50 protein-coding genes, 1 tRNA gene and 3 pseudogenes (2 of these 54 only partly in view) are annotated in these 57,534 nt (G+C 60.6%); 23 read left to right on the top strand and 31 right to left on the bottom strand.

The window, feature by feature from the left end; all coding sequences use genetic code 11:
* The 4 genes from HX805_RS26550 to HX805_RS26535 all read left to right on the top strand — a co-directional run.
* Window positions 1-326: the 3' portion of an ABC transporter substrate-binding protein gene (locus HX805_RS26550; protein ID WP_003218061.1), read on the top strand. 427 nt of this gene lie to the left of the window's left edge; the window shows 326 of its 753 coding nt (coding positions 428-753); its start codon lies off the left edge, out of view; the stop codon is at window positions 324-326.
* A 73-nt stretch (window positions 327-399) separates the two neighbouring features.
* Window positions 400-1,095 carry an ABC transporter permease gene (locus HX805_RS26545; protein WP_003218063.1) on the top strand — a complete coding sequence of 232 codons (696 nt, stop codon included), beginning with the start codon at window positions 400-402 and terminating at the stop codon, window positions 1,093-1,095.
* 38 nt (window positions 1,096-1,133) lie between these two features.
* Window positions 1,134-1,823, top strand: coding sequence for an ABC transporter permease (locus HX805_RS26540; RefSeq protein ID WP_032899447.1), 690 nt, complete (start codon window positions 1,134-1,136; stop codon window positions 1,821-1,823).
* Complete coding sequence (locus HX805_RS26535) at window positions 1,804-3,018, top strand: methyltransferase (RefSeq protein ID WP_177081411.1); 1,215 nt, start codon at window positions 1,804-1,806, stop codon at window positions 3,016-3,018. Before HX805_RS26540 ends, HX805_RS26535 begins: the two co-directional genes overlap by 20 nt.
* Window positions 3,019-3,260: 242 nt before the next feature.
* Here HX805_RS26535 and bcsQ (HX805_RS26530) read toward each other — a convergent pair whose 3' ends face one another.
* From bcsQ (HX805_RS26530) to bcsQ (HX805_RS26485), 10 genes are all read right to left on the bottom strand, one after another.
* The gene (gene bcsQ / locus HX805_RS26530; RefSeq protein ID WP_177021036.1) at window positions 3,261-4,202 is read right to left on the bottom strand and encodes a cellulose biosynthesis protein BcsQ; all 942 of its coding nucleotides are present in this window, start codon (window positions 4,200-4,202) and stop codon (window positions 3,261-3,263) included.
* Between the two features lie 173 nt (window positions 4,203-4,375).
* A complete protein-coding gene (locus tag HX805_RS26525; RefSeq protein WP_008435708.1) occupies window positions 4,376-5,503 on the bottom strand; it encodes a cell division protein FtsQ in 1,128 nt (375 codons plus the stop codon).
* 12 nt (window positions 5,504-5,515) lie between these two features.
* Window positions 5,516-6,931, bottom strand: a complete 1,416-nt coding sequence (locus tag HX805_RS26520; RefSeq protein WP_177117448.1) for an MBOAT family protein — start codon at window positions 6,929-6,931, stop codon at window positions 5,516-5,518.
* A 17-nt stretch (window positions 6,932-6,948) separates the two neighbouring features.
* Window positions 6,949-7,614: an alginate O-acetyltransferase AlgF gene (locus tag HX805_RS26515; protein WP_177117447.1), complete on the bottom strand. Its 666-nt coding sequence runs from the start codon at window positions 7,612-7,614 to the stop codon at window positions 6,949-6,951.
* The gene (locus HX805_RS26510) at window positions 7,614-8,285 is read right to left on the bottom strand and encodes an SGNH/GDSL hydrolase family protein (protein ID WP_003218072.1); all 672 of its coding nucleotides are present in this window, start codon (window positions 8,283-8,285) and stop codon (window positions 7,614-7,616) included. Before HX805_RS26510 ends, HX805_RS26515 begins: the two co-directional genes overlap by 1 nt.
* 17 nt (window positions 8,286-8,302) lie before the next feature.
* Entirely contained in the window at window positions 8,303-12,160 is a 3,858-nt protein-coding gene (locus tag HX805_RS26505) for a cellulose biosynthesis protein BcsC (RefSeq protein WP_177117446.1), read from the bottom strand.
* A complete protein-coding gene (bcsZ, locus tag HX805_RS26500; RefSeq protein ID WP_177009278.1) occupies window positions 12,142-13,338 on the bottom strand; it encodes a cellulose synthase complex periplasmic endoglucanase BcsZ in 1,197 nt (398 codons plus the stop codon). The genes HX805_RS26505 and bcsZ overlap by 19 nt, the downstream gene beginning before the upstream one ends.
* The gene (bcsB, locus tag HX805_RS26495) at window positions 13,335-15,593 is read right to left on the bottom strand and encodes a cellulose biosynthesis cyclic di-GMP-binding regulatory protein BcsB (protein WP_134325575.1); all 2,259 of its coding nucleotides are present in this window, start codon (window positions 15,591-15,593) and stop codon (window positions 13,335-13,337) included. The genes bcsZ and bcsB overlap by 4 nt, the downstream gene beginning before the upstream one ends.
* Window positions 15,590-17,809: a UDP-forming cellulose synthase catalytic subunit gene (gene bcsA / locus HX805_RS26490; RefSeq protein ID WP_177117445.1), complete on the bottom strand. Its 2,220-nt coding sequence runs from the start codon at window positions 17,807-17,809 to the stop codon at window positions 15,590-15,592. Before bcsA ends, bcsB begins: the two co-directional genes overlap by 4 nt.
* Entirely contained in the window at window positions 17,806-18,789 is a 984-nt protein-coding gene (gene bcsQ, locus HX805_RS26485) for a cellulose biosynthesis protein BcsQ (RefSeq protein ID WP_177036553.1), read from the bottom strand. Before bcsQ (HX805_RS26485) ends, bcsA begins: the two co-directional genes overlap by 4 nt.
* A gap of 691 nt (window positions 18,790-19,480) precedes the next feature.
* Here bcsQ (HX805_RS26485) and HX805_RS26480 point away from each other — a divergent pair.
* The 3 genes from HX805_RS26480 to HX805_RS26470 all read left to right on the top strand — a co-directional run bounded on the left by HX805_RS26480 (window position 19,481) and on the right by HX805_RS26470 (window position 20,860).
* A complete protein-coding gene (locus HX805_RS26480) occupies window positions 19,481-19,711 on the top strand; it encodes a DUF2790 domain-containing protein (RefSeq protein WP_003218078.1) in 231 nt (76 codons plus the stop codon).
* A 484-nt stretch (window positions 19,712-20,195) separates the two neighbouring features.
* Window positions 20,196-20,271, top strand: a tRNA-Thr gene (locus HX805_RS26475).
* Window positions 20,272-20,644: 373 nt separating this feature from the next.
* The gene (locus HX805_RS26470; protein ID WP_177117444.1) at window positions 20,645-20,860 is read left to right on the top strand and encodes a hypothetical protein; all 216 of its coding nucleotides are present in this window, start codon (window positions 20,645-20,647) and stop codon (window positions 20,858-20,860) included.
* Here the strand turns inward: HX805_RS26470 and HX805_RS26465 are convergent.
* From HX805_RS26465 to HX805_RS26450, 4 genes and pseudogenes are all read right to left on the bottom strand, one after another.
* A pseudogene (locus tag HX805_RS26465) lies at window positions 20,833-21,092 on the bottom strand (ogr/Delta-like zinc finger family protein). The gene HX805_RS26470 and the pseudogene HX805_RS26465 overlap by 28 nt on opposite strands.
* Window positions 21,093-21,241: 149 nt before the next feature.
* On the bottom strand, window positions 21,242-22,216 hold the full coding sequence (locus HX805_RS26460; protein WP_177117442.1) for a hypothetical protein: 975 nt from the start codon (window positions 22,214-22,216) through the stop codon (window positions 21,242-21,244).
* 328 nt (window positions 22,217-22,544) lie between these two features.
* Entirely contained in the window at window positions 22,545-23,423 is an 879-nt protein-coding gene (locus tag HX805_RS26455; RefSeq protein WP_177117441.1) for a DNA-processing protein DprA, read from the bottom strand.
* A 329-nt stretch (window positions 23,424-23,752) separates the two neighbouring features.
* Entirely contained in the window at window positions 23,753-24,265 is a 513-nt protein-coding gene (locus tag HX805_RS26450; protein ID WP_177117440.1) for a hypothetical protein, read from the bottom strand.
* Between the two features lie 601 nt (window positions 24,266-24,866).
* Here HX805_RS26450 and HX805_RS26445 point away from each other — a divergent pair.
* The gene (locus HX805_RS26445; protein WP_177117439.1) at window positions 24,867-25,157 is read left to right on the top strand and encodes a DUF3077 domain-containing protein; all 291 of its coding nucleotides are present in this window, start codon (window positions 24,867-24,869) and stop codon (window positions 25,155-25,157) included.
* A 27-nt stretch (window positions 25,158-25,184) separates the two neighbouring features.
* Here HX805_RS26445 and HX805_RS26440 read toward each other — a convergent pair whose 3' ends face one another.
* A complete protein-coding gene (locus tag HX805_RS26440; protein WP_256348290.1) occupies window positions 25,185-26,033 on the bottom strand; it encodes a phage portal protein in 849 nt (282 codons plus the stop codon).
* A pseudogene (locus tag HX805_RS32475) lies at window positions 25,960-26,760 on the bottom strand (terminase); the annotation flags it as partial. The gene HX805_RS26440 and the pseudogene HX805_RS32475, both read right to left, overlap by 74 nt.
* A gap of 2 nt (window positions 26,761-26,762) precedes the next feature.
* Between HX805_RS32475 and HX805_RS26430 the strand changes: the two are divergent.
* Window positions 26,763-26,960: pseudogene (locus HX805_RS26430) on the top strand (DUF6124 family protein); the annotation flags it as partial.
* Window positions 26,961-27,032: 72 nt separating this feature from the next.
* Here the strand turns inward: HX805_RS26430 and HX805_RS26425 are convergent.
* Genes HX805_RS26425 through HX805_RS26415 form a run of 3 tightly spaced genes read right to left on the bottom strand, consistent with a single transcriptional unit; the run spans window position 27,033 to window position 28,637 of the window.
* Window positions 27,033-27,743, bottom strand: a complete 711-nt coding sequence (locus HX805_RS26425) for an SDR family NAD(P)-dependent oxidoreductase (RefSeq protein WP_003218108.1) — start codon at window positions 27,741-27,743, stop codon at window positions 27,033-27,035.
* 31 nt (window positions 27,744-27,774) lie between these two features.
* On the bottom strand, window positions 27,775-28,425 hold the full coding sequence (locus HX805_RS26420) for a DsbA family oxidoreductase (protein ID WP_177117437.1): 651 nt from the start codon (window positions 28,423-28,425) through the stop codon (window positions 27,775-27,777).
* Complete coding sequence (locus HX805_RS26415; RefSeq protein WP_003218111.1) at window positions 28,422-28,637, bottom strand: 4-oxalocrotonate tautomerase family protein; 216 nt, start codon at window positions 28,635-28,637, stop codon at window positions 28,422-28,424. The genes HX805_RS26420 and HX805_RS26415 overlap by 4 nt, the downstream gene beginning before the upstream one ends.
* Before the next feature lie 258 nt (window positions 28,638-28,895).
* On the opposite strand from HX805_RS26415, the gene HX805_RS26410 reads away from it, so the two are divergent.
* On the top strand, window positions 28,896-29,669 hold the full coding sequence (locus HX805_RS26410; RefSeq protein WP_177028481.1) for an alpha/beta fold hydrolase: 774 nt from the start codon (window positions 28,896-28,898) through the stop codon (window positions 29,667-29,669).
* A 72-nt stretch (window positions 29,670-29,741) separates the two neighbouring features.
* Here the strand turns inward: HX805_RS26410 and HX805_RS26405 are convergent, their stop codons facing one another.
* Together HX805_RS26405 and HX805_RS26400 are read right to left on the bottom strand one after the other, a co-directional pair.
* Window positions 29,742-31,028 carry an OprD family porin gene (locus HX805_RS26405; RefSeq protein ID WP_003218115.1) on the bottom strand — a complete coding sequence of 429 codons (1,287 nt, stop codon included), beginning with the start codon at window positions 31,026-31,028 and terminating at the stop codon, window positions 29,742-29,744.
* A gap of 272 nt (window positions 31,029-31,300) precedes the next feature.
* Window positions 31,301-32,008, bottom strand: a complete 708-nt coding sequence (locus HX805_RS26400) for a DsbA family protein (protein WP_008435732.1) — start codon at window positions 32,006-32,008, stop codon at window positions 31,301-31,303.
* A gap of 227 nt (window positions 32,009-32,235) precedes the next feature.
* On the opposite strand from HX805_RS26400, the gene HX805_RS26395 reads away from it, so the two are divergent.
* Window positions 32,236-34,308: a TonB-dependent siderophore receptor gene (locus tag HX805_RS26395; RefSeq protein ID WP_177117436.1), complete on the top strand. Its 2,073-nt coding sequence runs from the start codon at window positions 32,236-32,238 to the stop codon at window positions 34,306-34,308.
* Between the two features lie 169 nt (window positions 34,309-34,477).
* Here HX805_RS26395 and HX805_RS26390 read toward each other — a convergent pair whose 3' ends face one another.
* From HX805_RS26390 to HX805_RS26375, 4 genes are all read right to left on the bottom strand, one after another.
* Entirely contained in the window at window positions 34,478-34,690 is a 213-nt protein-coding gene (locus HX805_RS26390; protein ID WP_003213240.1) for a hypothetical protein, read from the bottom strand.
* Between the two features lie 243 nt (window positions 34,691-34,933).
* Entirely contained in the window at window positions 34,934-36,040 is a 1,107-nt protein-coding gene (gene aguA, locus HX805_RS26385) for an agmatine deiminase (protein ID WP_102604451.1), read from the bottom strand.
* Window positions 36,041-36,046: 6 nt separating this feature from the next.
* A complete protein-coding gene (gene aguB / locus HX805_RS26380) occupies window positions 36,047-36,925 on the bottom strand; it encodes an N-carbamoylputrescine amidase (RefSeq protein ID WP_177036533.1) in 879 nt (292 codons plus the stop codon).
* Window positions 36,926-37,050: 125 nt separating this feature from the next.
* The gene (locus tag HX805_RS26375) at window positions 37,051-39,960 is read right to left on the bottom strand and encodes an aminotransferase (RefSeq protein WP_177117435.1); all 2,910 of its coding nucleotides are present in this window, start codon (window positions 39,958-39,960) and stop codon (window positions 37,051-37,053) included.
* A 177-nt stretch (window positions 39,961-40,137) separates the two neighbouring features.
* Here HX805_RS26375 and rfbB point away from each other — a divergent pair, with 177 nt between their 5' ends.
* From rfbB to HX805_RS26340, 7 genes are read left to right on the top strand one after another with little or no spacing between them, the layout of a single operon-like run.
* A complete protein-coding gene (gene rfbB / locus HX805_RS26370) occupies window positions 40,138-41,220 on the top strand; it encodes a dTDP-glucose 4,6-dehydratase (protein ID WP_177117434.1) in 1,083 nt (360 codons plus the stop codon).
* Window positions 41,217-42,092: a glucose-1-phosphate thymidylyltransferase RfbA gene (rfbA, locus tag HX805_RS26365; RefSeq protein ID WP_087692716.1), complete on the top strand. Its 876-nt coding sequence runs from the start codon at window positions 41,217-41,219 to the stop codon at window positions 42,090-42,092. The genes rfbB and rfbA overlap by 4 nt, the downstream gene beginning before the upstream one ends.
* Window positions 42,089-42,634, top strand: coding sequence for a dTDP-4-dehydrorhamnose 3,5-epimerase (rfbC, locus tag HX805_RS26360; RefSeq protein ID WP_177021900.1), 546 nt, complete (start codon window positions 42,089-42,091; stop codon window positions 42,632-42,634). Before rfbA ends, rfbC begins: the two co-directional genes overlap by 4 nt.
* Window positions 42,631-43,500, top strand: a complete 870-nt coding sequence (gene rfbD / locus HX805_RS26355; protein WP_177117433.1) for a dTDP-4-dehydrorhamnose reductase — start codon at window positions 42,631-42,633, stop codon at window positions 43,498-43,500. Before rfbC ends, rfbD begins: the two co-directional genes overlap by 4 nt.
* Before the next feature lie 36 nt (window positions 43,501-43,536).
* On the top strand, window positions 43,537-45,345 hold the full coding sequence (locus HX805_RS26350) for an ATP-binding protein (RefSeq protein WP_023659335.1): 1,809 nt from the start codon (window positions 43,537-43,539) through the stop codon (window positions 45,343-45,345).
* Window positions 45,342-46,727, top strand: a complete 1,386-nt coding sequence (locus HX805_RS26345; protein ID WP_102604447.1) for a sigma-54 dependent transcriptional regulator — start codon at window positions 45,342-45,344, stop codon at window positions 46,725-46,727. Before HX805_RS26350 ends, HX805_RS26345 begins: the two co-directional genes overlap by 4 nt.
* 27 nt (window positions 46,728-46,754) lie before the next feature.
* Window positions 46,755-47,210, top strand: a complete 456-nt coding sequence (locus tag HX805_RS26340) for a YiiD C-terminal domain-containing protein (RefSeq protein WP_003213222.1) — start codon at window positions 46,755-46,757, stop codon at window positions 47,208-47,210.
* Window positions 47,211-47,323: 113 nt separating this feature from the next.
* Here the strand turns inward: HX805_RS26340 and cysQ are convergent, their stop codons facing one another.
* The gene (cysQ, locus tag HX805_RS26335) at window positions 47,324-48,160 is read right to left on the bottom strand and encodes a 3'(2'),5'-bisphosphate nucleotidase CysQ (protein ID WP_008435771.1); all 837 of its coding nucleotides are present in this window, start codon (window positions 48,158-48,160) and stop codon (window positions 47,324-47,326) included.
* Entirely contained in the window at window positions 48,157-48,723 is a 567-nt protein-coding gene (nudE, locus tag HX805_RS26330; protein ID WP_003213218.1) for an ADP compounds hydrolase NudE, read from the bottom strand. The genes cysQ and nudE overlap by 4 nt, the downstream gene beginning before the upstream one ends.
* An 87-nt stretch (window positions 48,724-48,810) precedes the next feature.
* Here nudE and yrfG point away from each other — a divergent pair, with 87 nt between their 5' ends.
* Window positions 48,811-49,473 (top strand): GMP/IMP nucleotidase, encoded by a 663-nt coding sequence (gene yrfG, locus HX805_RS26325; RefSeq protein WP_003213217.1) that lies wholly within the window; start codon window positions 48,811-48,813, stop codon window positions 49,471-49,473.
* A gap of 120 nt (window positions 49,474-49,593) precedes the next feature.
* On the opposite strand, the gene lysM is transcribed toward yrfG, so the two are convergent.
* Window positions 49,594-50,034, bottom strand: coding sequence for a peptidoglycan-binding protein LysM (gene lysM / locus HX805_RS26320; RefSeq protein WP_003213215.1), 441 nt, complete (start codon window positions 50,032-50,034; stop codon window positions 49,594-49,596).
* Between the two features lie 130 nt (window positions 50,035-50,164).
* On the opposite strand from lysM, the gene HX805_RS26315 reads away from it, so the two are divergent.
* The 4 genes from HX805_RS26315 to HX805_RS26300 all read left to right on the top strand — a co-directional run bounded on the left by HX805_RS26315 (window position 50,165) and on the right by HX805_RS26300 (window position 55,046).
* The gene (locus HX805_RS26315) at window positions 50,165-51,052 is read left to right on the top strand and encodes a LysR family transcriptional regulator (RefSeq protein WP_003213213.1); all 888 of its coding nucleotides are present in this window, start codon (window positions 50,165-50,167) and stop codon (window positions 51,050-51,052) included.
* A gap of 95 nt (window positions 51,053-51,147) precedes the next feature.
* Window positions 51,148-51,987, top strand: a complete 840-nt coding sequence (gene fdhD, locus HX805_RS26310) for a formate dehydrogenase accessory sulfurtransferase FdhD (RefSeq protein ID WP_008435774.1) — start codon at window positions 51,148-51,150, stop codon at window positions 51,985-51,987.
* On the top strand, window positions 51,984-54,332 hold the full coding sequence (locus tag HX805_RS26305) for an FdhF/YdeP family oxidoreductase (RefSeq protein WP_003213210.1): 2,349 nt from the start codon (window positions 51,984-51,986) through the stop codon (window positions 54,330-54,332). Before fdhD ends, HX805_RS26305 begins: the two co-directional genes overlap by 4 nt.
* Window positions 54,333-54,563: 231 nt before the next feature.
* On the top strand, window positions 54,564-55,046 hold the full coding sequence (locus HX805_RS26300) for a glycine zipper domain-containing protein (RefSeq protein WP_008435777.1): 483 nt from the start codon (window positions 54,564-54,566) through the stop codon (window positions 55,044-55,046).
* A 180-nt stretch (window positions 55,047-55,226) separates the two neighbouring features.
* On the opposite strand, the gene HX805_RS26295 is transcribed toward HX805_RS26300, so the two are convergent.
* The 3 genes from HX805_RS26295 to HX805_RS26285 form a co-directional block, all read right to left on the bottom strand.
* Entirely contained in the window at window positions 55,227-55,658 is a 432-nt protein-coding gene (locus HX805_RS26295; RefSeq protein WP_003213207.1) for a thioesterase family protein, read from the bottom strand.
* Between the two features lie 60 nt (window positions 55,659-55,718).
* Window positions 55,719-56,576, bottom strand: a complete 858-nt coding sequence (locus HX805_RS26290) for a M15 family metallopeptidase (protein WP_177117432.1) — start codon at window positions 56,574-56,576, stop codon at window positions 55,719-55,721.
* A gap of 114 nt (window positions 56,577-56,690) precedes the next feature.
* A protein-coding gene (locus HX805_RS26285; protein WP_177117431.1) for an ATP-dependent DNA helicase RecQ crosses the window boundary here: on the bottom strand, window positions 56,691-57,534 show its end. The gene runs 1,094 nt beyond the window's last position; 844 of the gene's 1,938 nt are visible here — the last part of the coding sequence; its start codon lies beyond the right edge, outside the window — the gene reads right to left on this strand; it ends in the stop codon at window positions 56,691-56,693.

Below are 57,534 nucleotides of genomic sequence, written 5' to 3'. Positions count from 1 at the left end.
TGGCCGGTACCTACCTGGAAGACAAGCTGCCGGACACCACCGCCAAGCTCTACGACACCCAGGAAAACGCCTACCTCGACCTGACTTCCGGCCGCCTGGACGGGATGCTCGCCGACAAGTACGTGCAGTACGAGTGGCTGAAAAGCAAAGACGGCTCCGCCTACGAATTCAAGGGCGACCCGGTGGTCGAGAGCGACAAGATCGGTATCGCCGTACGCAAAGGCGACCCGCTGCGCGAGCGCTTGAACAAAGCCCTGGCTGAAATCAAGGCCGACGGCACCTACAAGAAGATCAACGACAAGTACTTCCCTTTCAGTATCGAGTGATCCTGAATGGCCTGCCCGGCGTGCTCGCTTGAGTGCGCCGGTCCTGAGCTTTGCCTTGCGAAACGACTAAACCATGAATTTCGACCTCTACGGATTCGGCCCGGCGCTCGCCGCCGGCGCGCTGATGACCGTCAAGCTGGCGCTCACCGCCCTGTGCCTCGGGCTGGTGCTCGGGCTGGCCGGCGCCCTGGCCAAGACTTCCCCGTACAAGCCGCTGCAATGGCTTGGCGGCAGCTACTCCACCCTGGTTCGCGGCATCCCGGAACTGCTGTGGGTCCTGCTGATCTACTTCGGTACGGTCAACCTGATGCGCTCCCTCGGGGAGTTTTTCGGCAACCCCGACCTTTCCCTCAGCGCTTTCGCCGCCGGGGTGATCGCCCTGGGCCTGTGCTTTGGCGCCTACGCCACGGAAGTCTTCCGCGGCGCGATCCTGGCCATTCCCAAGGGCCACCGTGAAGCCGGTGTCGCACTGGGCTTGTCGAAGGTCCGGATCTTCACCCGCTTGATCATGCCGCAGATGTGGCGCATCGCGCTGCCGGGCCTGGGCAACCTGTTCATGATTCTGATGAAGGACACCGCGCTGGTCTCGGTGATCGGCCTGGAAGAAATCATGCGCCACGCGCAGATCGGCGTGACCGTCACCAAGCAGCCCTTCACCTTCTTTATGGTCGCGGCCTTCATGTACCTGGGCCTCACTGTCCTGGCGATGACCGGCATGCACTTCCTGGAAAAACGTGCCGCGCGCGGCTTTGCGAGGAGCACGCAATGAGTGGCGACTACAGCTGGCTGTCGCATTTCGACCTGGGCCTGAACTGGGCCGTGATCATTAAATGGCTGCCGAAACTGGCCCAGGGCGCAACCCTGACCCTGGAGCTGGTGGCCATCGCCGTGATCGCCGGCCTGCTGCTGGCAATCCCGCTGGGCATCGCCCGCTCGTCACGCCTGTGGTACGTGCGCACCCTGCCCTACTGCTACATTTTCTTCTTCCGCGGCACGCCGCTGCTGGTGCAGCTGTTCCTGGTGTACTACGGCCTGGCACAGTTCGACGCCGTGCGTGAAAGCTTCATGTGGCCGTACCTGCGGGACCCGTTCTGGTGCGCCACCGCCACCATGACGCTGCACACCGCCGCCTATATCGCCGAGATCCTGCGCGGCGCGATCCAGGCCATCCCGCCGGGTGAAATCGAAGCCGCGCGGGCGCTGGGCATGTCCAGGCCCAAGGCGCTGTTCTACATCATCCTGCCGCGTGCCGCGCGCATCGGCCTGCCGGCCTACAGCAACGAAGTGATCCTGATGCTCAAGGCCAGCGCCCTGGCCAGTACCGTGACCCTGCTGGAACTGACCGGCATGGCCCGCACGATCATTGCCCGCACCTACCTGCCGGTAGAGATCTTCTTCGCTGCCGGGTTGTTCTACCTGCTGATGTCCTACGTCCTGGTGCGCTTCTTCAAGCTGCTGGAGCGCTGGTTGCGGGTCGATGCCTGCCAGGGCCGCTGACGCCTTGTTGACGGGTGAGCAACTGCTCGCCCGCTTCCAGGCGCTGGATGCGTTCCTCACCGAACATCAAGGGCTGTGGCGACCACGGCCCTTTACTCACCTGCAATTGCCGTGGGAAACCCAGCATCCCGAACTGGCCCATTGGTTGCGCCAGCGCTCGCTGGCCGAAGCGGAAAGCAGCCATAACCAGCCTCACCACTTGCCGGCGCCTGCGCCTTACCCTGAGCTGGCCATGCAGTCGCTGAATCTCAGCGCTGTGGATAACTTACCATCCCGCCCGCTACCCGCCGCCCGCCATCGCCTGAACGTCGATGTACCCGGCCGCAAATGGCAGCAGATCGAAGCCTTCGGTGCCGCGCTGCAATTTCGCCAACCCCCCGAACACTGGCTAGACTGGTGTGCCGGCAAGGGCCACCTCGGCCGCCGCCTGTTGCAACCCGGGCAGCAACTGACCTGCCTGGAATACGACCCGGCCCTCATCGCCTCAGGGCAAGCCCTCAGCGAACACCATCAATTGCCCGTCACCCATCGCCTGCAAGACGTGATGGCCGACGTACAGATCAGCCGCGACCAAACCCCGGTGGCACTGCACGCCTGCGGCGACCTGCATGTGCGCCTGCTCCGGCTGGCCAGCGCCGCCGGCTGCCAGCAGTTGGCCGTGGCGCCCTGCTGCTACAACCGCATCCGCGCCGAGCAGTACCAGCCGCTGTCGATTGCCGCCCAGGCGTCGTCACTGCATTTATCGGTGGAAGACCTCGGCCTGCCGCTGAGCGAAACCGTTACCGCAGGGGCGCGGGTGCGTCAGCAGCGCGATACGTCGATGGCCAGGCGCCTGGGTTTTGATGTTCTGCAGCGGCAACTGCGCAAGAGCGATGCTTACCTGCCCACTCCGTCCCTGCCCGCGAGTTGGCTGGCCAAGCCGTTCGCCGACTACTGCCGCGAACTGGCGGCCCTCAAGGGATTATCCACAGGGGAACAGGATTGGTCGGCACTGGAGGCCCAAGGCTGGCAGCGCTTGGCGCAGGTGCGAAACCTGGAATTAGTGCGTGGTCTGTTTCGGCGCCCGCTGGAAATGTGGCTGGTGCTGGACCGGGCATTGTTTCTCGAAGAAAACGGTTACAGGGTTCAAGTCGGCAGCTTTTGCGAAACACCGCTCACCCCGCGCAACCTGATGCTGCTCGCCGAGCGCAATTAAAGGGCATTTTGTCGCAGCGCGCCCTGTGGATAACTCTGTTGATGGAATTCTGGCAGAGGCCCTGCCGGCAAGCTTCGCGGGGCAAAATGCTGACTGGTCATTTTTTGTTCACAAAATAAAACGCACGCAAAACAGGCAGTTGCAGCGTGATGAGAACCGCTCCGCAAAATTGCGGTTTGATGACAGGTCGAACCAACCGATTGTGCATAAGCATCTGAGGTTAGCGGCATAACCCGGGCTTTTCAGCGGGCAACCAGCAGGCGACAAAGCGCATTGATATCGTCACAGGCCATGCTTGCGGCTTGGTTATCCAGCGGATCGCTGCCAAAAGCCAGGGCCTCGCTGATCGCCGGATCCCGATGCACCACCTCCAACAGGCTGTCACCCAGGCGCTTCCTGAACACCTCGACCATGTCCAGGCTAAAGCCCGAGGTCTCGTCGAGTTGGTTGATCACGAAGTGGCAACGCAGCGCCGGCCGATCATCAAGGTGTGGCGCCAGCAACTGCTCCATCTGCTCCAGGGTGCCAAGGGAAGCCGCATCCGCCTGGGCGATGACCAGCACCACATCGGCCACGTTCAGTGCCTGATGCAGGTAGACGTTATTACCCGCCGGGGTGTCGATGATCACCGTGTCCTGCTCACCCAAGCCCAGGGCCGACAAATGTTGCGCCAGCCAATGCGGCTCCTGTTTCAGCCAGCGCTGGAGGTCTTCCTGCTGACGGATATCGGTTTCGCCAAACGTGATCACCTGGCAACCGGCAAAGCCTGAATGAAGGATCTGGCTCCAGCGCTCGTTGTGCAGGCTGGTGCGCCCGATGCCGGGCAAGGTATGGCTCAGGCCGAAGTGGTGATAGAGCGCGTTTTGCGGGTCCAGGTCCAGCGCCACCACTGGCTGCCCCAGGCGCTGCAAACCGCTGCTCAGCGCGGTGGCCAGGGTGCTGCGGCCGACGCCGCCATTGACCGAAACCAGCGCTACCACCTTCGCACGGATGTTCGCGGCTTCGCGGGACTGCTCATTGGCACAAGGGGAATGTCGCGAGAACGACGCGCCACTGCCCATATTGAGGCTGGCACTGTCGTCGACCGGCATGTCTTCGAAGAACTGCAGCATCGAATCCATCCCTTGAACATCACTGGCAGTCGTCTTATCGAACAACGAAAAAAGATCATCGGTACGGCTCATCGCCAACACTCCCTCACGACGCATCTTAAAGACGTGAAAGGTCAGCTGTACTGATGCTTACCGCAGGTCTTTTTGTGGGCGCCTTTGTGTACGCATTCTGTGACAAAGGAATGAAAGTGTCATTATTTTGGTGTTTCTGAAGAAATCTTTAAGACGAGCGGTAAATGGTCAATTTACTGACTAATCTTTATCGGGTCGTAAGGTGTTTGCAAATCCCGCTCCGGGATCTCCCAGATCAGCAGCTTGGGCGGCGTCTGCTTGAACGCCGGGCTGTCGAAATAAGCCTTGGCGGCGCCTGAAAATTCGCCGCCGTCCTTGCTGAAGTTACCCACCGGAGCGTTCAGGGCTTTTTGCAGGAAACCCACGAAATTCGAATTGCGCGAAAACGAGGTACCGATCAGCGCCACGTTCGGCAGGCCGGCGTCACCAAACAAATCGTCAGGGTTACTCGACGCCGCCGGGCCATTCTCATGCGCGGTGCTGGCCGCAACCTGCTCGCCCACCGGCTGTAACTTCGGCGGCAACCAATCGAGACCGGCCAGGCGCACCAGGTCACCCGGTCGCGGTGCGAGCGGTGCCTGGGTAATGTCGAAGGCTTGCTCCGGCGTGGCCTGGATACCGCGCTGCTGGATGCGCAGGGCCACGGCGCGGGCGCCGGCATTCGAGCCGATTTCGCTCCAGTGCGTGTCGGTACGCAGGTAGGCATCCGGGCCGAGGGGTTTCAGGGTGTCGGTCAAATCCAGCACTTCAACGCCCGCCGCTTGCAACAGCGTGCTCCATTGCTGAATCCGGCCATCCAGCACGGCCGGACGATACAAGCCGCAACGCTGGGCAGCGGCGATGCGGGTTTTATCCGGCACCACCATCACTTGCAGATCAATACCGCGCTGGCCTAGCTGCTTTTTCAGGTCGATCACCGCGTCGGCCTTGGTGCGCGCATTGTCTTCGGCGTGGCGGTTGAGCTTCAGCTCATCGCTGATAAACAGCCAGCCCGGGCACCCCTGGCGCACCCGCGGCCCGGTGTCGCCGAACGCCAGCCAACTGGCGCCGCGCTCCAGGTTTGCCGCTTCGATGGCCATCGGTGCCTTGGACAATTCCTTGGCAAACCGATGGGTCACTTCACCGTGCAGCAGCATGTCGCTGTCGACCTTGGGCGGCAGGAAACTCACCGGCCCCTTGACCATCAGCCAGACGCAAGACAACAGCCCCGCCGCCAGGAAAGGCACCAACACCCAGCCCGCCAGGGGGCTGGTGCGGACGGCCAATTCACTCGGTGGGGTCGGCGCGGTAGGGGCGGGCATCGTCAGGCTTCCTTAGAACTGAAAGTACAGAAACGGCACGGCATCGCGGCTGGCAATCAGCGCGAACGACAACACAAACCCGGCAACCGGCCACAGGGATGCGGCCACCACAAACCAGGGCTGCGTACTAAAACGCTGCTCGCAGCGGGTCTGCCAGATCGGCGCGATGATGCACACCAAACCGAGCAACGCGGCCATGCCATGAGCCGGGCGCATGGCCACGGCCAACGCATCACCCAAGGCCATGCCATGCATGCCGAATTGGCCGGCGTACATGGTCAGTGCCGAATGGAAGTCCGGTGCGCGGAACAGCGTCCAGGCCAGGCACACAAACAGCAGCGTCAAGATGTGCGACAGCACCGGCGGAATGCTCGGCAGGCTCGAGCGCGACCACGCCCGGTCAATGCACAACGCGATACCGTGGGCCGAACCCCACAACAGATAGTTCCAACTGTCGCCGCCATGCCACAACCCGGCAATCGCCATGGTCAGGAACAGGTTGCGGTAGGTACGCCATACGCCGTCGCGATTACCGCCGAGGGCGATGTACAGGTAGTCCCGCAGCCAGCTGGACAACGACAAATGCCAGCGCCGCCAGAAGTCCTGGATGCTGCTGGCGAGGTACGGCCGGTTGAAGTTTTCCGGGAAGTGGAAGCCCAGCATCAAGCCCAGGCCGATGGCCATGGCACTGTAGCCGGCGAAGTCGAAAAACAGTTGCAACGAGTACGCCAGGCAGCCGATCCAGGCATCCACCAGGCTCGGGTTTTCCAGGTGGAAGGCGATGTCCACCAGCGGCGACAAGGTGTCGGCCACCAGCACTTTCATACCCATGCCGATCATGAAACGCCGAGCGCCAAGGCTGAAATTCGGCCAGTTGAAATAACGCTGGTTCAGCTCGCGCCGCACCCAGTCATAACGAATGATCGGGCCCGCAATCGAGTGGCCGAACATCGAGATATAGGTCGCGTAATTGATGAAGCTGCGCTCCACCGGCACGGTGTGCCGGTGCACATCCACCAGGTACGAAATCGCCTGCAGCACAATGAACGACAACCCGGCCGGCAACGCCACGCGCTGCCAATCCAGCGGCATCGCGCCGTACCAGGTGATCACCTCACTCACGGTCCCCGCGACGATGTTGGCGTACTTGTACCAACACAGCACTGCGGTGTTGAACACGATCAACGCGATCAACAGCCGCACCCGGCCCTTGCCGTCTTCACGGGAACGGTCCACCAGCAAACCGCCGACCCACGCCACCACGGTCAACACCATGTGCAGGAACAGGAACAGCGGGCTCAACCAGCCGTAGAACAGCCAGCTGCCGATCAACAGGATGACGTTGCGCCAGCCCGGACGGGCCAGCGCATAAATCAACAGGAAGGCCGGCAGGAACAGCGTGAGGAATTCCAGTGAGGCAAAGACCATGGTGGTGTCGGGCCCGATCAGTTAGCGAGCGTGTCGGAGGTAAACAGCAACCTCGAACCGGCGGCCGATGGCAGTGCAAACACGCTGTAGCGTTCGCCGGCCTTGAGGGTGAAGGTCAGCGGCTGGCCCACCGGCGCGTTGGCGCACTTGAGCTGCACCGACAGTTCCACCGGGTTGATCATGCGGCGCGAAATCGAGCCTTCGGCGACCTTCTTGAACAGCTCGGCTTTTTGCGCCACGGCTTCCAGGCTCGCGTCGGCGCAGGCGGCGTCGGCGTTGATAAAGGCCAGCGAGGCCTTCAGTGCGTTGAAGTCATCCGGCTGTTCGTGGATCACCAACTGGCGCGTGCCGCCCTTGGCGTCCGGCACGGCCACTACGGTGGCGAACTCGCCCGGCGCGACGGTCACGGCCAGCTCGGAATCCTTGCCGCCCTGGCTCAACACACCCTTGATCGGGGTCTTGCCGCCCGACACCGGCAGGTAGTCAGACACCAGTTTGTCGCCACCCAACACCAGACTGGCCTTGGAGCCCTGGGGCAGCAATTTCAGCTCGCCGTCGGTGCCGTTGGCCAGGCGCAGGAAGGCCGAATCCTTCTCCGGGCCGGTGGGGTAAAGCGGGATGTCGGCGCTGTAGGCGCTGACGCTGGCGAGCAAGGTCGCCAGGCCCAGGGTGATCCGTTTCATTATTGCGCTCCTTTGCCCACGGCGGCCGGTGGCAACTTCGCCAGGGAATCGCCGATCGCCTTGGCCCACTTCTGGTAGCCGTCGATGGTGAAGTGCTGGCCGTCGGTGGTGATCCACTGGCCCGGCTTGGAGAAGGTCAGCGAGTCAACGTAGGTGCACGGCGCCACGTTGGTGGCGAGGAACTGCGACATCACCTTGGTGCGCGCATCATCCTTCTTGTACTGCGAACCGACCTTGCCCCACGCCGGCCCGACCCACACGCACTTGGTGCCGGTTTCGGTGATGGCCTTGGTCAGGGAAGTCACGCTTTTCCAGGCCCAGACTTTCGGGAACTGCGGCTCCGGGTACGAGGCCATGGTGTCGGCGATGATGATCACCACCAGGTCCGGCTTGTCCTTGGCGATCAGGTCTTTGATCGGGGTGGTGCTCATGGCGTTCTTGCCGAAAATCTCGGCCTTGCCAACCGGCAGGCGCTCGGCACCGCACTCGACTTTCTTCGGCACGATCCAGTCGGCTGCACCGGCGCCGCACGCGCCGATGGAGTGGACCTTGGCGCCCTGGGCGGTGAGGTTGTCCTGCAGCGGGTTGAGCAGTGAATCAGGAAAGCTCATGTGACTTTCGCCCAATACCAGCAGGGTCAGGCCGGCAATAGCAGAAGCGGAAACAGGCATGGATGACTCCTATCAAATCAATTCGAATAAGGGGAACGGTACGGACTGACCGGCAAGGGCATAGGCCCGCTCAGGTCTTCAAACAAGTAGCGCAGGTAGGCGTTACCGACGTACTGGCGATAGTCCTGGGCGTTGTCGAGACCGACTTCGCCACCCAGGTAAAAGCGCGAGCTGAGGCGGTATTCGGCGGCGGCGTTGAAGCTGTAGCCGATGCCGGTCTTGCTGTCCTTGGCGTATTTCGGATCGCCCCGGGTCGGGTCATTTTGGTAATCGCTATGCCCCGGGAAATAATCGACCGCATCTTGCTCGATATGCTGGATGCCCACCGAACTTTTTATCTGGTAGCTGAACCGATCAAAACTCTGCGCCCAGCGCACCGGCACACCCAGGGAGAAGAAGCGCTGCGGGCTGAAGTAACCGCCCTGGCCGTAGGTGTAGTAACCCTGGTTTTCCTTGAAGCCCATGACCGTACCGCTGATGCCGAGGGTCAGGGTGTCGGTCGGGGTATTGCGCAGGTACCAGTAGATGCCGCTGCCCAGTTCCAGCCGGGTGTTGTCTTCGACGTTGTTGCCCAACAGCTCGTGCAACGAGGCGTAGCCATACACACCGAGCTTCTGGTTGTCGTAGCTCAGGTCGCCACGCCCGCCGTTGGCGGTCACGCCGCCCCATTTCTCGCCGGTACGCTTGTCTTCGGAACCGGCAAAGGAGGTCACACTGTCGGTGACCGGGCGCCGCGAAACGTTGACCCCGTAACGGAAGTTGGAGCCCTGGGAGAACGGCCGCGAGACGCTGGCGCCACCGACGATGGTGTCGTACAGAAAGCCCAGCGGGCTCACACCGATGTCGGCCTTGAGGCCTTCATCCGGGTTCTCCACGGCAACGGCCAGACCAACGCCCGTGTCGCTCTGGGAGCCCGCCGGGTTGGCCGTGCCACCGCCAAAGCGTGTGGCAGAGTCGCTCTTCACGCTGCCGGAACTCACATGCACCGGCGTCACGCGCAGCGCAACGTTCAGATCACCCACCGGCATCCGCGCTTCGAATGGCGCCTCGACGTCAGTGATTTTGCTCAAGCCGCTTTCGCCATTGTTGCTGCGAACGCTCAAGCCCTGCACCAGGTAACCGGTGCGATCCCGCAGGATCGTATCCAGCGCACGACGTGCCGGGCTGAGGTTGGCGGTGTCGAGTGCAGCAATGCTCGAAGGTGGCTCGAACGGCTCGTTCCAGTTGTTCGACGCCGGACGCGCGGAGGCTGCCAGGGCATTGTCCGGCACGACATTGGTCGGTGCATCAATCGGCGGCGGCACGGCGCCGGCGACGGTCAGATCGGTGACCTGGCGACGCTGGCCCGGCAAGCCGACGAAGGGGTTGTAAGGCACGCCCTGGGAGCCGGCCTGAGCCAATTGCGTCTGGCTCTTCTGGCTGTTCTCAATCGCCAACGCCTTGCGCAGCAGTGCAGCGGCTTCGTTGTTCTTGCCCAGCCCCTGATAGATGCGCGCAGCCGAGGTGAGGATCTCGGGGTTGCCCGGTTCCAGGGACAGCGCCTTTTCACTGGCGCTTTCCGCCAGGCCACGATCACGGCCTTGCAGCGCGATATCCGCCAGGCCCAGTTGCAGGCGAGCGTTGTTCGGGTTCTGCTGAATCAGCGGCGCATAAAGCTCCATGGCCTTTTTGCTATTGCCGCTGGCCGCGTACATCCGCGCCAGGGCACCTACCGCCATAGCGTCGTTGGGACGCTGGGCAAGGGCCGGCGACAGCATGTCGTAGGCCGCGACCAGGTCGTTTTTCTCACGCAGGGCATCAGCCTGTTTGACCCGGTACAGGTAGATCAAATCGTCGTAACGCTGGCGACCGGTTTCACTCAGCGGCTTGCCCTGCACTTCACGCAGGATGTCGCCCGCCTCGGTGTAGTGGTTGGCCTTGAGCAGCACGTTGGCGTACAGCAGTTTCTGGTCGACAGTCGGGTTCGGATTGTTATCCAGAACCTTCTGCATGATATCCAGGCCCTGCTGCGTCGCGCCGACTTCCACATAAGCGGCCGCCAGCACCGCCAGGCGCTCAGGCTTCTGCCGGGTCATGGCTTCACTGCGGCCCAGCAGCGCGAGGGCTTCCGGGCGTTGGCCACGGCGGGCGGTCTCGATGGCGATGTCGGTCTGCTTGTGCAGCGCGATATCGATACCCAGCTCGTTCATGTCAGCGGTACGTTGCCCCGCAGGGATACGCGCCAGGGTCTCTTCAGCCTTTTTCCACTCACCCAGCTCCGCCGACAGCAGCGTGCTGGTGTACAGCGCGTCCGGCTGGTTCGGCTGCTTGGCCAGCAAGCCGTCGATCAAGGCACGGGCGTTGCGAATCTGGCCGTCGCGCAGGTAAATGCGCGCCAGGGCGAAGCGTGTCCACGGGTTTTCCGGGTCGGCATCAAGGGCTTGTTTGTAGGCGGCTTGCGCGGCTTTCAAATCGCCCCGCTGCTCGGCCAGCTTGCCGACCTGGGTAGCGCGCAATGCGGTGATTTTCACACTCGGCGCGAACTTCGCGCGCTCGGCGGGCGACACCGAGTCGATCAGCTTCAAGGCTTCTTCCGGCTGCCCCGACTGGGACAGCACGTTGATCAAGCCGCTCAGCGCGTCCGGGTCGCCAGGATGACGGGCGAGCACTTTGCGGTAGCCGGCTTCAGCGGTGTCGAACTGATTGTCCTGGGCCTGGAAACCCGCCAGTGCCACGGCAGCGCCGGGCTGGCCAGGGTTCAAGCGTTCGGCCTGGGCCACCAGGTCGCGGGCCTGGCTGCCGCGCCCGCCACGCTGGGCGTCACGGGCCTGGTTGAGCAGGTTCCAGTAGCGCACATCATTGAGCGCCGACTGCCATGCCGCGCCACCCGGCAAACGGGTGGCCTGAACCAGGTAGCTTTCAGCCTCGCTGAAGCGCTGCTGCTGTTGACGCAGCACGCCCATGCCGCCGAGGGCATCGACGTCATTGGATTTTTCATTGAGGCGCGCCGCCAATAGCGGCTCGGCGGTTTTCAGGTCGCCATCATCCAGCGCCTTGAACGCCTTGGTCATCTGCGGATCACGCTGCCAACCGGCGCCGGTCTTGCCTTGGGCAATGCCCTTGTTCATCAGCGCACGGATTTCGCTGTCGTCCGGATGCGCAGCCAGAAACTGCTGGAACAACGGCACCTGGTCGCTCTTCGGCGGGCCGAGCCAGATCAGCGCAAAGCGCCAGGTTTCATCGGCGTTGCCGCCCACGTCGTTGTTCGGTGCCAGCTTGGCCAGGGCGCGGATGCCGTCGGCGCGGGTGGCCGGGTTACGCGCCAGATGCTTGGCCAGGAACAGCGCCACAATCGGGTCGTTCGGCCGCTCGCGGGACAAACGCTGCAAGCCGGCGATGGCCTCGTTCGTGCCCTTGGGCGTGAAGCCCAGGGTGTTGTAATACTCGCGGGCAAGCAGGCCCTGGGGCTGGCGCCCCTGAAAGATCTGGCGATACAGCGCCACCGCTTGTTCGCGCTCTTCTTCAGGCTCGCCGAGTTCACGGGCCTGTTCCAGCAACTTGGCGTTGGCCGGGATGTTGACGGTGATGTCCTGCTCCAGCAGCAAGGCCTGGCGCGGTACCGGGCTCAACGCCTGCAGGCGGGCCAGGTACTTTTGCGCTTCGGCCGGACGCTGTTGTTGCACCTGGATCAAGCCAATGCCGTACAGCGCATCCGGCTGTTCGGGGCTCAGGCGCAGCAGTTTCTGCCAGGTCTCGAGGGCGCGTTCCGGGTTCTTTTTCGACTGCCAGTAATAGCCCTGCTCGATCAGCAGGCTTTGCGGGTCAGTGGTTTCGGCAAAGCTGGCGCTGGAAGCCAGGGCCGCCAGAATCGCAATGGCTAGCGTGTGACGGCGCATGCAGACTCCCAGGATAATTTCACCGTGCCGTCTTGTTCGAAACGGTACTTTTGATCAGCGAAGCCCTGGCCGAACAGGCTGAGCATGTAGTCGTAGTAAATCGGCTGGGCGCTGTCCGGGGCCGAAGGCGCGAGCGCCTTGGCGAGGGCGTCGTCGACTTTCTGCTTTTGCAATTGCGCCAGGGCGGTTTCGCCCCGGGCCTGGAAGAAGGCCATGGTGGAGGCCGAGAACCCCGTCGGCGTGTAGCCGTTGTTTTTCTCGACTTCACCGGTCAGCACGTGGACTTTCTCCGGCGGCAAACCGCTGACCGACGCAGCAGTGGCACGGGAAATCCCGCCCAAGGCCTTGAGCATCGGCGCGGCCAGCGGGTCGCTCTTGGCGGTCATGCCGGCCCAGAGGTAAGTGCGGATCGCGTCGTAGCTGCCCAGGTCATCGGAAAACGGGTCGACGATAAACAGCCCGGTGTTCGCGCTGGTGGCGCGATAACCGACCCAGTTGGCCGCCAAGCCATGGGGATTGCTCGGCAGGTCGGCGAGCATCTTCGCGTTGCTCTCGGCCACTTCGTTCCAGCCGGCGTTCGGGCGCTCTTTTGCAAAGCGGCGCAGTTGCGGCAGTACTTGATAGCTGGGGTTGAAGCGCCACAGGCCACCCGCGTGTGCATAGCCTACCGGCCCCGGCAACAGCATCTTGCCCAGGCCCGGTACGCGCACGATCAGGTTGCGTTCAACGTTGGCCAACACCAGTTGCGCGTCGCTGCGGTACTGCGGTGCGTTCCACACGCGCGCGGCTTCAAGCAACGCATAGGCCATCCACAAATCGGCGTCGCTGGCGGAGTTGCTGTCGATCGCGCCCCACTTGCCATCGTCACGCTTGCCCCACAGCCAGGCCGGCAGGTTCTGGCCGATGTCGGCGCCCGCCATGTTGGACTTGGTCCAGGTCCAGAGCTTGTCGAAGGTCGCCCGGTCGTTGCCCACCAGGGCAAAGAACATCGCGTACGACTGCCCTTCCGAGCTGCTTTCCGTCGGCTTCATGGACGAGTTCAACACCCGGCCATCGTCCTGGATAAAGCGCTTGGCATAGTTCTGCCACAGCGGCCAATCGCAGGTCTGTGCCTGGGCGGCACCGGCAAGCAATGTGCTGCCAATCACCGCCAGGATCGCGCTACGCAAAGGGTTCATGCCAACCGCCGTTTTGCACGGGCACGCAGTGCCAGGTAGATCAGGCAGGTCAGCACCAGCAGCCCCAGGAAGGTAATCGCCAGCATCCAGCCCAGGTTCTGGGACAGCTGCCATTGCATGAATTTGAAGTAGTTCAGGTCGCCGACGTAGTACTGCTGGTCCGCGACCAACGAGCTGATCTGCGTGCCCTGCACCACCGCCAGGCTGCCCTGGATCGAGTCTTTGTAGTCGTCACCGCCAATCAGCGCCGAGGTCGCTTCAAGCAGGCCCTGAGGCTGGTTGCTGGCGATCAGCACCACGCTGCGCCCGGCCTTGAGCGGCGATTGGAAGCCGGCGAACCAGGTGCTGTTGCTCAGGCCGCTGAAGGTGATGCCGGCATTGGCCGTATGCTGGTTGGCCGCGGCGTCCGGGCTGATCCAGCTGCGCACATAACGTGGCAGGTCAGACAAAAGGAAGTGGTGCTGCAGGCCGTCACTGGTGGCTGGCAGGTATTGCTGCCATTGCTGCAGCAGCGGCTGGTTGCCGCCGGTGGCGAGCACCAGCAGGTCTTTGTCGGCAACGCTTTGCACGTCTTTGGCCTGCACCACTTTGACGGCGGTGGCCGGGTAGCCGGTGGACTCGCCGAAGCGGCCCATCACAGTCAGGTAGGCGCTCAATTCATCGGTGCCGACGTTGTCCGGCATCACCACCGCCGACTCCGAAAGGTCAGCCAGGCGGGTGAACGGGAAGCCGGAATCGTTGAACACGCCCAGGTTCGGCATGGCGATAAAGTGCTGGTAGCTGCTCAGGTCCAGGCTCGAGTCCGGGTCAATCGCACCGCGCATGTTGTCGACGATGATGTCCCGGCATTCGCCTTCCTTGATGTAGTCGTACATGAAGCGCAGTTGCAGCTTGGACTTGGGCGAAGCCGAGCTGATCGGCAACAGGGTCGTCACTTCACGGGGCAGGGTTTCGTCTTTCTTCAGCTGGTCCAGCAGGCTCTGCCCACCGCCCAGGTTGCTCACCGACGGCAACGCGACAGACTTCATGAACTGGTCGTTCAGGCCGATCAGCAAGGAGGAGTTGGTGGACACCTGCTGCGGCGTGTAGCGGTATTTGACGTTGAGCGGCACGCCCTCTTCACGCCAGTTGAACAGGTCGGGCGGCAGGCGCAGGTCGACGCTGATCGGGCCCGGGTTGTAGCCGGAGACGTTGAGTTTTTTCAGTTCTACCAGCTCGCCAAGGCGTACCGGACGGTTGCTGGGCAGCCAGTTCGGCGCGTCGTAAGGGCTGCGCGGGGCCAGGGTGTCGAGCCTGGTGATGACCACGCTGTTGCCGGTCAACACCGGGTTGCCCAGCACCACGGCGGTGGCGGCACGCTTGAGTTCGGCGCCATCACGGCCGGAGACGATCAGCAGCTTGCCATTCGGATCGTTGGGGTTGGTGATCAGGGTCAGGGTCGGCCCTTTAGGCTCAGGGACCGCCACACCGTGTACATCCACAGCCTGGGTACTTTGCACCAGCACGATGGCGTTGCCCTTGGCCGGAATCTCGCCAAGGGTCGTCGGGAACGTCGCACCCCGGTAGCTGGCCAAGCCGCCTACCCACGACGACAGCGCACCGGCAGCTTCCAGCGCGGCGTTGTCCGGCGCGCTGGCAAACACGAACGGCAGGCTGACCTGGCGCGCATCGCGCTTGTCGAAGAACGGCAGCGGCAGCACCGACAGGTCGTCTTTCAAGACGATCGGCTGCACCTGCACTTTCAGCTCACTGCTGTTGCTGATCTTGGCCCAAAGGCTGCTGTGCAGCGGGTCTTCACAGGACATGGTGTAGTGGCCGATGAACTGCAGGCTCAAGCGGTTGAATTCGGTGATCAGGTGCGCCGGAATCTGCACCAGTTTTTCCTGCTGGATGCCCGCGCCTTCCTTGGGCAGCGGCAGGCTGGCGGCGACTTCGTCGTTGACCAGCACGTTGATCTGCGACAGGTCCGCCAGCAGCGCCGGCGAGTAGCTGTACTTGAGCAGCAGTTGCGCGCCCTTCACCACTTCATCGGCACGGATGTCGAAGTTGACGCTGTCGGACGCTTCCACGCCTTGCAGGTTCATGGTGTCGCGACGGCCCAGTTGCTTGAGGGTCAGGCTGTAGCCCTCGTCAGTGCTCTGCACCGCAACAGCGGGTGCAGCGGCCTGTGCCTGCGAGCCCAGGCCCAGCAGCGAAGCGATCATCAACGCGAGCACGCCGCGCGACTGCGGGCGGGCAAATAGTGTGGAAGTCATGGCTTGTCCATCAGCGTATCGAGCGGTTGTGAGGGAGTGCGGCGCAGGGCCAGACGCAATTCATGCAGCGTGGCGCGACTCAGGGTAAACAGGCCGCCGATGCCGATGGCACCGACTTCACGCAGGGCTGACAACGGTGTATCGGGCTGGCCGGCGCCCCAACTCGCGGCCCAGGTGTCGGCGCGGGAAAACGTCAGGCGTACCAGTTCGCTTTGTTGGCGCAGGGACAGTGCATCGAATTGCGCGCCAATCTGCGCGCCCTTGCTGAACACCACCCGCGCCTGGAACAGGCTGTCTTGTCCGTTGCGCGACAGCACCAACTGCAACTGTTCGCCCCGGGCAATCTGGTGCCCGTCGGCGAGGATCAGGCCGAAGCCGTTCTGCGAGAAATCCTGGGTCGTGCCTTTGAGCACACGACCATCGGCGCAGATCACACTGACCGGCAATTTCGCGCTGACCCGCGGCTCGGAGCGCACTTGCCGCGCTTCGGAAGCCACCGCCACTGCAGCGCTGGTGATAATCAGGTTGTAGAGGGTCCAGGTCAGGTTGATCGCCACGGTGACCGCGGTGGACTCGTCGCCCCAGATCAACTGATAAAGACCGAAGCACAGCCCGACCAGGTTCACCGCCAGCAGTACCAAATACGGACGGGCGAGTTTCCAGTCGAAGAACTGCTTGTCGATGATCCCGCCCTTGTCGGTGACGTTGAAGCCGCCCGCCTTGGGGTTGACCAATGCAACCAATACCGGCGGCAGGATGTACCAGGCCAGTACGGTCTCGTAGACCTCGTTCCAGAACGAGTGGCGGAAGCGCCCCTGGATCCGCGAGTTGGTCAGGCTCGAATGCACGAGGTGGGGCAACACATAGGCGACAATCATCAGCGCCGAGGCGTGGAAAATCTGCGCGCCGAAAATCAGGTAGGCCAGTGGCGCGGTGAGGAACACCAACCGCGGCAAGCCATAGAAGAAGTGCAGCATGGCGTTGGCGTAGCAGATGCGCTGGCCCCACTTCAGGCCTTTGCCCAGCAGCGGATTGTCGGTGCGGAAAATCTGCGCCATGCCCCGCGCCCAACGGATGCGCTGGTTGATGTGGCGTGACAGGCTTTCGGTGGCCAGGCCCGCGGCTTGCGGGATCGCCAGGTAAGCGGTGTTGTAGCCCAGGCGGTTGAGCTTGAGCGCGGTGTGGGCGTCTTCGGTGACGGTCTCGACGGCCACGCCGCCGATTTCCAGCAAGGGCTTGCGGCGGATCACCGCACACGAGCCGCAGAAGAACGTCGCGTTCCACAGGTCGTTGCCGTCCTGCACCAGGCCGTAGAACAACTCGCCCTCATTGGGCACGGCGCGGAAGGTGTCGAGGTTCTTTTCAAACGGGTCGGGTGAAAAGAAGAAGTGCGGCGTTTGCAGCATCGCCAGCTTGGGGTCCTTGAGGAACCAGCCGAGGCTGACTTGCAGGAAGGAACGGGTCGGCACGTGGTCGGCGTCGAACAGCGCGATGTACTCGCCGTCGGTGACCTTCAACGCCTCATTGAGGTTGCCGGCCTTGGCGTGGAAATTGTTGTCGCGACGGATGTAGTTCACGCCGATCTTGCGGCAGAAATCGCGGAAGTCGTCGCGACGGCCATCGTCGAGCACGTGGACGCGCAACTTGTCCTTGGGCCAGTCCATTGCCTGGGCGGCGAAGATGGTCAGTTTGACGATGCTCAACGCCTCGTTGTAGGTCGGGATGAACACGTCGACCGTGGGCCACTCCGACGGCTCGGTCTTGAGCCACACCGGCTCGCGGCGCAGCGGCCAGGCGGTTTGCACGTAGCCGAAGATCAGCACCACCAGCGCGTACAGCTCGGCGAGCACCAGGCCGTAGCCGAACAGCATGTCGAGCCAGGTTTCAAAACCCAGGGTGGAAGTCAGCCGCCAGTACATGTAGCGCAGCGACGCCACCAGCGACAACACCACCAGCGCGAGGATCGCCATGCGCCCGGGAATCTTGCGCAGCACCAGCACCGCAAGGAAGCAAACGGCAGCAAACAGGCATTGGCTATAGAGGTCCAGCGGGGCGCTGACAATGCTCACCAACAGCAAGGTGCCGACCACACAACTGATCACCACCAGCACTTTGCGCAGCGTATCGGGCCAGCGATTGAAGCGCGAAATCGCGGCGTCCAGCCGCTGCTCGGCGCGCCCCGGAGTGTGGGGCGTAGAGGACGTAGTGTCGGTCATGGAAGGTCCGAATCGATTCGTTCGAGCAGCGTGCGGCACAGGGCATGAATGTCCTGGCAGCCGAGACTGTTGACGGTAGGGTCGAGGGGATCGCGGCCGCAGGCCTGGGCTTCGCTGAACACCGGGTCACGGTGGACCGTGCCGAGCAGTGCATCGCCGAGGCGGGCCTTGAACACTTCGGCCATGTCCAGGCTGAAGCGGTGGGCGCCGTCGAGTTGGTTGATCACGTAGTAACGCAGTGGCGGTTTTTCGCGCTCAAGGTACGGCGCCAGCACACTGTCCATCTGGGCCAGGGTGCTGAATGAGGAAACATCCGCCTGCACCGCCACCAACACCACGTCTGCCAGGGCCATGGCCTGGTGCAGGTACACCGTGTTGCCGGCAGGCACGTCGATCACCACCGTGTCCTGGCCATTCAACTGCAAGCCGGCCAGGTGCCGGGGCAGCCATTGGGCGTCTTCGCCGAGCCAGCGATTGAGGTTTTTTTGCTGGTCGTTGTTGGTCTCACCGAAGGCCACCAGGCGGCAACCGGCAAAGCCGCGCTCAGCCAGGCCTTCCCAGGACTCATTGCTCAAGCTCGTCGCGCCGATGCCGGGCAAATTCAGGCCCAGGCACAAGTGATGACGCAGGGCATTTTGCGGGTCCAGGTCCAGCGCCACGGCCGGGTGGCCTTGACGCTGCAAGCCGCTGGCAATGGCCGCGGTCAGCGTGCTGCGACCGACACCGCCCTTGAGCGAGACCACCACGATCACCTTGGGTGACGATTGATCCGAGTACACCTCACCGGTCGGCCCTTCGACCACTTCGGGAGGTTGCAGGTGATCGGCTTCGCCCTGGGTCAGCTCTTCGAGCAAGCGCAGCAATGGCGCCGACGGCGGCTCATCCAGCGCGACGGTGCAAGCGGTTTGGGCCGGGATGGGCACGGCGTCGAAAGGCTCGACCACCACGTCATCCTCAAGATAATCGTGGACGGCGTACATCTCCCGGTAGCCATTTGGATTGGCGCCCAGCTTATTGAATAGTTTTGAAATATCGTCTGCGCGACTCACCCACGGCCCTCCCCGGTTATTACGCTTTAAAGGCGTTAAAAAGGTCAGCCCGTTGGGCTGACCTTGGTTTTTCTAGTTATGTGTTGGCTGGCGGCATTCTGTGATATCAGATTGATGGTGTCAGTATTTTGATGCTTTGGGATTAATTATTTCCGACGAGCGGCTTAGTGCCGTATTTTTGACTTATTTGGCGAATTTTTATCAATTTCTTTCAGATCAGAAGCTTGCGGAGGCTTCTAACAATTTTTCTGGCCGCCTGGTCAGGAAAAATTGCTTAGCTGACGAATCAAATTACAACTTAGTCATTAACCGCCAACGTTCCGTAAACCGGGTTAAACGATTCCGCTATTTATATGACGTTTAATATTTCGAAACAGAATACGGTAAGACTCACCTTATTCAAGGGAAAAACGATGACCGTTATGTCGAAAACATCTAAGAGAAAGACCCTGAGGCACTAATACCTCTAATGGATATGTTTCTGTATCAAGTTGTATGCAATCCCCTTCTCAACACATGCCGAGGCAAAACGCCGGGGTGCATGACACAGGCCGGATACCTCCCGGGCGCTCAATAGGCTCCAACGCAACACACACCCTATTGAACCTCAGAGGACACCACCATGAACCGCAACACCCTCATCGCCAGCAGCCTGTTTGCCTTGCTCAACGTTGCCGCCTTTTCGGCCCAGGCCAGCCCCAAGCTGGATGTACAGCAAGTGCTGTCGACGGTGGACGATGGAGGCGCGGCGTGTGGCGTAGTGAATGCGCGGATGACCTACCTGGATTCCCACGGGCAGAAGCGGGTGTTTGAGTACAAGAAATTTGCCGATTCGTGTAACGAAGGCAGCTAAAAGCTGAACGACAAAACCTGTGGCAAGGGAGCTTGCTCCCGCTGGAGTGCGCAGCGCTCCCACTGTTTTGGGCCTGCTGCGCAGCCCAGCGGGAGCAAGCTCCCTCGCCACAAAACCTCATCTGAAGCTAAATGGCTTTAACCGCGTATACGGTGCTCGGTGAACTCATAATCCTCCTGGCAATCGCCAGTCGGGTCCGCCGCCACACCAGGTACCGTTCTCGGTTTGAATCGGCTGGGTTTGCTGCGCATCGCGGAAAACGTGATGGTGAAGCGGCCGTCGGGCTGGAGGTTGGTGTTCCAGGACAGGATTGGCACTTGCCGCTTTCTGCACGCAGGCCTTTCCAGTGATCCAGCGCATGGGATTGGCGGGGCTGGGGTGGCTGAAACGAGGCCGCGCAGAGAAAACCCGGTCGGTTGCAAAAATAGTCAGAATTCAGGGGTTTACAGATGCTTGCCAATCGCTATAATCGTCGCCCTAACACGCCGGTATAGCTCAGTTGGTAGAGCAACTGACTTGTAATCAGTAGGTCCCGGGTTCGACTCCTGGTGCCGGCACCATACAAAACGAAGCCCTCGCAGAAATGCGGGGGCTTTGTTGTTTCTGGATTGCTCTTACCACAGATCCTGATCTGGCAGCCTCTCTACTTTCCGCTGATCATCTACCTGCTCCCACGCCCCTCTGCAATCCTTTCGAAACCCCCACCTTCTGTAACGACGCTCGCATCGATCTTTGCATGCGAAATTTTGGGTTGAGACGGAACAGCGCCGAGCGATAAATAAATCCGTCCCCTTTACGCTCAATCCAGTGCGTGCTTCCGACGGTTTGCTGGGGATATTACCTACTTACATTTGTGCATTGGCAGAGGGCTGGCGGGGTAAAAAACCTTCAATACACTACCGTCCCAACGACATCGAAAAAGGAAGAATCGTTGTGAACCACTCCAAAGTCTGCACTTTGAAATTAAGGGAAGAATTCGAAGAATGCGGCCACAGCTTCGCGCTGCTGATCGACGTACTCACCGCTGACCTGTACCTGACGCCACGAGCAAAACTGGCGTTGCTGGAGTACGGCATGGCCCAGCTGAAACGCTTTGAACAAGCCGAAGAGCGACTGCATAACTACGTGGAGGCTGCCACGCCCAGTTGATCGAACAAATCCCGCTGCTGGTCCTTGGACAAACTGCGCAGGCGGTCGAACAACAACCGGTCGACCGCCTGGGCGGAAGGGCTCAGGGTGTGGGAGAAGGTTAAGTTAGCTACCCATGTGTGGCCGCATTGCGCGGAGCTGCATTGGCAGTAGAGCCGAACAAACTCCAGCGATAGTTCTTCCCGAGAAGCAATACGCCCCTTCTCGCCACAACTTTGCAGTACACACGCATATCTATACCCATAGACACTAACTCCGCGCATATTACCACTTTTGATGGAGCCACCTATCGCCATAACTCTAGTAGCACATTCGTTTTCTGTTCAAGATGGTTGCATAGGGAGCCCCATTAACAATCTTAGGCAGAGGTCACCTCCATGTTTACAACGCGTCTATCCAGCCAAAATCGATGTCTTCTACAGGATCTATTCGTACGGTCTTGAATAGGGCATAGCCAAGGATTACAGCATCAGCATTGACGAGGGCTGCTGTACGAATAAAACTGGCAATAGCATTCATATGCGACCCCGATGTAACTACGTCATCTACTATAACCACAAAGTTTACATTTTCAACTTTATCCCTATACGACTCGAAAACGCCAAGAGTATCAAACTGCTCATCCATCTCTCTCTTCCCAGTCGAGAGATGTGACGGAACTTTTGGCCAATATCGCTCAAAGGCGTCATGAACCTGGAGGTTTATTTTGTGATCTCCAGCATTAATCCAATACTTCCACCAATCACACATAAGCGACATCGAGTGAGTCAGATTGCACTCCCGAGGCACAGAAGGAGGCACAGGGACCAACATCACATTTCCAGTAACGTTATTTAAACCACACCACTTAATAAAATCATTTTTGAAATGCCACGCCTTATCCCTAAATGGGCTAGCACTATACAGGCCGTTAGAACCATATAACGGAATACCGATTCTCGCGTTATGTTCAGCTGCACTTAAGTTCTTTGCTTGCTTGACTACCCATCGCAGGTCATTTGACGCCCACTTATCATTCTGATCTCGATAGTCATCTTTATTCTTAACATATTCTTTACCCAACCCAACTTGATTATCCGACAACTCCACCCGTATAAAATCCTCCGAAATCGGGCTTACAGTTAAGTAGTGACCAGGGAAATTATATAGGACAAATTGAAGTTCCCCATTCAGAAATCTAGCAATATATCCATTAAGGTCCTGCGCCGTATCCGCCCACTCTGTTGGATGAGAATAGCGGGCCATGTTGGCTTGTTTAGATCCCCAGCGAGCCAATATCGAAGGGGCACCAATATGGTGGGCATAATAAACATCTTTTGGGCTATCTCCGACGACCAAGAACTTCAAATCAGACACGTCAACACCGAATCGTCGTGCGATCGTATCTGATATAACGGCTTGATCAACAAGAGGCTTTGACTGACTCCCGAACACTAGCGATTCGTTAATTAGATATCCACCTTGGGCTAGTATTTGAAGACAGTAATCTTTAGGGGAGTCCGATACGACGGCAACACAGCAATTTTGGATTGCATGCAAGCTGTTGAAAAGAGCTACTAGAGCGGGCTCATAGAATGATACCTCAACAGTCCTCGCTTGCAGCGCCGCGACTATGTCATTTCTGCCGGTACTTGTACGAAGATAAGCATGGCAGGCTTCAGTTGAAGCCAATGTCTGATCCAAATCAAATATTATTACTCGCATCGAAATCTTCCCTGATCACTTTAAGTTTATGCTTGTATTTTTGAACCCACTCATACCCAGGTTCTTTTATATTGTTTTCCAAAATATAAAGCTGTTTGGATTGTTCAATACAAATTCTGATAGCGTACTGGGTGCCACTTTTATCACCCGCCCTAGCGACTACGACTCCCTCGCTCGCCAAAGAAACAGTGGTGCGATTCCTATTAGCGAAATACGATCCAAAAGATCCGATACCGATCGGGTACTCGGTAACCAAAAGATGATTGGCACCAATCTCTGCTTGAAGTGCCTTGTTCTCTTTTGGATAACTCACATCAAGGGGCGTTCCCAATACAGCAATAGTTCTACCCCCGAATTTAATTGCTGCACAGTGCCCTAACGTATCGGAGCCCAGAGCCAATCCACTAACGATTGCGTCACACCCAAAACTTATAAGCCTTTTGATGACGCGCTCACCATGTTCTATATGGCTTTTCTGATCAAGTTCGCGAGTCCCTACAAAAGCGATAGTTTTTTCGCAATTCAAAAGGCTTTGATCACCTTGTAGGTATATAATAGGAGGGGTGCCAGGAAAGGATCTGAGCTTAACAGGATAGTTCTCGTCAAGACACGTCACAGCAAAAAACTGTGTTTTATACCTACCTAGCCTATCACTTATCTTTTTAGCCAAGTCCTCCTCGACCGGAAACATCGAAAAGTATTCTTCATACAGTCGCTCAACAGAGTTAGCATCGATGATTTTTTTCTTCAAATCATCGTTAGCTTTGGCACTACCAATACCAACCTTCTTAGAGAGCACTAGAGCCGCGTGTATCCAAGCGATCCTTCTACTTCTATCGCTGATATCATCTAAATACAATTACGACCCTTCCTTCACGAAGACCTTCTCTTTGGGCATCAATCCATATGTTTACGAACGTAGCATCATTTTCGCATCGATGGAATCAAAACATGGCTTTTTGGCATCGTCGCGAAGACAAACGGTAATCTACTCGTCATACCAACGTGAATCAGCCTTCCACTACCCTGCTTGGTACAGCGTCAGTGTTACGCCTCAGAAAAGCAGATGGGCGTCAAAAAATTCATACTCAGGCCCATCGGCTGATTGATTTTGATTTGGCACGCTCACCTGCTTCATGAGTCGACTCACTCAATCGTGCATTTTTTCCCGACCATACCTAAAATCACTCATGGGTAATCGAGATCGGGATCAAGGCGTGGAAGTCCCTGAAAGCTAGGCAAGGAGTTCAGAGTCTCAACATTCAGTACGACCGCCTCACCTATACAACTAAGTTCCTGAAGCAGCGTGCGGCTCACGCCAACAATCAAGTCCTCGAATTGCTCCACCAATTGGGTGGCACGTAACCATAGCTGCTTTTCGATCTTCTCTAGCTCACTATCTATCGTTGGCTGGTCAACAGAATTGGGGAATCTGATGTTCCGAATAAGATGTATAGCCTCGCGCGCCTTAGCATGGTCTTGCCGGGCTGTGTCACCCCTGATAATACTGACCGCTGCTGCGTTGTCGACACCCTGTCCTGGCACATGACCCGCAGTCAATGTCTCTCCCAAGGCACCTGCATAAAGTATCAATACTCGACGTTCGAGATAATCAGAAACGTCGATTATTCGGATCATGGGTCGATCTAAATATATGGTAGCTGCACCATTAATGGCCCCGTTCTTATGGAGCTTGAGCATCACCGCTCCCGTCCTGAACCCCATCGCCCTAGCGATCACGTGGTGAGCCATCTCGTGTTGCGCTGTTGGACGAGCTCGATTTACATCGGACGAGTCCACTTTTCTCATTTTCATTTTTGATTTGCCAGCCTAATACAATTATTTTCTACGGGTGCTCACTGAAATGCATCAGCAGTCTTTGTTTTCTAGCGAGTAGCTAAAAGTCGTTAACTTTACGACCGATTATCATCAATCGGAATCATCCTACATGCCCTCCGAGTTGCAGCCCAGAGGCCCGCACGTTACCCTTTTGCCGTCGCTGCTCATCAGCGACCGGGCGTGGAATCCCGTGAAGAAGACGCAACAGCGTCATTAGCAAAAAGCAGGCGCTTTTTTTGTGCCTGCTCTTTGTGCTTTTTGGCGGCTGTGCGTGGGAGGCCTTGTGCCTGCCGAGTCGCTTCTTCTCGGATTCCAACCTGCGTACAGCTGCCACCCTCACGCTTGGAATCGTGAATGGCAGCTCTTTTTGGTGGTACCAAAGGAGCAAGCTTATGCCGTACGAGAAAACCTCAACCCCTACCGCTTGCATCACCCCGCATCGACCGATGTCGGGAGGTCAGCAATGAGCGACCCACACTCAGTAACCACCATCGGCGTCCAGACCTTCGCGGACTGCGGCGAAAGCAAACACGACATGAAAGTATTACGAGTCAATGCAGGGGTGCCGCTGCGAGAAGCGCTGGAACACGCCTCCCATTTGCTCTACTACGCCAAAGTTCTTTCGCTTGAAGCCGCCATGGATAAGGGCGGCGAGCACTATGCGTTCGCCTCGCATTATCTCGGCGAAATGGGTAAGGCAATCGTTGATGACATCAACCAGGCGCTATTGCCTGACGGACCTGACCCGCAGTAGATAGGCATCACCAGCGCTCGATAGCCTCTATCGTGCGCTGGCCTCTGAGATATCACGCCACTCAATCCGGCGCTCACTACGCAGACGTTCATTCACCTGCAAAAACAGCTGCCTGATAGGCCGTATTTCGTTGTTGGTATACACCCGGTCAATCTTCTCAATATCCCCAAACCCCGCCGCATTCTCAGGCATGCACCCCGCGAGCGCCGGATTCATCCGCCAGGCTGCAATTACGTCATTGCGCGTGATGTTCTTCACCCGCTCAAATTCGTCCTTGGTTGCTATATCCCCCACCGGAATGATCTGAATCGCCTTGTCACCGCCCCCCGGAATGTTGACGAACAGCGACCGAAAATTCCCCACACCCTTGCTCGCACCGATCTGGCTCTGCATCCGTTCTTCATCCTCTTCCGAGAGGTTCGGGTCGTTCGTGTAGAAGATGAACCCGGCATGGGCACCGTTGTTGTAATAACGGCGCCGGAACAGCGTGGCGGACTCGTTGAGCAACAGCGCGTGCATGCCGCCTAGGTAGTCGGGCACACCGTAAATGCTCTGCTCCACGTCGTAATCCATGACGTGTTCCACCTGGTCCTCGTCGAAGTGCAGGTGCTTGCCGCCGGGCAGCAGCATTACAAACCCGCCGCCAACCTTTCTGCGCATATTCAGCGCTGGCAGATGCTCCAGCTCCAGTACCTGGCCCAAGACGTTGGCCTTGCGCTGAAAATACCCCTCGCCGAACACCATAAAATCCAGCGCCGCCCGGCCCATGGTCTGCGCACTGCACCCCGCCGACGGTACGAAGTCACGCAGCAGCAGGTTGCGTTTGAAACGCGGGATGGTGCCGTGGTGGGCATTGGCGCGCAGCATCTTGGCCAGGCCGGTACGGGAGACGGGCGGTGTGTAGATTTGCCCGTCGTCGCTGGCGAACACGCCCAGGTACTCGCTCATGTTGCCGGTTAGCACCGACTCGGGCGCGCCGAAACTGAATGCCCGTACATTGCGCCGCGTGGGTGTTCCGGGAGCCGCTGGTGGGCTGTGTGGCTTGGGATCGTTCATGGCTGCCTTCGAGGGTAGACCAGCGGCTGCGCCGCTTCTTGTGGACGTTGAGGGGTTCGTGGGCCAGCGCGTGCATGACCGCCCAGGCGATGTCGGCATGGCCGGTGGCGTCGGTGCGGGATGCGCTGTAGGTGATCTGGCCGCTGGTGGTGGCGCCGCGCTTGATAGTCAGGAAGGCGGCAGCGATATCGTTCCAGCCGGCATCCCATTCGATGCGGCGGCCCTGGATCGTGTCCTGCGCCTTGAGCACCAGCGTGTTCTTGGTTTCCAGGCTGTAGTGAATCGGCGTGGCCCGCGGGAAGAAGTCGCGCACCAGGTCGAACACGCCGTACCCCACACCGGTGATATCGATCCCGATGTATTGCACGTTGAAGCGCTCGCACAGTTTCTTGACCTGGGCCGCCTGGAAGGTGAACGAGTGCCCGCGCCAGGAATGCTTTTCCAGGATCCTGAACTTTCCGCCTTGCTCCAGCGGCGGGGCCACCACCACACAGGTGGCATCGTCGCGGGTGCGGCTGGGGTCGTAGCCGATCCACACCGGGGAGTTGTCCCGATGTGGACACCGAAACGCTGCTGGCCAATGCAGCAGAAACCCTCTCGTCGGCTAACGAAATGGTTTCGAACCTGGCATTTGAGCTGGAAGGATCACAAAGGGCAGTGGCATTGGGAATTCAGCAATTGATCGAGTTGAGTTCACTGCTGGCAGATCGGGCATTGGAGCAGGTTGCCCCTACAACAGTCGGTTGACCGCATTACACGCCACCCAAAAAACGCCCCGAACCATCACGGTCCGGGGCGTTTTTCGTTCAACCGCGTCGCTTAGTGACCAGCACTCTGCCCACCGTCCACATGCAGAATTTCCCCAGTCACAAACCCAGCCGATTCCAGGTACACAATCGCCTGCGCAATATCCCGCGCTTCACCCATGTGCCCCACCGGATGCAGGCTGCCCAACGCCGCATGCGTCTCTTCACCGTGCATCGGCGTCTTGATAATCCCTGGGCTCACCGCGTTCACGCGAATGCCGCGCTTGGCGTATTCAATCGCCAGCGATTTGGTCGCCGAGTTCAGCCCGCCTTTGGTCAGCGATGCCAGCACCGACGGCACGCCATCAATCGCGTGGTCCACCAAACTGGTGGTGATGTTGACGATGTGCCCGGCGCCCTGTTTCAGCATCTCGGTAATCGCCAGTTGGGTGATGTAGAAGAACCCGTTCAGGTTCACCGCCAACACGTTTACGTAGTCTTCGTGGGTGTAGCTGGTGAACGGTTTGGCAACGAAGATCCCGGCGTTGTTGATCAGGCTGTCGATGCGGCCAAAACGCGCTACGCCTTCGCGGATGACGCGCTCGGCGGTGGCCGGGTCGGCGATGTCGCCGGCCACGGTGAGGATGTCCGGATCCGTCGACGGTTTGATCGAACGGGAGGTGGCAACCACGCGGTAATCCAGCTCGCGGTAAGCCTTCACTGCAGCAGCGCCCAGGCCTTGGGATGCACCGGTAATCACAACGACTTTTTTCGAATTGCTCATGATGAAACCTCTATAGGGAAAATGGGATGGTTCAAGCAGCCGCGGCGGACATTTCCCGCAGCATCTGTTCGTAGTAACTGACTGATTGCGACCCGGAGACCAGCTGGCGGCCATTGAGGACCATGGCCGGTACGGAGTTGATGCCGTGCTCGCGGTAGAACGCTTCCAGCTCGCGCACTTCATTGGCGTAGGCGGTAGAGCCCAGCACCCGTCGTGCGCCTTCAATATCCAGCCCGGCTTCGGCGGCCAGACCCGCCAGGGTTTCGTGATCGCTGACGTTCTGGCCATCGCTGAAATACCCGCGCAACAGCGCCTTTTTCAGCTCAAGCTGGCGCCCTTGCTGCAACGCCCAAAACAGCAACCGATGGGCGTCGAAGGTGTTGTAGAAGTGGCTGCGTTTTTCCAGGGCGAAGGTGAAGCCGATGGCCGCGCCGCGCTCCATCAGCATCCTTTTGCCGCTGGCAACTTCTTCAGCGCTGCGCCCGTATTTGCGCATCATGTGGGCAACGGCGTTTTCGCCTTCGGCCGGCATGTCAGGGTTGAGTTCGAAGGGTTTGAAGGTCAGTTCAACCTTCACTTCGCCCGCCAGGTTGTCGATGGCTTGTTCCAGGGCAGTGGCGCCCAGGGCGCACCATGGGCAGACCACGTCGGAGATGAAGTCGATGGTGACGGGCGTGCTCATGACGGATTTTCCGCGAGCTGTTTGCGGTACTGGGTGGTGGTGATGCCGGCGTAGCCCCAGTTATCGGTGTCGACTTCTTCGATGACGATGTGGGTCAGGTCGGGGCGTTTGTTGAGGACGCGTTCGAGGGTTTCGGTGATCTCGGCAATGACCTGGGCTTTCTGCTCCGAGGTAACGCCGTCGCGGGTGATACGTACGCTGACAAATGGCATGACAAGGCTCCAGTGACTTGCCCATCGACATGGTGGGCAGGCAGTGAGGCCAATTTAAGAGGTTGCCTGAGGTGGATAAAGGTGGGGCGGAGTACTTCATTAGTGATGCTATGTAATCAATCGAGACGTCCGGCGCTGCGTTTTTTTACTGCTCCCTGGAATAACCCCCCTCCCCGCGCGTCTTGCCTACATGCTTAAGGCAGGCTGCAAACGCCTTGAGTGCTGGCCGATAACCCCTCACTTACGGACGTGCCCCACATGCTTAAATCCACATTCAAAACCCTGTTGCTGCCTACACTGATGGCCGCCGCGATGCTCACCGGCCAGGCCTATGCCGCCACACCGGCGCTGTCGGACACCACCGTGGTGCTGGTACACGGCGCCTTTGCCGATGGCTCCAGCTGGAACAAGGTGATTCCGCTGTTGCAGGCCAAAGGCTTGAAGGTGGTGGCGGTGCAAAACCCGCTGACGTCCCTGGCCGATGATGTGGCCGCCGCCCAGCGGGTGATTGATGCCCAGAGTGGGCGGGTGGTTCTGGTGGGCCATTCGTGGGCCGGCAGTGTGATCACTCAGGGCGGCACCAGCGACAAGGTCAAGGCACTGGTTTATGTGGCCGCGTTCGCGCCGTCCGAGGGCCAGAGTTCTGCCGAGTCCGAGAAAGGCTACCCAACCCCGCCGGGTATCGAGACCATCAGTGCCGACGCTTCCGGCTACCTGTATTTGCCCGCCGCGTCCGTGGCGAAAAACTTCGCCCAGGACTTGCCTGCCGACCAGGCCAACCTGATTGCCGTGACCCAGGGACCGATTCTGGGCAAGGCGTTCGACGATAAAATCACGGTCGCCGCCTGGAAAACCAAACCCAACTATTACATCGTCGCCGCCAAGGACCGCATGATCGACCCGGGCCTGGAGCAGGCCTACGCGAAGAAAATCAATGCCACCACCACCGTGGTGCAAACCAGCCATGTGCCGATGCTGTCGCAGCCGCAAAAGGTCGCAGATGTGATCATCGCAGCCGCCAGCAAGCGCTGATCGCAGGCATAAAAAAACCCCGAACCAGTCGGGGTTTTTTATCGCCTTGAATCAGGCGCGACGCCGAATCAATTAGAAAACGTTGATTGGGTAGTCGGCGAACAGGCGGATCTCGTTACCACCCACGTTGTAGTTGCTGGCGTTGTTGGAAACGCGCAACCACGACGCACGGGCACGCAGGCTCAGGTCTTTGGCCGGGCCGCTCTGTACTACGTATTTGAACTGGTTGAAGATTTCACGCTCGGTGCCACTGCCACGGTTGGAACCGTCGTCAATGTTGGTGCCGCGCACGTAGGCGATGTTGTAGGTCAGGCCAGGCACGCCGAAGGCGCTGAAGTCCAGGCCGTAGCCTGCTTGCCAGGAGCGCTCGTCCTTGCCGTTGAAGTCAGACCAGTAGGAGTTGGCCAGCAGGATGGTGTTGCCACCGTCGCCGATGCCGCCAGCGTTGCGGTAGCCGCCGTACAGGTAACCGGTGTCACCGGTGCTGCGCTGGTGAGCCACGGTGAAGCTGTGCGGGCCAACGGCCCACGTGGCGCCCAGGCTCCAGATTTTGTTGTCGCGAGCGTCGGCGTCGCCTTGGTTTTCCAGGGCGAAGCTACGGTCGAGCTTGGTCTTGTAGCCGTTGAAGTCGAAGGTCAACGATTGCTTCTCTGGCAGGGCCAGCACGTAGTTGACGTTGACGTATTGCTTCTTCAGCACGTCCTGCATGTTGGAAGCGTAGAGCGCTGCCGACAGGCTTTCGGTGAATTTGTAGCTACCGCCGATGTAGTCGATGCTTTTCAGCGCGCCACTGTCGGAACCCTCGGCGCTCTTGCGAGCTTCCTTGGTGAAGTGACCAGCGTCCAGCTGCAGGCCGGCGATTTCCTTGGAGACGATCGAGGTACCGGTATAGGTTTCAGACAACAGGCGGGAGTTGTCGTATTCCAGGACCGGCACGGCTGGCATCTGATCACCGTACTTGATCACGGTGTTGGAGATGCGTGCCTTGACGGCAGCGCCGCCCTTGGCCAGGTCGTTGGCTGCTTCGCCGCTGTCGCCTTGCTTGAAGAAGTCGATACCGCCAGCGCCGCTGCGACCTTTACCACCATCCAGGCGAATGGCGTATTGGCCGATCACGTCCACACCCACACCGACGGTGCCTTGGGTGAAACCGGATTCGAACTTGCCGATGAAGCCCTGGCCCCATTCGGCTTTGTCTTGCTTGCCGTTTTTGTAGTCGCGGCTGATGTAAGCGTTGCGTGCCGCGATGTTCAGGTGGCTGTCTTCAACAAAACCCTTCGATTGGGATTGGTCGTCAGCCATTGCTTGCGTAGCGCTCAAAATCCCCAGAGCGATCAGCCCCATCCGTTGCTTCAACATTTTCTTATATTCCTTATTACTGGTTGAGTACGCGCTGTGACACCAGGCTCCGTGTTGCTTTTCTGGTGTCGACTTTCCCAGATAAAAAAAGGCCCGCGGACGACGTGAAATGCCGCGGGCCTTTTTTTATTGGGGAAGTCATGGCGGTTAGCCACAGGCGTTGGGGCGAATCCTATCCGCGCCCTTTACTGTGTGTCAATTTCGTGAATCTTCTGTATTTAGGCTAAAAAAGTCTAAGAAACATTAAATAGCCATCATTGCGCAAGGCTCTATCAAGCGCTTCCTGGATCTGCACACCCCTGCAGGCCACACATTGGTGCACTCGATTGGGTGGGTTGAATCGAAATTGCGACTCTTTGTCTCAGCCACTCAACGAAGGCTTCTGGCTTGCCCAACCAGGGGCTGATATCGAGCAATTGCAGCTGCCCATTCTGCTCCAGGGCCAGCGTGGGGAAGCCCTGGCCGCCGACTTTTGCCAGCCATTGGCGGCTGTCATTGATGTGCGCTTGAGTTGCTGCGCCAAGGATTTCACTGAAAGCGGCGGTGAAGGCTTGGGGATCCAAACCGATGGATTCGGCCAGGGTCAGCAGCACGTCCTTATCGGCAATTCGGCGACCTTCGACGTAGTGCGCCGTTTGCAGACGCGCCAATAATTCCAGCCCGCGACCGGCAATTTTTTCTGCCGCCAGCACGGCGCTGGTCGGCGGGGCTGAATCGAACACCGCACCGTGGTCCCGCAACAAACCTTCGAAATACGCCTCGCCAAACGGTTGCCCGGTGTACTCGGCGATGCGCCGGTCGTGGGGCATTACGTAGTCACGCAACTGCGGCGATACGGATTGGCGATTCGCGCCGGTCATCATGCCGCCGCCATGCAACTGGATCGGTAACACGCTCCGGGCGGCGCTCAGCAGCGGCTCGGCGCCGTAACACCAACCGCACAGCGGGTCGTAAATGTAGTGAAGTGTGGCTGCCGACATGACGGGCTCCGATGGATGTTGATGACCGGCAGATTAGTCTTACGCACAATTGGGAAAAACCCCGGATCGGCTTTCAGACTGTTTCGAGAATCGGTCGAATACCCTTGAAAAACATACGCCGTAACATTTTTCAGAAAGGTCCGCCCAGGAATAGATAACCTGCGCAAATAGTAAGCATTACCATTAACGCGCTTTTATTCTGCCAACCTTTTTGGATACACACCCCGATGCCTGCCCTTCGCCTGACGCCCATGACCCTTGGGCTCTCTGTCCTGCTGTCTGCCGGATTTACCTGCGCTGCCACTGTCCTGCCGGAAACCTCCGTGAGCGCCGAAGCTGACGAGGACGACCCGCGCGTCAAGGAGACCAGCACCGCCACCCGCACCGCCACACCCGTGCGTTATGTGCCCCAGGCCATCGACTCGGTAAAAACCGACAACCTGCGTTCCTACGGCACCAATGACCTGGGCCAGGCCTTGAGCGGTATACCCAACGTCAGCAGCGGCGCCGACACACGGTTCGACAGCCTGCGCATCCGCGGCTTCGACGCCAGCAACGACTTCTACCTGGACGGCGTTCGCGACGACAGCCAATACGTGCGCGACCTGCACAACATCGAACGCATCGAAGTACTCAAGGGCCCGGCAGCCGTGTTGTACGGACGCGGCGGCCAGGGCGGCATCGTCAACCGTGTGAGCAAGCTGCCCCAGGCCGGTCGCGCCTCCAGCATCGAGGCCCAGGGCGGCAGCAATGATTTGCGCAGCCTGTACGCCGACCTCAGCACCGACCCCACCGACACCATCAGCCTGCGCCTGAACATGGGCAACCAGGACAACAACAGTTTCCGCGACGGCGTCAGCGGCAATCGCCAACTGTTTGCGCCGTCCATGAGCTGGCAACTGAGCCCCGACCTGAACTGGCTGGTGCAGTACGAATACAGCCGCTACAACCGCACGCCGGACCGGGGCATTCCCGGGGTCAATGGGCGGCCGGCGGATGTCAGCCGCGGCACCACTTATGGTGACAAGCGCGATTACATCGACGACACGTCCCAATCCCTGCGTTCGCGGCTTGCCTATGAGCTGAACGACAGTTGGCAACTGCGCCATACGTTGGGCGTGTTCACCCTAGACAGCGACTTCGATAACACTTACGCCGTCAGCTACGACCCAAAAACCGGCAAGGTCGGGCGCCAACGCTGGCAGCAGGACTTGACCACGCGCAACATCCTCAACAACGTCGAACTGGAAGGCGGCTTCACCACCTTCGGCCTGGAGCATCGCTTGCTCACCGGAGTGGAATTGGGCAACCAGCGCCGTGACCCGAAACTCTATCGAGCGCCGCTCGCCGCTGTGCCGAGCGTGGATGTGTACAACCCCAACCCGGACCTGCGCCACTACGGTCGCCTGCCGGCATTCAGCAGCAGTCACACCGAAGCGCAAAGCCAGGGCGTGTATGTGCAGGACCAACTGCGCCTGAACGATCAATGGCAACTGCTCGCCGGCTTGCGCTATGACCGCTTTGATGTGGAGTCCACCAACAAGCTGACCAACGCCTCGGAACAGGTCGTGAGCCACAGCACCAGCCCGCGCGTGGGCCTGGTCTGGACGCCGCTGGAACACCATTCGTTCTATGCCTCGTGGAGCAAGACGTTCTCGCCGACCGGCGGCGGCCTGATCGGCATCACGCCCAATGCCACGGGCAACGCCAACGACCTGAGCCCGGAGCTGACCAAACAGAAGGAAATCGGGGTCAAGAGCGACTGGCTCGACGACCGCCTGAGCACCACCCTGGCGGTGTATGAACTGGAGCTCTACAACCGCCGCACCCGCGACCCGCTGGACCCGACCATCACCCTGCTCAGCGGCGAGCAGCGTTCCCGTGGCGTGGAGTTGACCGCTACCGGCAAGGTCGTCGGCAACTGGTACGTGCGCGGTGGCGTCGGCCTGCAGGACGCCACGGTGGTGAAAGACAACAATGGGTTTGAAGGCAAGCGCATCAGCGACGTGGCCAAGCGCAACGCGAGCCTGTTCGTCACCTGGAAACCGGAGATGGGCTGGTACGCGGAAACCGGGCTGACGCTGGTGGGTGAGCGCTATGCGGATAACGCCAACACGGTGGCGTTGCCGGGTTATGGGCGTTGGGACGCACTGGCCGGGTTTCGGCAGAAGGAATGGGATGTGCGGGCGGCGCTGAACAATATCAGCGACAAGACATACTACGCGTCAGCGACGAGTGCGGCGCAGATTCAGTTCGGCGACCCGCGCAGTCTGGTGGTGACCGGAACCTACAGTTTCTAACAGGCTTGCGTGGCGAGGGAGCTTGCTCCCGCTGGGGTGCGAAGCGCCCCCAAAATAGGCGACTGTGTTTTTTCAGATAGAACTCGATGATCTGTTTTGGGGCTGCTGCGCAGCCCAGCGGGAGCAAGCTCCCTCACCACAAGGTCCAGTGCAACATTGAAAACAACCGTCAGCCTTGCATCAATTCACACAACGCCTGCACCTCGTCCTCGCTGAACAGCCCCGCCGGGTACCGTTCGCTCATCACCCGGCGCGGGTCGGGCGTCCTGATCTGCCGCGAACCGTTTGCCTTCAACCAGAGCGCCAGCGCGTGGATCGCGTCACCGTTCACCCGCAAAGGGTGGAACGTGCGCGTGTACATCAGGTTGATATCGGCATTCATTTCAGCGCTCTCTCCGACGGCATGAGCGGCTAACTTACTCAAGGTTTATGACAGAACCGCTTAGTCATACACCGTGCTGTGTGTCGCAACAGCGATACAAGAGCTATGCCAATGTGCCCGGTTTGTCGGCACTTGCACACAAAAAAGCCCGCGAACCTGACGGGCCGCGGGCTTGCTGTAAGCGCGCAAAACATGGCGCACTCGATTGCCGTTAAACCCGGCACCAGGCTGTTACAAGTGCACTCAGTTTTTGTGCGGGGCCGGCTGTTGCTGGGTCAGACAGTGGATGTTGCCACCCCCCAGTAACAGTTCGCGGCCAGGCACCATCACCACTTCATGCTGCGGGAACAGGCTCTGCAGAATCTCCTTGGCGCGGCTGTCCAGCGGGTCGTCGAAGCTCGGCGCGATGATGCCCCCGTTGACGATCAGGAAGTTGACGTAGGAACCGGCCAACCGCACGGTGGGATTGCGCTCCTGGGTGCCGTCTACCGGGTCCACGCCTGCGCATTCTTCCTCGGTGGCGTACAGCGGCCCCGGGATCGGCATTTTATGCACTGTGAACGAGCGGCCCTGGGCGTCGGTGCTGCTTTGCAGTACGTCCATGGCGGCATGGCAGCGCGCATAGTTCGGGTCTTGCGGGTCGTCGGTCCAGGCCAGCAACACTTCGCCCGGGCGTACGTAGCAGCAGAAGTTATCCACATGCCCGTCGGTTTCGTCGTTGAACAGGCCATCCGGCAACCAGATGATCTTATCCACCGCCAGGTTGGCGCTGAGCACCGCTTCGATTTCCTCACGCTGCAGGTGCGGGTTGCGGTTGCGGTTAAGCAGGCATTCTTCAGTGGTGATCAGGGTGCCTTCGCCGTCGACGTGGATCGAACCGCCTTCCAGCACAAACCCTTCGGTGCGATAACGCGGGCTGCGCTCGATCTCGAGGATCTTGCCGCCCACCTGGGAGTCGCGGTTCCACGGCGAGTACAAGCCACCATCAAAACCGCCCCAGGCGTTGAAGTCCCAGTTCACACCGCGCACTTCACCGCTGTTGTTGATCACGAAGGTCGGCCCGGTATCGCGGACCCAGGCGTCGTCGCTGGACATTTCCACCAGGCGAATATTCGGCACGTCCAGGCGCGCCCGGGCGTTTTCGTACTGGCCGGCCGAGACCGCCACGGTCACCGGTTCAAAACGTGCAATGGCCTTGGCCACCGCCACATGGGCGGCCTGCGCCGGCTTGCCGCCCAGGCGCCAGTTGTCCGGGCGCTCGGGCCAGATCATCCAGGTCTGGGTCTGTGGCGCCCATTCGGCAGGCATGTAGAAGCCGTCGGCGCGGGGGGTGCTGTGCAAAGTGGTCATGGCGATTCAGGACTCCAGGGAACCGTCGAGGGTTTTAAGCGCACCATACAGGTTCGGACGGCGGTCGCGGAACGAACCCCAGGCGCTGCGAATGTGTTCAAGTTCATCGAGATCGAAGCGGTGCACCAGGATGCCTTCTTCGGTTTCGTTGAGTTCTTCTACTTTCTCGCCGAACTGATTGGCAATGAAGGACGAGCCGTAGAAGGTGATGTCGTAGCCGTCTTGCTCCTCGTTACCGATGCGGTTGCTGGCGATCAGCGGCATCAGGTTGGCGCCGGCATGGCCTTGCTGTACCCGCTGCCAGTGGTCACGGGACGAAATTGTCTTGTCGTGGGGCTCGCTGCCGATGGCGGTCGGGTAGAACAGGATTTGCGCGCCTTGCAGCGCCATGCTGCGGGCGGCTTCCGGGAACCACTGGTCCCAGCAGATGCCCACGCCGATCTTCGCATAGCGGGTGTTCCACACCTTGAAGCCGGTGTCGCCGGGGTTGAAGTAATACTTTTCATGGTAGCCCGGGCCGTCCGGGATGTGGCTTTTCCGATAAATCCCGAGGTTGGAGCCGTCAGCGTCGATGATCGCAATGCTGTTGAAACGCGCGCGGCCGGCCAGTTCATAGAAACTGATGGGCAACACCACCTGCAGTTCCCGGGCGACCTTCTGGAAGTGCTTGATCGCGACGTTATCTTCAACCGTGGTCGCCAGTTGCAGGTAGTCCGGGTTCGGCTTCTGGCAGAAGTACGGGGCCTCGAACAGTTCCTGGATCAGGATGATCTGCGCGCCCTTGGCGGCGGCCTCACGCACCAGCCTTTCAGCGGTTTCGAGATTGGCATCAAGGTCCCAGGAACAAGCCATCTGGGTCGCGGCAACGGTAACGATACGGCTCATGAATCATCTCCTCGGCGGCGGGCAAGTGGACGCCTTTATAGCGGATAAAAATCGGCTTTTGAAGCTAATAAATATCCACTCATCGAAAAATGATCAAATTTTACCGATAACAATCGAGTTTATTGTTACAAGCCTTCCTCCAGAACCTTCGCCAGCATGTCGACGAAGAAATCCACACTGTGCCGTGAGGTGACCATCGGCGGCTTGATCTTGAGGATGTTCAGGTAGTCGCCGGTGGGCTGCATGAAGATCCCCAGTTCCCGCAGCCGGTCACACAGCAGCGCAGTCTCTTCGGTGGCCGGTTCCAGGGTCTGTCGATCGCGGACCAATTCCAGCCCCAGGTAAAACCCGGAACCATGCACAGCGCCCACCAATGGATACTGCCCGACCAGCGCCTCCAACCGCGCCTTGAAGTGTCCGCCTACCTCCTGGGCGTTTTCCCACAGCTTTTCTTCCTCCATCACATCCAGCACCGCCATGCCGATCCGGCAACTCACCGGGCTGCCTCCCGATGAGGAGAAGAAGTAACCCTCGGCCTCCAGCGCCTCGGCGATTTCCCGGCGGGTGATCACCGCGCCCAACGGCTGGCCATTGCCCATGCCCTTGGCCATGGTGATGATGTCCGGCACCACGCCCTGCTCTTCAAAGCCCCAGAAGAAATGCCCCATGCGGCCGTAGCCCACCTGCACTTCGTCGGCGATGCACACGCCGCCCTGCTCACGAACCAGCGCGTACACCTGCTGCAAATATCCCGGCGGCAAAGAAATCCCGCCAGCATTGCCGTACACCGGCTCGCAAATGAAACCCGCCAGCTGGCGATTCTGCGCGGCGATTTTCGCCAGGTTGTGTTCCACGCTGCGTACGTAGTCGGGGGCGCTGTCCTGCCCGCGAAACTCGCCGCGATAGGTATTCGGCGCGGTCACCGGGTGCACCCAGTCCGGGCGGCTGCTCAAGGCTTGGGGGTTGTCGGCAATCGAGGTCGACACCGCATCCGCCGCCACCGACCAGCCGTGGTACGCCTCCAGCACGCTGAGCATGTCGCGCCCACCGCTGTAGGCCCAGGCCAGGCGAATCGCCAGGTCGTTGGCCTCGGTGCCGCTGTTGACCAGAAACACCCGGTCCATGGAGTCCGGCGCCAGCGCCAGCAAACGCTCGGAGAATTCGGCAATCGCCGCATAGTGGAAGCGCGAGTTGGTGTTGAGCAGCGACCATTGCCGCGCCGCCACCTCGGCCATGCGCGGGTGACCGTGGCCGAGGACGGCGACGTTGTTGAGCATGTCGAGGTAGGAACGGCCCTGCATGTCGATCAAATGGTTGCGCCAGCCGCGCTCGATGCGCGGCGGGTCGACGTAATAGTGCTTCTGCGAGCGGGCGAAACTGGCGTCCCGACGCGCCAGCAGGGCTTCGGGGTCCAGCTCCGGCTCGGCGTCGCAGGCCAGCCCCAGCAAGGTAGCCGGGGATGGGCAGAGCGTTTGCCATGCCGCCGCCCGGGAAGGCGAGCAGAACAGCGGCGGCTCAAGCTCGGCGCGGCACAGTTGTACTGTCAGCGGCGCGACCACGTCGCCGATTACCTGGCCTTTTACCACTGCGGCGCCGTGCTTCAACAAGGCGTTCACGCCCCACAACCGAACACTCAACTGGGCGCTATGCAGGCTCAGCAGGCCGTCGGCGCCATGGCGCAAGGTGCCGGCGAACGGTGCTTCCACCGTGGCGCCCAAGGGCATGTGCAGTTCTACGTGAAGCGCGAAGGTGTCGGGCTCGACGGCACTGTCGGGTTGGGTGCGGGACAGACGGTATTGACCATAACGACTGGCTGCCAGGCCATGGACCACGGCCGCTTGTTCCAGCAATCGGCGATCAATGCCCTCCTGCTCCCAGTTACCGGCCTCGAAATGCGGGCTGAGCACGCCCAGATCGATCAACGCGAATTCACGCCCAACGAGCCCCGGCAACAAAGGCGCGAAGCCTTCACCGACAATCGGCGGCAATTCGGCACCGACGCAGTTCAGGATCGCCGCCTCCATCAATTCAAAGGGCACCGAGGTGGCTACGTGGAAAATTTCCCACTCATGCTCGGCATTCTTCAACAGGTACGCGTTATCCGGGTCCAGGCGTTGCTGCTGTTCACTGCTCAGCACCAACACCGCGGCCCGCGCGACGATCAGCGGCCATAGCACCTGCAACTCTTCGCGCTGCAACGGCGTGATCCGGTGGCACGCCTGGATCGCCGGCAGGATCGCGAACGGATCACCCTCGGCATGATGCAGCAACGCCGCGCAGGTCACAGACAGGTCGGCAATGCGCCAGGTGCGCACCAGGTCGCCAAAATCAATCACCCCCTCAATCTGCCAATGCCGCTGGGCATCGCGCTGCCAGACCACGTTGTCATCGGTGATGTCCATGTGCACGGCTTGCCAGGGCAGGCGGTCGGCCAACGGCCGCAGACGCTGCCCGACCTGCTCCACCACGCGCTCCAGCCCGGCCCGGTGCGGGAGGTTTTCGAGGGTCGACAGCAAATGAGTGATCAGCTCAAGGGCATGGCGTGGGTCCCATTGCAGGGTACGTTCCAGGCCCGGATGCTCGAAGTCGGCCAGCGCCTGGCTCATCCGCCCGCAGAGTTCGCCGAAGCCTGCGATCACCTCGCGCCCCAGATGGGGCAGATGGGTCAGCGGCTGGCCGTCGATGTAGTCCAGCAACCGCAGGTGCACGGTTTGCCCGGCGACGGTCTCGGTCAGCAGTTCTTCGCCAGCAAGCGACGAGATCACCTTGGGCACCCGTACATCCGAATGTTCCTGCAGATGCTTGAGGGCTGCGTGCTGGGCCTGCAACTCGACGGCGGCGTAGTCGCCCCGGCAGATTTTCAGCACAAAGCGGCCACGCTCGCTGTCGATACGGTAGTTGAGGTCTTGCTGGCTGCCGAGGGACTGCAACGCCCCACCCAGGCCGTAATGCTGCTCAAGTAGCTGCGTAGCAGGCACAGGCCCGACTTGCGGGCATGGCAGGCTGGCGCGATGAATCAACGTGGCGAGCAACATGTGAAGACCCCTGGCTTTTTTATCAGGCGCTTATATCGCCATTGTTGACGGGGGTTACGCAACCCCCAGTCCCGCGCAGTGCCGTCAATCTGACTGTGGCCCCTTGCACCACCTGGCTCCACAACTCAAGCTATGCTCCATTCGCTTAATGTCTGTCTAAGGAAAAGGGCCTCCGACATGCGCATTCTCATCACCGGCGGCGCCGGATTCATCGGCTCCGCTCTGATCCGGCACTTGATTCAACACACCGGGCACGAAGTGCTCAACCTGGACAAATTGACCTACGCCGGCAATCTTGAGTCGCTGGCCAGCATCGCGAGCAACAGCCGCTACGAGTTCGTCCAGGCCGATATCATCGATCAGGCCACCGTCAGCGCCGTACTGGCGCGCTTTGAGCCCCACGCGATCATGCACCTGGCGGCCGAGTCTCATGTGGACCGTTCCATCGACGGCCCGTCGGATTTTATCCAGACCAATATCGTCGGTACCTACAGCCTGCTGGAGGCCGCACGCGGTTATTGGCAGAAGCTGGAAGAACCGGCCAAGAGTGCCTTCCGCTTCCACCACATCTCCACCGATGAAGTGTATGGCGACCTGCACGGCGTCGATGACCTGTTCACCGAAATCACGCCCTACGCCCCAAGCTCGCCGTACTCGGCCAGCAAGGCCGCGTCCGATCACCTGGTACGCGCCTGGCAGCGCACTTACGGCCTGCCGGTGCTGTTGACCAATTGCTCGAACAACTACGGGCCGTTCCACTTTCCCGAGAAGCTGATTCCGCTGGTGATCCTCAACGCCCTCGCAGGTAAACCATTGCCGGTGTACGGCGACGGCCTGCAAGTGCGCGACTGGCTGTTCGTCGAAGACCACGCCCGCGCGCTGTTCAAAGTGGTGACTGAAGGTGTGGTAGGCGAGACCTACAACATCGGCGGCCATAACGAGCAGAAGAATATCGACGTAGTGCGCAGCATCTGCGGCCTGCTGGAAGAACTGGCACCACAACGCCCGGCGGGCGTGGAGAAATTCACTGACCTGATCACTTTCGTCAAGGATCGCCCGGGCCACGACCAGCGCTATGCGATCGACGCCAGCAAGATCGAACGCGAGCTGGGCTGGGTTCCGCAGGAAACCTTTGAAACCGGCCTGCGCAAAACCGTGCAGTGGTACCTCGATAACCTGGAATGGTGCCGCAGGGTCCAGGACGGCAGTTATCAAGGCGAACGACTGGGCAACACCGACTTTAAGGATCTGATCGCATGATGAAGGGAATCGTACTGGCCGGTGGCTCCGGCACGCGTTTGCACCCCATTACCCTGGGCGTTTCCAAGCAACTGTTGCCGGTGTATGACAAGCCGATGATCTACTACCCGATCTCGGTGCTGATGCTGGCCGGGATCAAGGAAATCCTGGTGATCTCCACCCCGGTAGACCTGCCGCAATACCGCAACCTGTTGGGCGATGGCAGCCAGTTTGGCGTGCGGTTCACTTATGCGGAGCAGCCGTCCCCTGACGGCCTGGCCCAGGCGTTCTTGATTGGCGAAGAGTTTATCGGCGATGACCCGGTATGCCTGATCCTGGGCGACAACATCTTCCACGGCCAGCACTTCGGCGAACAACTGCGCACTGCTGCCGAACGCCCATCTGGCGCCACGGTATTCGGTTACTGGGTCAAGGACCCGGAGCGTTTCGGCGTGATCGACTTCGACAGCCAGGGCCGCGCGCTGTCCATCGAGGAAAAACCAGCCAAGCCAAAGTCGAGCTACGCGGTGACCGGCCTGTATTTCTACGACAACGACGTGATCAGGATCGCCAAGGCGGTCAAGCCATCGCCGCGCGGCGAATTGGAAATCACCGACGTCAACAACGCCTACCTCAAGCGTGGCGACCTGCACGTGGAGCGCTTCGGCCGTGGTTTCGCCTGGCTCGACACCGGCACCCACGACAGCCTGCTGGAGGCCTCGACGTATGTGCAGACCATCGAGCACCGCCAGGGTTTGAAAGTGGCGTGCCTGGAAGAAATCGCCTACGAGAACGGCTGGATCGACCGTGACCACTTGCTGGAGCGGGCCAAGTACTTCGGCAAGACCGGCTACGGCCAATACCTGTATTCACTGGCCGGGGAGCAAAAATGAAGGTCACCGACACGGCGTTGCCGGGCGTATTGATCATCGAACCGAAAGTGTTCGGTGACGAGCGCGGCTTTTTCTACGAAAGCTTCAACGCCCGCGCCTTCGAAGAGGCCACCGGGCTCAAGCGTGATTTCGTGCAGGACAACCACTCGCGCTCGCAAAAAGGCGTGCTGCGCGGCCTGCATTACCAGCTCGAACATACCCAGGGCAAACTGGTGCGCGTCATCGCCGGCGAAGTGCTGGATGTGGCCGTCGACATCCGCCGCAGCTCGCCCAACTTCGGGCAATGGGTGGGCGTGCGGCTTAGCGCCGATAACCATCGCCAGTTGTGGGTACCGGAAGGTTTCGCCCACGGCTTTGTGGTGCTGAGCGACTACGCCGAGTTCCTCTACAAGACCACCGATTACTACCAGCCGAGCGCCGAGCGTTGCATCCTCTGGAACGACCCGACGCTGGCCATCGACTGGGAACTGACGGAGACGCCGCAACTGTCTGCCAAGGACCAGGCCGGGAAAAGCCTGCAAGAGGCCGACCTGTTCCCATGAAAATCCTTATCAGCGGCCAACATGGCCAAGTCTCCCGGGAGTTGCAACAGCGCCTCCGGGGCCTGGGCGAGTTGATCGTGCTGGGCCGCGATCAACTGGACCTGGCGCATCCCGAGCAGGTCCGCGACCAAGTACGCGCCCATCGCCCGGGCCTGATCATCAACGCAGCCGCCCATACGGCCGTCGATCAAGCCGAGAGCGAGCCGGACGTGGCCTTCGCCATCAACGCCACCGCGCCCGGGATTTTTGCCGAGGAAGCCAAGGCACTGGGCATTCCGCTGATTCACTATTCCACCGACTACGTGTTCGACGGCAGCAAGGCCGCGCCCTACAACGAGGACGACGCAACCAACCCGCTGGGCGTCTATGGCGCAAGCAAGCTGGCGGGCGAACAGGCGATCGCGGCCGTCGGTGGTGAACACTTGATCCTGCGCACCAGCTGGGTCTACTCGACCCACGGCAAGAACTTCCTGCTGACCATGCAACGCCTGCTGCAGGAAAAACCGCAGATGCGCATCGTCGCCGACCAGATCGGCGCGCCGACCTGGGCCGGGACCATCGCCAACAGCACCCGTACACTGATCGAGCGCTGGCAGGCGGGCCAGGCCGGGGATTGGGGTGTCTACCACCTGACGGCCCAGGGCGAGACCTCGTGGTTCGGCTTTGCCCAGGCCATCGGCGAGCAACTACGGGCCAACGGTCGTGCCTGCGCCGAGCTGGAAGCGATTCCCTCCAGCGCCTATCCAACGCCGGCCAGGCGCCCGCTGAACTCGCGCCTCGATTGCAGCCGCCTGCAACAGCAATGGCATGTCTCGCAACCGCAGTGGCATGACGCATTGCGCGAGTGTCTTGCCGAGCAGCACTAGGCATAATGCGCCTGTACCCACAGGCGCATGACTCCCATGACTCCACCCCTTCCGCGAAGACCCCGCTGGCGCAGCCTGGCATTGCTGGCGCTATGCCTGGCACCGCTGTTGTGGCCGCTGGAGCACTTGGCCGAGCGTTATTACCGCAACGAACTGGCCGGCCAGAACCGCCAGACGCTGGACCTGTACGTCGCCAACCTGCTGGGCACCCTGCATCGCTACGAAGTGTTGCCGCAAATCCTCGGTGACCTGCCGGCCCTGCGCACCGCCATCGACGCGCCTCACGTCAGCACCAACCTGGTCAACGCCAACCACCTGCTCAAGGACGTCGCCGCCCAGGCCGGGGTGGAAGTGATGTACCTGATGGACACCACCGGCAAGACCCTCGCCGCGTCCAACTGGGACAAGCAGGACAGCTTCGTCGGGCGTAATTTTTCCTTTCGCCCCTACTTCAGCGAAGCCATGGCCGGGCGCCTCGGGCGCTTCTTCGGCCTGGGCACCACCTCGGCCAAACGCGGTTACTTCTTCGCCGCCGCTGTGCGAGATGGTGACAAGATCATCGGCGTGCTGGTGGTGAAGGTCGACCTGGACCACACCGAAAGCCTGTGGGGCAACACCCCCGAACAACTGCTGGTCACCGACCACAACGGCGTGGTGATCCTGACCTCGCGCCCGCAATGGCGCTTCCGTGCCACCCGGCCGCTAACGGATGAAGAACGCCGCGCCATCATCGCCATCCAGCCCTATCCGACCCGCGACCCGCAGCCGCTGAGCCTCAGCCCGACGGCGTGGGTGCGCCAATCCACCGACATCGCCGAAACCGGCTGGAAAGTCGAGATTCTCGCGCCGCGCACCTTGATCAGCCGCCCGGTGCGCACCGTGGTCGCGGTGGGTGGCGCCGCCTTGCTGGTGCTGATGCTGTTGCTCGGCCTGATGATGCAGCGCCGTCGTCACTACCTGGAGCGCATCGCCTTCGAAGCCAAGGCCCGTCGCGAACTGGAGATGCGCGTGATCGAGCGGACCAGCGACCTGGAAGGCCTCAACCGGCGCCTGAAACAGGAAGTGCTGGAACGTGAACATGCCCAGCAGGAACTGGTGCGCGCCCAGGACGACCTGGTGCAGGCAGGCAAACTTTCCGCGCTGGGCACCATGTCGGCCAGCATCAGCCACGAGCTCAACCAACCGTTGGCGGCGATTCGCAGCTACGCGGAAAACGCCGGGATTTTGCTCGACCATGAGCGCACCGACGACGCCCGTGGCAACCTCAAGCTGATCAGCGAGTTGACCGGGCGCATGGCTTCGATCATCGCCCACTTGCGCGCCTTCGCCCGGCGCGACCGGCATGCGCCGGAAAGCGTGGCCCTGCAACCGGCCCTGGACGATGCCCTGGCGCTGCTGGCCAAGCGGCGGCGGGCAATGGAAGTGGAACTGATCCGCGACCTGCCCGAGGCCACCTTGTGGGTGGCGGCCGGCGAAACCCGCCTGCGCCAGGTGCTGGGCAACCTGTTGGCCAACGCTCTGGACGCCCTGACCGAAAAAGGCCCGCCGCGCAAACTCTGGCTGAGTGCCCAAACCACCGAACAGGGCGTCAACCTGTACATTCGCGACAACGGCCCGGGTTTCTGCATGGAAGCCCTGGGCCGCGCCAGCGAGCCCTTCTACACCACCAAGACCCGCACCCAGGGCCTGGGGTTGGGCCTGGCGATCTGCGACACCCTGATGCGCGCCTTTGGCGGTGAACTGTTGTTCGCCAACCACAAGGAAGGCGGCGCACTGTTAACCTTGAAACTGCGCGCCGGAGCACCGGGTGTCAGTCTGCAACCGTCCGAGGACCGCAGTGTATGAGTATCGATAACCAGATTCAGGTGGTGTTGATCGACGATGATCCACACCTGCGTCAGGCCCTCTGCCAGACCCTGGACCTGGCCGGGCTGAAAGTCCTGACCCTCGGCGAAGCCCAGGGCCTGACCGCGCGCCTGTCCCGGGATTGGCCGGGGGTTGTGGTGAGCGACATCCGCATGCCCGGCATGGACGGCCTGGAACTGTTGAAGGAACTCCACGCCCAGGACCCGGAGCTGCCGGTACTGCTGATCACCGGCCACGGCGACGTGCCACTGGCGGTGCAGGCGATGCGCACCGGCGCCTATGACTTCCTGGAAAAACCCTTCGCCAGCGACGCCCTGCTCGACAGCGTGCGCCGCGCCCTGGCCCTGCGCCGCCTGGTGCTGGACAACCGCAGCCTGCGCCTGGCCCTGAGCGACCGTCAGCAATTGAGTACACGCCTGGTGGGCCACTCCCCGCAAATGCTGCGCCTGCGCGAGCAGATTGGCGCGCTGGCGGCGACCAAGGCTGATGTGCTGATCCTCGGTGAAACCGGTGCCGGCAAGGAAGTGGTAGCGCGTGCGCTGCACGATCTGTCGAACCGCCGCAGCGGCCCGTTTGTGGCGATCAACGCCGGCGCCCTGGCCGAGTCGGTGGTGGAAAGCGAGTTGTTCGGCCATGAGCCAGGGGCCTTTACCGGCGCCCAGAAGCGGCGCATCGGCAAATTCGAATTCGCCAACGGCGGCACGCTGTTTCTCGACGAAATCGAAAGCATGAGCCTGGATGTGCAGGTCAAGCTGCTGCGGCTGTTGCAGGAGCGTGTGGTGGAGCGTCTGGGGGGCAACCAACTGATCCCGCTGGATATCCGCATCATCGCCGCCACCAAGGAAGACCTGCGCCAGTCCGCCGACCAGGGGCGCTTCCGGGCGGACTTGTATTACCGCCTCAACGTTGCGCCGCTGCGCATTCCACCGCTGCGCGAACGGGGTGAGGATGCGCTGATGCTGTTCCAGCACTTTGCCGACGAAGCCAGCACGCGCCACGGGCTACCGATGAAAGAGCTGCAACCGGGCCAGCGCGCCCTGTTGTTGCGTCACAGCTGGCCGGGCAATGTGCGCGAGCTGCAAAACGCCGCCGAGCGTTTCGCCCTGGGCCTCGAACTGGCGCTGGACAGCACCCCCGACAGCACTTCGCCTGGCATCCTCACCAGCACGCCCGGCGGCTTGAGCGAACAGGTCGAACAGTTTGAAAAAAGCCTGATCGCCGCCGAACTGGCGCGCACCCACAATTCCATGCGCAGCCTCGCCGAGGCATTGGGCGTGCCGCGTAAAACCCTGCACGACAAACTGCGCAAGCACGGGCTGAACTTCGCCGACAGCGGCAACAGTCACGCCGACGACGAATGACCCTTTTCCCCCTGCCACGAGGCCACCATGAGTCGCGATAGCCGTTACCTGGAATCGATCCTTCACCACGACATTCCCCTGACCCGGGAAATGGGCCTCAAGGTTATCGACTGGCAGGACCGGCAGCTGCAACTGCGCTTGCCGCTCGACGCCAACATCAACCACAAGAGCACCATGTTTGGCGGCAGCCTGTATTGCGGCGCCGTGCTGGCAGGTTGGGGCTGGCTGCATTTGCAGTTGCGCGAGGAAGGGATTGAAGACGGGCATATCGTGATTCAGGAAGGGCAGATCAGTTATCCGCTGCCGGTGACCACCGATGCGACGGCGATTTGCCAGGCACCTGATGACAAGGTGTGGAAGCGATTCGTCGCCACCTACAAGCGTTATGGCCGGGCGCGCTTGGCGCTGGAGACATGGATCGTTAACGAGGGCAGTGAAGAGCGGGCCGTGGCCTTTACCGGGCAGTACGTCCTGCACACATAACAAATGTGGGAGCGGGCTTGCTCGCGAAAGCGGCGGATCAGCCAATACATCTGGTGACTGACACACTGCCTTCGCGAGCAAGCCCGCTCCCACATTTTTGATCGGCGCTGTGCTTAAGACCGGGCCAGGGTCAGCAACCGCTCACGCCACTCCGCTTTAGCCGGCAATGCCAGGAAGAACGGGTTCAACAACGACGCCCGCGCCGGGTAACTGAACGGCTGCCCATCCAGCTCCAGCACTTCCCCACCCGCACCTTCCAGCACCCCTTGCGCGGCCGCGGTGTCCCACTGCGAGGTGGGCGCCAGGCGCGGGTAGCAATCGGCGCTGCCCTCAGCCAACAGGCAAAACTTCAAAGAACTGCCGATATTGGCCAGCTTCAACTCGCCCAATCCGGCACTCAAGCCAGCGAGCAAGCGATCCTGTTCAGGGCTCGTATGGCGACGACTGGCAACCACGGTAAATGCTTCACCGCTCGCCGGGGTCTGGCGCACCTGGATTTGCTTGGGCGCAGCACCTACATCGGAACGCCAGGCACCCAGCCCGGCACCCCCGAAGTAGCACCGACCGCTGGTAGGCATCGACACCACACCGAACACCACGCGACCTTTTTCGATCAGCGCGATGTTGACGGTGAACTCCTCGCTGCCGGAGATGAATTCCTTGGTGCCATCCAGCGGGTCCACCAGCCACCAGCGCTGCCAACCGGCGCGCACGCTCTGGTCAATGTCGGCGTCTTCCTCCGAGAGCACCGGAATGCTCGGGTCCAACGCAGTCAGCCCGGCGAGGATCAAGTGATGGGCAGCCAAGTCGGCGGCAGTGACCGGTGAATCATCGGTCTTGGTGGTGACGGCAACATCGGCGCGCCAATACGGCAGGATGACCTCGCCAGCCTGGCGGGCCAATTCGATCGCGGGGGCAATAAACGGGTGACCCAGGAACAGTTCGCTCATGGCTGGAACGCTCCACGTTGAGTCAACAGGTCGCGTACCAGGTACAGCGCGGCCAACGCGCGGCCCTCGCTGAACTGCTCGTTCTGCGCCAACTGCGAGAGCTCCCGCAGGTTGACCCGGTCGACGCGCATCGGCTCGGGCTCGTCGCCTTCCAGGCGCTCTTCATACAGTTCGGTGGCCAGCACCACCTGGATTTTCTGGCTCATGTAGCCGGGGGACAGCGACAGCTCGGTGATGTGCTCCAACTGGCGGGCGCCGAAACCGGCTTCTTCCTTGAGCTCACGGTCGGCTGCCGCCAACACGTCTTCGCCCGGTTCGATCAGGCCCTTGGGCAGTGACAGTTCATACTCGTCGGTGCCGCCGCAATATTCTTCGATCAGCAACGCATGGTCCGAGTCGATCATCGCCACGATCATCACCGCGCCATATCCGGCACCCCTGCCCACCAGGCGCTCGTAGGTCCGCTCCACGCCATTGGAAAAGCGCAATTGCACTTCCTCCACGCGGAACAAACGGCTACTGGCGACTATTTCGCGGGCGAGGACGGTGGGTTTCTGGCGCATGAGCGGCTCCTTGGCGTGATCGGGTTACTATACCGTGGCTTTTCCGATTGTCTGTGTCGGATATCTTTTCTTACATGAGTGTTCTTTATGCCTCCATTGCCCTGGCACGCCATCGACACCGTCCTGCTGGACATGGACGGCACCTTGCTCGACCTGCACTTCGACAACCATTTCTGGATGGAGCACCTGCCCCAGCGCTATGCCGAGTTGCATGGTGTGAGCCGGGCCATGGCCGAGATGGAGCTGCAGCCGCTGTTCGAGCGTAACGCCGGACAGTTGCAATGGTATTGCCTGGATTTCTGGAGCGCCGAACTCAAGATCCCGGTGCGCGAGCTCAAGCTGGAAACCGCACACCTGATTGCCTTGCGCCCGGATGCCGACACCTTCCTGGCGGCGATCAAACAGGCGGGCAAGCGGGTGATCCTGATCACCAACGCCCATCGGGATTCGCTGTCGTTGAAGCTGGAACGCATCGAGTTGGCGCCTTATTTCGAGCGACTGATCAGCTCCCATGACTATGGTTTCGCCAAGGAAAACCCGCAGTTCTGGGACGCCCTGCACGCCGACATCGCCTTCGACCCGGCCCGCAGCCTGTTTATCGACGACACCTTGCCGATCCTGCGCAGCGCCCGGGATTTTGGCGTGGGGCACTTGCTGGCGGTGAAGGAACCGGACAGCCGGAAGGGGCCCAAGGACACGGCGGAGTTTGCGGCGGTTGGGGATTACCGGGACTTGATCGTAGGTTTGTAACAACACTGAAGGTCCAATGTGGGAGCGGGCTTGCTCGCGAATACGGTGTGTCAGCCACTGAATATATTGACTGACACACCGCATTCGCGAGCAAGCCCGCTCCCACATTGGGTCCGCGGATTACTCAGGAATACGCAGCGTCTGCCCTGGGTAGATTTTGTCCGGATGGGACAGCAGCGGCTTGTTGGCTTCGAAGATTTTGTTGTACTGGTTGGCGTTGCCATACACCGCCAGCGAAATCGCACTCAGGGTGTCGCCCTTTTTCACCACGACAAAGCGGGCCGCCGCGACAGCAGGACCGGAAACGGTGATCTGGTCATCAACACTCGCAACGCCGGCGATGTTGCCCAGCGCCAGCAATATCTTCTCTTTCTCTTCCTGGCTGGCGACTTCACCTGTCACGGTCACCTTGTCACCGTCGACGGTGGTTTGCACATTGGGGTTACCCAATCCAACCTTGGCCACGTGCTCTTTTAACTGCTCGCTCGCGTTGGCATTACCCGGTGTCAACAGGTCAATCAACTTCTCGCCTGCTTCCTTAACAAAGCTTAAAAGACTCATGGTGCGCTCTCCTTGGGATTTAATTTCCAGATGCCAAAGACTAGACCAGTCCTACAGAATTGGGTTCCAGCCTGACCAAAGACCCAAACACGCTAGAATCCCACCGCATTGGAATAAGCCCGGAGCGAAGATGGACATCAAACAGCTGAAATTCCTCATCGCCCTCGACGAAACCCGTCACTTCGGCCAGGCGGCGGCGCGCTGCCATATCACCCAGCCGACCCTGTCGATGCGCCTGCGCAGCCTGGAGGAAGAGCTGCAGTTGCCGCTGGTCAATCGCGGGCAGCGCTTCGAAGGCTTTACCGCCCCCGGCGAACGCGTGCTGGCCTGGGCACGCACGGTGCTGGCGGCCTATGACGGCTTGCAGGCCGAGGCCGCTGCGTGTCGCGGCAACCTGGTAGGCACGTTGCGCCTGGGGGTGGTGCCGTTGTCGAGCTTCGATCCGCTGGCGTTGATGCAGAAGCTGCACAAGGAACACCCCAGCCTGCGCTTTGAGTTGTCCGCGTTAAGCTCCGAGCAAATCCTTGAACAGCTCGCCAGCAACCGCCTGGACCTCGGTGTGTCGTACCTCGAGCGCCTGGACGCTGAACGTTTCGACTCCCTGGCCCTGGGCGAAACCCGCATGGGCCTGCTGTACGACCAACGGTTCTTCAGCTTCGGCGACAAGCCCCTGAGTTGGGAGGCGCTGATCGAACTGCCCTTGGGCATGCTCACCAGCGGCATGCACTTTCGCCAGTCCATCGACCATAACTTCCACAGCCGTGGCCTCAACCCGCAGCCGCTGTTGCAGACCGATGCCGTCCATCAATTGTTACAAGCGGTGCACGGCGGCCTGTGTTGCGCGGTGATGCCACTGGACGGCGGCCTCGACGCCCTCACCGAGCACCTGCGCCTGCAACCCATTGAAGACGCTCACACTTTGGCTCGCCTGGGGTTGATCATGCGCCGCAGTGCACCCCGTTCGGCCTTGGCGGAAGCGTGTTTTGCGCTGTACCAGAAATCGCTGATCGAGACTTGATCGACGGCATCTATCGGCAGATCAGTACTGACGATTAGACGCGACCCTTTGTCGCGCCTAGTCTTACAGCTGAATACTCCCGGTGGTAATGCCCAATGAACGCCCAGCGCCCAGTCTGCGCGGCGCCCGCCCTCGAAACGCCCGCGCCCGCCGCCAGCCAGAGCTACCAGTTTTGTAATCTCGAACACACCGAATCGGCCAGCACCGCGCTTGCCGAGGAAGTCGCGTTGGCGATTGCCTATAACGACATCAGCCAGGCGGTGATGCTGGTGACGCCGACCGACCTTGAAGACTTTATTGTCGGATTCAGCATCGGTAGCGGCATTATCGAAGACGTTAGCGACATTTATGACCTGAAAATCAGCGGTTCGGGCTCGACCCAATACGCTCAGGTGCAGATTTCCAGCCGCGCGTTCTGGAATATGAAGCAGCAGCGCCGGCAACTCGCCGGCACCAGTGGCTGTGGGCTGTGCGGCGTAGAAGCCGTGGAGCAGGCGCTGCCCAACCTCAAGGTGTTGCCCGGCGCGCCGTTGCCGCCTGCCGAATGGCTGGATGGCCTGCGCCAGCGCATCAGCGCGTTCCAACCGCTGGGCCAGTACAGCGGCGCGGTGCATGCGGCGGTGTTCATGAACAACCAGGGCGAATTGCTGCTGGGCCGTGAAGACATCGGCCGGCATAACGCCCTCGACAAGCTGATCGGTGCGCTGATCCGCCAAAAGATTCCGACCGACGGCGGCCTGGCGATTGTTACCAGTCGCTGCAGCCTCGAACTGATCCAGAAAGTCTTGCGTGCGGGCATCCAGACCTTGGTCAGCCTGTCGTCGCCCACCGGCCTGGCCCTGCAATGGGCTCGCCGGCACAACCTCAATCTCATCCACCTGCCGCAGAAAAGTGCGCCGCGGGTCTATAGCCCTGCGATGGAGAATCAAGCGTGAGTAATCATCATCAAGCCGACGACAAACCCACCCCGCGCTACAAGCCCTATAAAGGCCCGGCGGGTGGTTGGGGCGCACTGATCAGCGTGGCGCAAGCCTGGCTGACCAGCGACAACGCGCTGAAAAACATCCGCATGATGCTCAAGACCAACCAGAACGGCGGCTTCGACTGCCCGGGCTGCGCCTGGGGCGACTCGCCGGAAAGCGGCATGGTCAAGTTCTGCGAGAACGGCGCCAAGGCGGTCAACTGGGAAGCCACCAAGCGCCGGGTCGACGCGGCATTCTTCGCCAAGCACAGCGTCAGCGCGCTGCTGGAGCAGAGCGACTACTGGCTGGAGTACCAGGGCCGCCTGACCGAGCCGATGAGCTACGACGCCGAAACCGACCGTTACAAACCCATCAGCTGGGAATCGGCTTTCGACTTGATCGGCAAGCACCTCAATGCGCTGCCAAACCCGGACATGGCCGAGTTCTATACCTCGGGCCGGGCCAGCAACGAAGCGGCTTACCTGTATCAACTGTTTGTGCGCGCCTACGGCACCAACAACTTCCCGGACTGCTCGAACATGTGCCACGAAGCCAGCGGCGTCGCCCTGGCGCAAAGCGTGGGCGTGGGCAAAGGCACCGTGACCTTCGATGACTTCGAGCATGCGGACGCGATTTTCGTCTGGGGCCAGAACCCCGGCACCAACCACCCACGCATGCTGGAGCCACTGCGCGAAGCGGTAAAACGCGGCGCCCAGGTGGTGTGCATCAACCCGCTGAAAGAGCGTGGCCTGGAACGCTTCCAGCACCCGCAACACCCGCTGGAAATGCTCACCAACGGCGACAAGCCAACCAACACCGCCTACTTCCGCCCGGCGCTGGGAGGCGATATGGCCATCCTGCGGGGCATGGCCAAGTTCCTGCTGCTGTGGGAACGTCAGGCCCAGGCCGAAGGCAAGGAGGCCGTGTTCGACCACGACTTCCTCAACGAACACACCGCCAACGTGCTGGATTACCTGGGCAAGATCGACGACACCTCATGGGATGAAATCGTCGAGCAGTCCGGCCTGACCCTGGTAGAGATCGAGCAAGCGGCGCGCATGTACGCCAAAGGCAAGAACGTGATCATGTGCTGGGCGATGGGCATCACCCAGCATCGCCACTCGGTGCCGACCATCCAGGAAATCGCCAACCTGATGCTGCTGCGCGGCAACATCGGCCGCCCGGGCGCGGGCCTGTGCCCGGTGCGTGGCCACAGTAACGTGCAGGGCGACCGTACCATGGGCATCAACGAACGGCCGCCGGTGGCGTTCCTCGATGCCCTGGAACGTCGTTTCCAGTTCCAGGTGCCGCGCGATAACGGCCACAACGTGGTGGAAGCGATTCACGCCATGCTCGAAGGCCGCTCCAAGGTCTTTATCGGTTTGGGTGGCAACTTCGCCCAAGCCACGCCGGACAGCCCACGCACCTTTGAAGCACTGCGCAATTGCGACCTGACCGTACAGATCAGCACCAAGCTCAACCGCAGCCACCTGATGCATGGCAAGGACGCGCTGATCCTGCCATGCCTGGGCCGCACCGACATCGACATCCAGGCCGAAGGTCCGCAAGCCGTGACCGTTGAAGACTCATTCAGCATGGTCCACGCTTCCAACGGCCAACTGCAGCCGTTGTCAAAACAGATGAAATCCGAGCCTGCGATTCTGGCGGGCATTGCCGCCGCCACCCTGGGCAGCAAGCCGGTGGACTGGAACTGGCTGGTGGCCGATTACGACCGTATTCGCGACCTGATCGCCGACACCATTCCGGGCTTCAAGGACTTCAACGAGCGCCTGAAAAACCCGGGCGGTTTCTACCTGGGCAACTCGGCTGGCGCCCGTCGCTGGAACACCCCGTCGGGCCGCGCCAACTTCCGCCCGAACATCCTGCCCAAGGACCTGGTGCACGAACGCACCCGCAACACCGGGCAATTGCCGGACCTGATCATGCAGTCGATGCGCTCCCACGATCAGTACAACACCACCATCTATGGCCTGGACGACCGCTATCGCGGGGTCAAGGGCCAGCGGGATGTGTTGTTCGTCAATGAAGCCGACATCATCCGCCTGGGCTTCAAGCCGGGGCAGAAGGCTGACATCGTGTCGATCTGGGACGACGGCCGTGAGCGTCGGGTGAAAGGCTTTACCTTGCTGGCATTTGATATTCCGGCGGGGCAGGCTGCGGCTTATTATCCGGAAGTGAATCCGCTGGTGCCCTTGGAAAGCACGGGGGATGGCAGCCATACGCCAACGTCGAAGTTTGTAGCGATCCGCCTGGAAGCAGCGAGTGCGACCGGCTTGATCATGGCGAAGTCGGCCTAAGCGACACCTCGCCACAGACAGCACCCGAGTTTCTTACGGGCACAAAAAAGGCCGCTTTTGCATAAAAGCGGCCGTTCCGAAGTAACTAAAGACTCGCAAAACTCACTTAAGTTCCTCATACAAAACAGTAACTTAGAGAATTGTATACAACCCATACCACTGGTCGGGTTTCGATTGTCACCGTCTCGATACAACCTCAGGATCGCGCCGTCATCCTCTTGAGGTTCCTCTATGAAGTTCTCCTCGATTCTCTTGTTGTCCCTTGGCCTGGTCAGTGGCGCAGCCATGGCCGGTGGCACCACCGAAGCCGGTGTGGGCGGCGCATTGGGCGGGGTTCTAGGTTCTGTCGTAGGTCAGCAGTTGGGCGGTAACACCGGCTCGGCGATTGGTGCAGCACTCGGCGGCGCGGGCGGCAGTGCGGTCGGCGCAGACAAGCGCAGCCGCGGTGAAGCAGCCATTGGCGGCGCATTGGGCGCGGCCGGCGGCAACGTGGTGGGTCGCAGTGTCGGCGGCAGCACCGGCAGCCTGATCGGAGCAGCAGCCGGCGGTGGCGCCGGTGGTGCACTGGGCAACTACATGGGCAACAAGAGCGATGACGATGATCGTCGTTACCGTGGGCGCGATAACCGCCGTTATGACCGCGATGACCATCGCGGGCGCGGCCATGCTTATGGGCATCGCAAAAACAAGCATCACTATCGCCACCACCGGTAACGCGCGAATCGAAAGAACAACGCGGGTTTAATGTGGGAGCGGCGGTGCGACGATTCGACTTGCTCGCGAAGGCGGTGGATCAGTCGCCGGATGTATTGGCTGATACAACGCCTTCGCGAGCAAGTCGAATCGTCGCACCGCCGCTCCCACATTTGACTTTCATTGCTTCGCAGATCGTATTCAGATCACCAATCGCTGTAACGCCTCGCGCAACATCCCCGGGATCGTCACCGGCTGGTTCGACGCCCGATCCACAAACACATGCACAAACCTCCCCGCAGCACAGGCATCTTCTTCTCCCGCCTTGAACACCGCCAACTCATACTGCACCGAACTGTTGCCCAACTTGCCCACCCGCAGGCCGATCTCGATGCGGTCCGGAAAGGCAATCGAGGCGAAGTAGTCGCACGCCGAACTGACCACAAACCCAACCACTTCGCCGTCATGAATATCCAACCCGCCCTGCTCGATCAGGTAGGTATTCACCGCGGTGTCGAAGAAGCTGTAGTAGGTGACGTTATTCACATGGCCATATACATCGTTGTCGTGCCAGCGCGTGATGATCGGCTGGAAGTGGCGGTAATCGGCGCGTTGTGGCATGGCGTTGGTCATCGGTAAAACCCGGGCAGGAGGAGGCTCTCTTGATACTGGGTTCAAGCACTACCCGCAAGCCTAGGTTGGGCTTTGCTCAATCGTTTGCTGGACGCACGCCATACGCTTGAGCGCTTGATCCGTCTCGGCCGATTGCTGCAGGCACTGGCGATAGGCGGTGATATAGGTCTCGACTGCAGCGCTGGCCTGCTGCGGCGTGACCCGCGCCAGATACTCCACGAACGAACGCCGGCCGATCTGGAAGTGTTGGTAATCCAGCGGAAAATCCCAATAACCACCCCAGGTCAAAAAGCCGTGTTCGGCGAACAGGTCAATCACCTCTTCTGCCCGGCCAGGGCGCGCCGGCTTGCCGGGGCGGGCATCCAGGCGGTTAACGGCAGTCGCGGTACTTGCCCTGGGCTCAACAGTGGCCCGGCCGGTGAATTCACCTCGCGGGTTACGCCCGAACAAAACGAATGGGTTTTGCAGAGGGTTAAGGTCAATTGCGGCGCCGTAGGCGTGCAGCGACCACCCCGAAGCGCCACTGACCTGGCGCCCATTAAAACCACTGGTATTGTTGCGGGCCATCGAGACCTTGTCGTTGCCTCGATAGGTTTCCAGCCTGACCGCCTGATGCACCGGGAACCGACGTTGCAGCAACTGCCTGAAGATCTCCTCCACATGGGGTGCGATGGCATCCAGCACCACGAGCTGCCCGTTGTTATGCAGCACTCCGCCAAAGTCCACATAGCTGAACGTCACCCGCGCCAGGCGTGCGCAGGGCAATGGATTGGCGGCGGTGATGGTGTTGCGAAGCTGCATCTGCCGACAGTCATTCACGCTCAACGGGATGACCGAGGCCAGCGTGCCTTGTGCGACCAGCAACCCGGCGAACAGCAAGACGCCGGGGACAACACCACGAGAAAAACCAAAAGCCATGGGCAATTCCTTTGCAGAAGAAGTGAAGCGTCAAACCTTCTCACCTGCGGGCACGGTCCGGCTGTCGGCGGCGTCTGCCACTGGAAGGGAAAGCGCGACCTTCCAGACCGGAAATCAGAGTGCCTCCAACCCTGCCTCCGCCCATTCACGAACCTCTGCATAGGGATACTCCTCCAGTACCGCGAAACCTGGAATCCCTCGTGCCTTCAGCTTGGTAAACAACGGCACGCTGAGACCGCATAAAAACCGTGTCAGCCGCTCCGCGCTTGGCAAGTCGCCGCTGTACTCATGGTGGCTGTGGATAAATTCACCGCAAAGCGCGAGAAAGTTTTTATCCACAAGCGGCGGCAAGCTCGGCGGCGCCGGCAAGTGGGCGACGTTACCGTGGCACACCGAGCAGTGCCCGCACTGCCGGGGCGCGTTTTCATCGCCGAAATAGTGCGCCAGGCGGTAACCCAGGCACTCCTGTGTCGCGAACAGATCCAGCATGGCGTGAATTCGCGCCACCTCCGTCACCTCATGCTGCTTGAAGCCTGTGTATAACTCCGTGCTCAGCGCCTGTGGATCGAAGTCGGTATTCAGCAGGGCGTAAACCTCGGTCATCTGCCGGCTTTCCATCTCGATCAGGCCTTGTTCCTGAAAGTAATCCAGGGCCTTCACCACCCGGCTGCGCTCGGCCTGGTGCTGTTGATACAGCGCGTCGAAGTCCACCGTCGCCCAGGTTTTCGCCCGTTTGCAGACCTGGATAATCGCTGCGACAAACTGCTGCCGCTCGCCGGTAAAACGCGCCAGCAATGCCTCTGGTTCAATCAAATACTTGAAGCGGTATTCGGCATAAAACGCGTAGCGCGGCGCAATCACGCCCTTGAGTTCAAGCTGCACGAGCAAGGTCTTCAGCGGTAGTTCACGGATGTTGCTGTGGTCCGACAGTGACCGGAGCATAAACTCCCACTGTCCA

This window comes from Pseudomonas sp. G5001 (assembly GCF_013385475.1).
Classification (GTDB): Bacteria; Pseudomonadota; Gammaproteobacteria; order Pseudomonadales; family Pseudomonadaceae; genus Aquipseudomonas.
Note: the sequence above shows the minus strand (reverse complement) of the source record. Positions and strands in the feature narration are given on the sequence as shown.

Bases quoted from the DNA above. Each gene is read 5' to 3' on its own strand.
- HX805_RS26545 (WP_003218063.1), top strand. From the start codon at position 400: ATGAATTTCGACCTCTACGGATTCGGCCCGGCGCTCGCCGCCGGCGCG.
- HX805_RS26535 (WP_177081411.1), top strand. From the start codon at position 1,804: ATGCCTGCCAGGGCCGCTGACGCCTTGTTGACGGGTGAGCAACTGCTC.
- bcsQ (WP_177021036.1), bottom strand. From the start codon at position 4,202: ATGAGCCGTACCGATGATCTTTTTTCGTTGTTCGATAAGACGACTGCC.
- HX805_RS26525 (WP_008435708.1), bottom strand. From the start codon at position 5,503: ATGCCCGCCCCTACCGCGCCGACCCCACCGAGTGAATTGGCCGTCCGC.
- HX805_RS26520 (WP_177117448.1), bottom strand. From the start codon at position 6,931: ATGGTCTTTGCCTCACTGGAATTCCTCACGCTGTTCCTGCCGGCCTTC.
- HX805_RS26515 (WP_177117447.1), bottom strand. From the start codon at position 7,614: ATGAAACGGATCACCCTGGGCCTGGCGACCTTGCTCGCCAGCGTCAGC.
- HX805_RS26510 (WP_003218072.1), bottom strand. From the start codon at position 8,285: ATGCCTGTTTCCGCTTCTGCTATTGCCGGCCTGACCCTGCTGGTATTG.
- HX805_RS26505 (WP_177117446.1), bottom strand. From the start codon at position 12,160: ATGCGCCGTCACACGCTAGCCATTGCGATTCTGGCGGCCCTGGCTTCC.
- bcsZ (WP_177009278.1), bottom strand. From the start codon at position 13,338: ATGAACCCTTTGCGTAGCGCGATCCTGGCGGTGATTGGCAGCACATTG.
- bcsB (WP_134325575.1), bottom strand. From the start codon at position 15,593: ATGACTTCCACACTATTTGCCCGCCCGCAGTCGCGCGGCGTGCTCGCG.
- bcsA (WP_177117445.1), bottom strand. From the start codon at position 17,809: ATGACCGACACTACGTCCTCTACGCCCCACACTCCGGGGCGCGCCGAG.
- bcsQ (WP_177036553.1), bottom strand. From the start codon at position 18,789: ATGTACGCCGTCCACGATTATCTTGAGGATGACGTGGTGGTCGAGCCT.
- HX805_RS26480 (WP_003218078.1), top strand. From the start codon at position 19,481: ATGAACCGCAACACCCTCATCGCCAGCAGCCTGTTTGCCTTGCTCAAC.
- HX805_RS26450 (WP_177117440.1), bottom strand. From the start codon at position 24,265: ATGCTCAAGCTCCATAAGAACGGGGCCATTAATGGTGCAGCTACCATA.
- HX805_RS26445 (WP_177117439.1), top strand. From the start codon at position 24,867: ATGAGCGACCCACACTCAGTAACCACCATCGGCGTCCAGACCTTCGCG.
- HX805_RS26425 (WP_003218108.1), bottom strand. From the start codon at position 27,743: ATGAGCAATTCGAAAAAAGTCGTTGTGATTACCGGTGCATCCCAAGGC.
- HX805_RS26420 (WP_177117437.1), bottom strand. From the start codon at position 28,425: ATGAGCACGCCCGTCACCATCGACTTCATCTCCGACGTGGTCTGCCCA.
- HX805_RS26415 (WP_003218111.1), bottom strand. From the start codon at position 28,637: ATGCCATTTGTCAGCGTACGTATCACCCGCGACGGCGTTACCTCGGAG.
- HX805_RS26410 (WP_177028481.1), top strand. From the start codon at position 28,896: ATGCTTAAATCCACATTCAAAACCCTGTTGCTGCCTACACTGATGGCC.
- HX805_RS26405 (WP_003218115.1), bottom strand. From the start codon at position 31,028: ATGTTGAAGCAACGGATGGGGCTGATCGCTCTGGGGATTTTGAGCGCT.
- HX805_RS26400 (WP_008435732.1), bottom strand. From the start codon at position 32,008: ATGTCGGCAGCCACACTTCACTACATTTACGACCCGCTGTGCGGTTGG.
- HX805_RS26395 (WP_177117436.1), top strand. From the start codon at position 32,236: ATGCCTGCCCTTCGCCTGACGCCCATGACCCTTGGGCTCTCTGTCCTG.
- HX805_RS26390 (WP_003213240.1), bottom strand. From the start codon at position 34,690: ATGAATGCCGATATCAACCTGATGTACACGCGCACGTTCCACCCTTTG.
- aguA (WP_102604451.1), bottom strand. From the start codon at position 36,040: ATGACCACTTTGCACAGCACCCCCCGCGCCGACGGCTTCTACATGCCT.
- aguB (WP_177036533.1), bottom strand. From the start codon at position 36,925: ATGAGCCGTATCGTTACCGTTGCCGCGACCCAGATGGCTTGTTCCTGG.
- HX805_RS26375 (WP_177117435.1), bottom strand. From the start codon at position 39,960: ATGTTGCTCGCCACGTTGATTCATCGCGCCAGCCTGCCATGCCCGCAA.
- rfbB (WP_177117434.1), top strand. From the start codon at position 40,138: ATGCGCATTCTCATCACCGGCGGCGCCGGATTCATCGGCTCCGCTCTG.
- rfbA (WP_087692716.1), top strand. From the start codon at position 41,217: ATGATGAAGGGAATCGTACTGGCCGGTGGCTCCGGCACGCGTTTGCAC.
- rfbC (WP_177021900.1), top strand. From the start codon at position 42,089: ATGAAGGTCACCGACACGGCGTTGCCGGGCGTATTGATCATCGAACCG.
- rfbD (WP_177117433.1), top strand. From the start codon at position 42,631: ATGAAAATCCTTATCAGCGGCCAACATGGCCAAGTCTCCCGGGAGTTG.
- HX805_RS26350 (WP_023659335.1), top strand. From the start codon at position 43,537: ATGACTCCACCCCTTCCGCGAAGACCCCGCTGGCGCAGCCTGGCATTG.
- HX805_RS26345 (WP_102604447.1), top strand. From the start codon at position 45,342: ATGAGTATCGATAACCAGATTCAGGTGGTGTTGATCGACGATGATCCA.
- HX805_RS26340 (WP_003213222.1), top strand. From the start codon at position 46,755: ATGAGTCGCGATAGCCGTTACCTGGAATCGATCCTTCACCACGACATT.
- cysQ (WP_008435771.1), bottom strand. From the start codon at position 48,160: ATGAGCGAACTGTTCCTGGGTCACCCGTTTATTGCCCCCGCGATCGAA.
- nudE (WP_003213218.1), bottom strand. From the start codon at position 48,723: ATGCGCCAGAAACCCACCGTCCTCGCCCGCGAAATAGTCGCCAGTAGC.
- yrfG (WP_003213217.1), top strand. From the start codon at position 48,811: ATGCCTCCATTGCCCTGGCACGCCATCGACACCGTCCTGCTGGACATG.
- lysM (WP_003213215.1), bottom strand. From the start codon at position 50,034: ATGAGTCTTTTAAGCTTTGTTAAGGAAGCAGGCGAGAAGTTGATTGAC.
- HX805_RS26315 (WP_003213213.1), top strand. From the start codon at position 50,165: ATGGACATCAAACAGCTGAAATTCCTCATCGCCCTCGACGAAACCCGT.
- fdhD (WP_008435774.1), top strand. From the start codon at position 51,148: ATGAACGCCCAGCGCCCAGTCTGCGCGGCGCCCGCCCTCGAAACGCCC.
- HX805_RS26300 (WP_008435777.1), top strand. From the start codon at position 54,564: ATGAAGTTCTCCTCGATTCTCTTGTTGTCCCTTGGCCTGGTCAGTGGC.
- HX805_RS26295 (WP_003213207.1), bottom strand. From the start codon at position 55,658: ATGACCAACGCCATGCCACAACGCGCCGATTACCGCCACTTCCAGCCG.
- HX805_RS26290 (WP_177117432.1), bottom strand. From the start codon at position 56,576: ATGGCTTTTGGTTTTTCTCGTGGTGTTGTCCCCGGCGTCTTGCTGTTC.